We start from the raw sequence: 56,587 nt of genomic DNA, 5'->3' as shown, positions 1-56,587 counted from the left end.
CACCGGCAGGCGCTACGCCGCCGTAGCCGGCGACGATTCCGAAATTTCGCGTATCTGGTTTTCCTTGATGGTGCTGGCCGTGGTAGGACTGGGCGTGCTGGTCATGCTACGTCAGCATTATGCCCTTACTTTGCAGGACCGCCTGATTCGGCTGGAAGTGCGGCAGCGCTACTTTGAGGTCACAGGCCAGAGCTTGCGCCCCCTGGAAAATCAGCTTTCACTCAAGCAGATTTTGTCGCTGCGCTTCGCCGGCGATGCCGAGCTGGCCGGCTTGGTACAGGCAACTATCACTGAAAATTTGCCCCCCAAAACCATTCAGGCACGTATTCAGAATTTCCAATTCGACCCTATGCGGGTGTGAATGAAATGGTTGTATGGCTAAATGGCTAATTGTTCAACGAGACATTCAATAAGCAGTCATTCAACCATTTAACGGTTTAGCCATTTAACCATTTACATCATGATTCTTTACAATGTAACCAGCAGCATCGAGCCAGAAATAGCGGACGAATGGCTGGCTTTTATGCGCGAAACCCATATGCCGGAGGTAATGGCTACTGGTTTCTTTGTTCGTAGTCAGCTTTGCCGCCTGCTCGATGAAGAAGAGGGCGGCGTCACCTACGCGGCGCAGTACTACTGCCACAGCCTGGAGCAGCTCGAAGAATACCAGCGCGTGGCCGCCCCCGGCTTGCGCACCGACCTCGAAATCCGCTTTCCCGGTCAGTACGTTTCCTTCCGAACCGTATTAGAGGTCATGGACTAGGCGGTGAATGAGTGAATGAGTAAGTGAGTGAACGGGCCTAGTAGCAGTTCTCGACCCTATCGAAAAAGCCCCCCAGAGTCATCCAGGGGGCTTTTTGTGTTCAAAAAATCACTCACTCACTCACTCACTCACTCACTCACTCACCGATTGCCTACCGCTGCCTCCGCGGCGGGGGCGCAGGAATAGACCTGTAATTGCTCGGCGGTGAGGTTGCCGTTGAGCCACTCCGGGTCGAGGTTGGCTCCAATTTTTTTGTAGAAGCCGATGGCGGGCTCATTCCACTCCAGCACCTGCCATTTCATGCGGTTAGCGCCCGTAGCCCGTGCCTCGGCCACCACCGCGTCGAAGAGCAGCTTGCCGAGGCCCGTACCGCGCAGCGCCTCCGTTACCACCAGGTCTTCCAGAAACAGCATTCGGCCCTTCCAAGTGGAGTATGCGGTGTAGTACAACGCTATTCCCACGATCTGCTGGGGGGCATTTTCGGCCACAAAAAACTTAAAAATGGGGTCGGGGCCGAAACCGTCGCGCTCCATATCAGCTAAGGTGTTGGTCACCTCGTGCGGGGCACGCTCATACTCAGCTAGTTCCTGAATAAGGGCCAGCACTTGGGGCAAATCGGCACGGGTACCACGACGAATCATAACGCTGCGCTTATATAAAGACGGAGGAATTACTTAGTGCCCACTAGAGCATGTGGAGAGTAGCGCGGAACGGATTTCCGCATTACTGTTCATCCACTAAAGAATCGGGGTAAGGCGAAATGACGGAAACGAAGATGAGCAACGACAGGCGGCCATTGCTCATTCTTCATTCTTCATTAAGTGCAGCGTGCTTACATCTGAGGCTGCATGTTCTTGATATCTTCCGTAGCGTTGACGGCGTTTATCTCGCGGGGCACGTTGGGGTCGAGCTTGCCGCCGGTGGTGTCGGCGGCGGCGGGAATGGGCGGCAGGGGCTTCACAGCCACATTCTCATCCATGTTCTTATAATCCGGGTTCTTGCACGAGGTCACGGATAGGGTCAGGGAAGCGCCGGCCAACAGACCGAGCACAAGCGTTTTCTTCATAAACAGCCAAATAAGGCGGGCAATTGGGTTTCGGGCCGCAAGATACAACGCGACCCGCGAAAGGTTAGTACGAAAAAAGCCCCCCAGCGGCTATTCCCTCTTCCGCTCGTTGTAAGCTGAGCCGCTGGGGGGCTTTTTTCGCACTTATTTTCCGTAGGGATTCAGGCCCATGCTGTAGTAGGTAAAGGCCCACACGTCGGCCCACTCCTGAATCTGGAGCTTGGTGCTTTTGCCCGCCCCGTGGCCCGCATTCACGTCTACGCGGATGAGCTGCGGGTTGGCGCCGCCGGCTTTTTCCTGCAAGGCAGCCGCAAACTTAAACGAGTGGGCCGGCACCACCCGGTCGTCGTGGTCAGCGGTAGTAATCATGGTGGCCGGGTAGTCGGCGCCTTGCTTCAACGTGTGCAGGGGCGAGAAGCTGTAGAGATTCTGAAACTGCGCGTAGTTGTCGGAGGTGCCGTACTCGGGTGCCCAGTTCCAGCCGATGGTAAACTTCTGGTAGCGCAGCATGTCCATCACGCCCACGGCTGGCAGGGCCACGCGTGCCACATCGGGCCGCTGAATCATGGTGGCGCCCACCAGCAAGCCCCCATTCGAGCCGCCCGCAATAGCCAGGTGCTTGGGCGAGGTGTAGCTCTGCACCGACAGGTATTCGGCGGCGGCAATAAAGTCGTCGAATACGTTTTGCTTGTTGGGCGTCATGCCGGCTTTGTGCCAAGCCTCGCCGTACTCACCGCCCCCGCGCAGGTTGGCCACCGCCAGCACGCCGCCGTTTTCCAGCCACAGCATGCGCGCTACGCTAAAGGAAGGCGTCAGGGAAATGTCGAATCCGCCGTATGCGTAAAGGTAAGTGGGGTTTTTACCGTCGAGCTTCAGGCCTTTCTTATGCACGATGAACATGGGAATCTTCGTGCCGTCTTTGCTGGCATAAAACACTTGCGTGGTCACGTAGTCGTCGGGCTTCACATCTACCTTCGGGGCCTGAAATACCGTGCTTTGCTTGGTGACGAGGCCGTATTTGTAAATGGTAGTTGGGTAGGTAAACGAGGTGAAGGCGTAATACACCTCTTTAGCATCGCGGCGCCCGCCGAAGCCCGCGGCCGTACCAATGGCCGGCAGCTCCACGTCGTTCTGAAACTCCCCACTTTCGCTGTACACCTTCACCTGGCTGCTGGCGTCTTTCAGATACGTAGCAATCAGGCGGCTGCCCACCTGCTCCACATTGTCGAGCTTCTCGGTGGTTTCGGGCAGTACGGTTTTCCAGTTGGCCTGTTGGGGCTTCTTGGGGTCGATGAGCACCAGGCGGTACAAGGGCGCCTGGTAGTTGGTAAGCACCAATAATTTGCCCCCCACATTGCCCACTACCGAGTTGTTGTGCTCGTAGCTGCTGATAAGGATGGTAAACTTACTGGCCTGCTTGGGGTCGGTGAGGTCGCGCACAGCCAGGCGGTTGCCATCGGCCACGCCATCGGTGAGGCTGAGCACGAGGAACCGCTCATCCTCAGTAGTGCCCGCAAAGCGGAAGCCCAGCGGCATTTTTTTGTCCTCGTAGACCAGCTTATCCGCTTTTTGCGGCGTGCCGAGCTGGTGGTAATACACCTGATGAAACTCATTTTTGCCGGCCAGCTGGTTTTCACCCTGCTTGGGCGCGGCGTAGCGGCTGTAGTAAAAGCCGTCCTTGGCCCAAGCCACGCCTGACACTTTTACCCATTCCAGCTCATCTTTCAGCGGTTGGCGCGTTTTAAGGTCCAGCACGCTTACTTTCAGCCAATCGGAGCCGCCGCCCGACGTGGCGTAGGCCATATAGCGGTGGTCGTTGGAGAAGTAGGTGCCGCTCAATGCCGTGGTGCCATCGGCGGAGAACTTGTTTGGATCGAGTAGAACTTCCGGCTGGCTTTGGGGGGCATTTTTCTGCACGTACAGCACCGCTTGGTTTTGCAGGCCGTCGTTTTTGGAAAAATACAGCTGCCCGTCTTCCACCTGCGGCACGCCGTAGCGCTCGTAGTTCCAGATGGTGGTGAGCCGCTCCCGAATCTTATCCCGGAAAGGTATCTTCTCTAAATAGCCGAAGGTCAACTTGTTCTGGGCTTCTACCCAGGCTTTGGTTTCGGGCGAGTCCAGATCTTCGAGCCACCGGTAAGGGTCGGCTACGGGCGTGCCGTGGTAATCATCGACGTGGTCGGACTTGCGGGATTCGGGGTATTTCACGGGTGAGCTAGGTGGAGTAGCGGCTGCCATACGAGGGTTAGCCGAGTAAGATGTAGCTGACTTTGACTCGGGCCCCGCCGACCGGCAGGAAGCCAGGCACAGCAGGGCCAGCAGTGGATAAGGTGTAAGGCGCATAAGGTGTAGACAGGAGCGGAAGAGGCGCCGAAGATAACGGCCGTCTTTCTATTATAGCATATTAAGCTATGTTTTGTTGTAATATAATAAGTTCATCGGACTAAAGACGGGCTTGCTGTTATAGCGTCTGCCTGTCAAAACAGCTCGCGGGCATTGCCAGAATGGAATGTTAAGAAGCAGGTGAAGTCCTGCGCGCTGCTCCACATAATCGCATTTATAGGTCCGCAGGCTTACTGCTTGAGGCTCTGCCCCTACCCCCCGATTCGCCCAATCTTCGGAATCACCTGAATCAGGAAACGCTTATTGTTGCCCTCTTTAGCGCCACGGTAGCGGCCGGTGCCGTAGAAGCCGCTGCCCCCGATAATAAGCTCAATGTTGCTGTCCTGGCTGAAATTCAAGCCATTCTGTTTCCAGAAGTTTAATAGGTTCAGAGCACGCCGGTAGCTGAGCTGATACGTGAGCTGCTCTTGGGTGCGGTTGCGGGCATCCTCGCCGGCGTAGCGCGCCGCCATTCCTTCCACAATAACCAAGTAGCGTACGGGCTTCTCGGTTTTAATGGTTTTGAGCACAGAGCGCAACGTTTTGCCTGCCTGCAGCAAAGCCGGTTTATACGCATCCTGAATCTCATCCTGCCCCGCCTTGAACTGTACCGGCACCAGCAGCTCGTGGCGCTCCAGATTCGGGTCGTAGCGGAAGTATTTGCCTTCCAGCCGCTGCAAGGAGCGCCGAATTTTGGTGATTTGCTCCAGCTCTTCGGCTTTGGCTTTCAGCTCGCCATTGGCTTTTTTGAGGTCGTTTTCGCGGTCTTTAAACAGCTTAAAGCTGTACACAAACAGCACCAGCATCACCACAAACAGCGACGTCATCAGGTCCACGTAGCTGGGCCAGAAGAAGTCGTTGGAAGAGCGGTTTTGAGAATCCTGCATAATATTCTGTAACACCAAGCTCCCGCTTAGTGAATCGTTTTCTAAAGCGCATTGTAGCGCGAACTTTTAGTTCGCGTATCGTGAATAAGCAGCCGGAAGGTAGTATCATCCAACGATACGCGAACTAAAAGTTCGCGCTACAATGCGCTTACTGCGGCTTCACGCCACCAAACAAACTATCCATGGCGCGCTGCATACGGTTTTTGGCCGTAGCTTTTACCAATACTTCGTTCAGGACAGAAAGCTCCATCAGAATTTTGGCTTGAATCTGCGAGTCCATCTCAATTTTGCGCATCAGCTCGCGCTGGGTAGCCGTCACGTCGCGGGAGAGGTTTTTCTGCTCGGCGTCCAGGTTTTTGAAGGGCTCCAGGTAGTGCGTGATGCGGTCGAATACGTTCTCCTCGTTGAGGCGCTGGAAGTATTGGCCCCACTTTTCGTAGGCCTGTTGGGCGTCGCGCTCGTGGAAGCTGAGGCGCTGCTGCATGAGGTCGGTGAGGCGGCCGGTGGCTAGGTCAAAGTACTGCTCGGTGCGGGCGGCCACGTTGTTCATTTCCTTTTCGTGGCGCTGGAAAAAGTCGAGCTGGTGCTGAATCAGGTTGTCGTGCTGGCCGATGTACTGACCCACGTTGTTGATACCGCGCTCAAAGCCCGTCAGGCGGTCCAGAATACTGCTGACGGCGGTAGCGGTGGCGGTGCCTTCCTCCAGCATCTGATTAAGCCGCTGCTGGTAGCCCACGAACGAACCAAACAGCTCCGCCGATTCCCGCACCTTATCGAAAACGGCTAGGTTGGCATTCGCCATCTTATCAAACCCAATCTCATTGAGCTTGACCAGGAAATCACGCTGCACTTTCACGTTCTCCGTCAGCGTCCCGATGATGGGCTCAAACAGCGTGACTTTGCCTACAAAATCCTGATTAAACGCGTCCAATACTCCTTTAAGCGTAGACAGGCTGTTGGCCATATCGTTGTGCAATACGGGCAACAGGCGAGCTTGCAAAAATGTGTAATACCTGTTCTGACCTTGTTCGAGCTGCTGGTTGGCCTTGCGCACCAGGCCATTGCCCAGCAACGTCAAGAGCAAGCCCACGAAGCTGCCGGTCATGGCAATGAGGACGCCGGTAAGGAAGGGCGTCAGCGCATCTTCGTCGGCTACCCCATTGCGGGCAATGCCCACCAAGCCCAGAATTACGCCCAAGAACGTGCCCAGCAAACCCAGATACAAAGGCGTGGCCACGTTGGCCTGCACCTCGTTTTGCAGCACCTGCGACTGCCGCTCCGAAATATCTTTCAGGATACCGAAGTCAGACGCCGCGCCTTTATTGTGGCGTAAATAATCGTTGGTATCAGTCAGGATTTCCTGAAAGTCGGCGGGCACGGCATCCGCCCGAATCAGGTCGATCAGGTAAGCGTCGGCGGGCGCGTTGGCGGCGTAGGGGGCAAATCTTCGCCCGCTGGCGTTATGAGGCGGCGCTCTACGCGCAGGGTGTTTTTGCTTGGGTAAAGCCGCGTAAGGCGCTCTGCCTGGGCGCGGGTTTGCAGGAATGTGCGTACCTGCAAGCCCACTACCACGAGCACAACGATTATTTCAAGAACGATTTCGAGCATCAAGCAAGAGTTTGTAGAAACACGCACCGCCGCGTTTGGCATACGCGGCGGTGGAATGAAGGCACGAATACGACCACAAAGAAACAACGCGCAATGCGTTGAGGTACGTTCCTACTCGAAATGAATAGCGGCCTTCTGCTCAATCTGCCAGGTGCCGTTGCTTTTAAACAGGGTTCCCTCCTCGTCCGTCACAATGCGTGAAACGGGCGTACTGGGCTGCTGGTAGCGGCAGGCTTCGCGCAGAGAATATTGCGCGCTTTGGATGGCATAGGCGTGCACGGCGGTGTTGGACGTAATGCGAAACGTGGCGCGCTCCGGGCGCTGGGCATCTACTTTTATCTCGTAGATGCTGTCGTGCTGCGGTTGCTCCTGCAAGTCGTAAGCGCTAAAACCGCCGTTCACCGGCACTTTTACATAGTAGCGCGTAGGCGCCAGCTGGTCTTCCTGCTTAGCTGTCGGAGTCACTTCCGACCAGGTAGCGGGAGTAGGCAGCTGCACAGGCGGCACCAAGCTATCGAAGTCATCACGCGGGGCGGCAGCGGGCGGACCAGCAGGTATTACCAGAACCGGAGGAGCAACCTGAGCTTCAGCCATTGGCGCAGGTGCGGTATAGGTTGGTGCTGGGGGCGTCACGGGAGTCAGCTGGCTCTGCTCGGCCACAGGAGCAGCTGGCGAAGCGACGGGAGCCGCCGAAGCCGCAGGCGTTGCTGGCGCTACAGCTACTAGCCGCGCCGGAGCGGGCTGCATTGAGGGCTTGGGGGCAAATTTTGGGCTGCTGTCTTATTTTGAGCCAATGCTGCGGCTACGCGTTGCTCCACCAATTTCTCGATGTCGCGCTGTAGCTCGGGCGTCAGTTTTTTAAGACTCGGACTGTCCGTTGGCATTGCCAGCTTTACCGCTTCCAGCGCACTGCGGTGACGTTCGGCGCGAGCGTTCAGGGCCTTAATATGACCGCGCTGCAAGGCAAAAGCACCAAGCTTAATAGCGAGAACACCAACGCAATAGGAGCAAAAAGCTTACTCATGGTGCTTTCCGCAGCGTAGGTGCGCGGGCTGCTTACGCTCGTGCCGGTCGGTAGCGCCACGCCTACATCGGAGTCCACTGTGGTGTCGGCCAGGGATGCGGTATCAGCCGCTTCTTCGGCTACGAGGTCAGCACCTGTATCACCCAATGGCGTACCGTTCTGCACAAAGCTTTTTAGGCCGGTTTCCAGGGCCGTCAGTCGCTGCATGCGAACCGGGTCGTTGGTGCGGGCTGGGTTTTTAAGCCGAGTGATAATTTCAGTGGTGAGCTTGTTCAGCCGCGCCTCATCCGTAGCCAGACCGTTATAAATTGCCCCCCGCTCCAGTGGTTTATACAAACGGCTGAATACACTCTGCTTGTCGGCTTTGATACTGTTCTCAAACGCCTGTAAGCTACCGTCGCAACGCAACGTGCTCTTAAGTTCAGATACGCCAGTATCCTCATATACAAACTTGGCCGTGGCGCACCAGATTTGCGTTTTGGCTTCGTCGAGAGTGGGTTTGCCTAGCTCTGTTTGGGCGAAGCTAACTGTATTCAGCAACAGACCGGTGAACAGAGCAATAATGCGGTAGGAAAGGATCATAGAGGTAGCGGAAAATGCTAGTCGACTAAGTCAGCGAGTAAGTTATTGTCGGCTTTTGCTTAAGCAAGTACTTCTTTCACTTTAGCTTCGAATTCTGCTGGGTTCTCAGCAGCTACTTTATGCAGCAGCTTGGCAATTATTGTCCAAGTAGGTGTCTCTACTCTCTCTAGGCTGGCGTGTAAGAGTTGTACATCACTGGTTCGATGCAGAAACCGACTTAGCATAGTCTCTGCCCATTCTGTAGCATGTGGGAGCATGAGCGGTATCGACTCAACAAATTTATCAGTAGCTACTTGTGGGCTAGAAATAGTATGGTAGTACTCTATCGCATGAATCAGCCCGAACATCACTTCATGATGTTCGGTTTTATCATCGAACCCTTGACATAGCACAGGAATGTGTTCCACATTTTTAGCGGCCAAGATCTTTTCTATTGCATCCTCAAATAGAATGTACTGACCATCTTCCTGCATCAGTCGATTCTCACGCATCTTATGCGCTAACTTTTCTATCATACTCATCGCAATAGGATGATTCAGATGGCTTACCCATTCGAAATCAACTCCCGGCTCAGGTTATACAGTGCCTGCTTCATCGGGTAGAAAAACAGCGTTTCCGGCAACGTTTCGCCCTGGCCGAGGTTGCGGCCAATCTGGTGCAGACCCAGGTTCAGGCTGTCCTCAATTTCACGGAGCAGGAAGTCTTTCACCTTCTGCCGGTCCACGTCTACGCCTACTTCGCGCATTAGGGGAGCCACATCATCGTTGTCGAGCACGATTTCGAGGAAGCGGCGTGTATTGTCGATTACCGATTGCTTCAATTCGGCGTCGACTTGAGGAATCTTCAGGCGGGCCGTGTCAATGTCGGCACCTTCAACAGCGCCGTTGAGCTTCACCGTGCGAATCTTATCGAAGTCGGCGGCGCTGGTGGCGCTTTCCTCGAATAGAACACCGCCGTTGGTGGTTGCCTCTTTGGGATTATCCGCCAGAATAACACGGAAGTTCTGCGGCGGCTCCTGACCGGTAGCCGCTAAGAATACAGCCTTTGTGATTTTCTCAATTGCTGCCAGGCTGCTGCCCCCGCTGAGCAGGCGCAGATACAAGCTACCCTTGCCCGAGAAGCACAAGTAACGAGGCGTTTTTAGACCCAAATGCTGCACCAGCTGCGCTACGTGGTAAATAATGGCCGTGTAGTGCAGGTAGAACAACACCCGCAGCTGACGCCCTTTGCCTAAGCCCAGACTCTGCGTAAAGCGCAACGCCTCATTGTAGGTGAAGAGCAAGCTCGTCACGTCGGCCGAACCGAAATCGGGGTTTTGCAGAGCCGCCCGCAGGTAGCCTTTGTACTCCTGATTTTGCTCCGAATCGGGCAGGCTTTCCACGTACTGCACGCCGAGGCGGAGCAGGCCGTTTTGCTTGGGTGCGCCCTGTACGCGGGCATAGCCGTCGCCCCACAGGTCGTCGCCGGCAAAGCGGAACGATGAGCTAAAGGAAGGCTTTTGCTCCGCGAAAATCAGCAAGTCAGTTGTGCCGCCACCGATGTCGATGTTGATGACATTCTCGTCGCGGTTGGGCACCACCTGGTTTGTGGCCGTGAGGTAGTAGTACGGCGCCACCGACTCCGAAATGCATTGGGTGGGCCGGCGGGCGCGGAATACTTCCTGAAATGCCTCGTCCCATACCTGCTGAAACTGATTGCGCAGGAACATATCGAAGCTCAGGGGGGCAAACCACACCACGCGGGTATCTTCCAGAATACCGCCGTACTGAGCTGCCTTGTGCTTCATTAGCAGCAAAATCTCCTTGAAGAACGCCGCAATTCGATTCACACCCTGCGGGTCCAGCTCCGCCGACCATTTCAGGTTAGTCACGAATCGGTTCTGGGGCGGCTGGCTGGTTTCGGTGTTAATACTAAAGCCGATGTTGATGTTGCTCAGCACTTTGCTGGGCTCGTTGGCGTAGGAATTGGTTTCGCAAACCGCCGTCCGAATTGGAAACTCATATACCGACTGCTGCTCACCCACGATGCTGGGCACAAACTCCCGGTTCTGAATCAGCGGAATATCAAACAGCTGGCCGGGGCCCTTCATATAGCGCTGGAAGGCCGAATAGCCCGTATCGGGCAGTGGCGCGTTCAGCAATTCCACCTGCAAGTCGCCCTCACCAATAGTGAATGGCTTGGGATGAGCGGAAGGGCCATCAGCGTAGGCTACGTGCGTGTTGCTGGTACCAAAGTCCACGGCAAACGTGAAGCGGCGCGTGCCACGGTCCAGCTCGCGCCAGCGCGGTACAATAAGGCCCCGGGCCGGCTCCGCACCCAGCGTAGCGGGCGGGCAGGTTAGCTCGGCGAGGTCGAAGTGAGTACCGGTGATTTCGTAGTAGGTACTGCCGGCCGTGGCTACGCTTTTCTGGGTTCGCTCAAACTTGGTGGCGCGGCGGGCGGCGCCTTGGTCGGTCAGCCGCTCACCACCTACAAAGAACGTAAGCTCATAGCGACGCTGGAGCATCGTGGGGCTGTTGTCGGCATCCACGAGCATGACTTTGTAGAAGTCGTTGTACTCAGGCTGCGCGCGCATCTTGTAGAACGGAAACACGCCCAGACCGATATTGGCCCGCACGATGCGGCCCTTCTCCGGAATTTCGCGGCCCTGCGCGTCCTTGGGGTTTTGCGGATTCTGGTAGTAGCTGCGTTCAAACGTGATAAAACGCCCCCCTGCACCGGTACCCGCACATTCACCCGCACATGGTTCAGGTCGATGGTAAAGGTGACCAGCTCGGCCAGATCGTGCTCGGTGAAGTACTCGAAGAAGCTCTGCTTTAGCGGCAGCAAGTACGGAAACCGCGCCCGGCCCTGGGTGTCAGCGCCGTATTGGAACGTGACCTTGCCCGTGTGGAAGCGCTGGGTATTTAGCTCATAAGGCAGCTCAACCAGCGCATCTTCCAGGAAGTCGCCTACCGTGAGGTAAGGATATTTGAAGCCTTTACCGGGCAACACTCGATTTTCCAGCGTCAGCTCGTCGGCGTAGGGTACGGGCGTACGGTCGTCCCAGGGCTGACCGTTGAGGTAATTTGCCCCCTGCATGGTCAGGTTGGGGCGCAATACCAAAGGGCGAAGGCGGCCAGTGTTGGTCTCGCGGGTAGGCTGAATAAACAGGTCGCTGCTCATCACCGCCGACTGGTCGGCGCGGCCGGGCAGCGGCACGTGCTTCACGCTGACCAGGTTGCCCTGGAAGTCGGTGATGGCGGGGTACTTCGCGGCAAATCGTTGGGCCGTGTGCTCGCCCTGCATCTGCATCTGGTTGATGCGGCTACGGTCGAGGCCAGCGAATACGCTGCCCGCAAACTCGCGGCGCTGCAGTTGCGGATACGCCAGAAACAGCTCGTACACGAACTCGCGGAAAGCCGGTGAGCGGTCTTCCAGCAGCACAATCTGATTATCGAAATAATGCCCCCTGGCCTGGGCGCGCTCCAGGTCCAGCGGTGCTACCGTCGGGGCTGTAAAGAGCAGAGTGAGCGGCGAAGTGCCCCCCAGCAAGCGCGGTCCGCCCGGCAGGTCCGGCGACTCATAGAATACGAGGTACATATCCGTGAAGTCGCGAAAACGGTCATCCTGCAGGAACAGGCGCAGGGTTTCACCCAACAAGCGTGTTCCCTCATCCGACTGCATTTTGCGCAGCTCTGCCTCCGCATTCCAGCGGCGCAACGTGATTTTGCGGCCGGCCTGGGTGTAAAGGTTGTAGTTGTACAACACCTCAAACAGGTCCCAGTAGTGCGACACCAGCTCGTGATAAACGGAGCCCGGATTGCGCTGCCCCTCGCGGGCCAGGAAATCGAAGGCCGTTTCAAACAAGTGCATCCGCGCAAACGGCGTCGGGATGGACACGGCCACGTTTTTGGCCCGCCCGCCCGTGGGGTCGGTTACGGTGTCAATTTCGGTGCTGGTGATGGGGGCCGTTTTCTGCCAGCCTTGCACCTGCTGGGAGCCGTTATTATGTAAGCGAAGGACTTTGGGCATTCCTTTATATCTTATTGAGTAGAATCGATTTACTGGTAATCGGTAATCCAACTCCCCTCCTCAGATGATGTTGCGCATCAAGTAAGGAGGGGATGCTTTGGCGCAGCCAAAGCGGGGGGTTGAGAGCGTTGTTTAATTGAACGTCATGCAGAGCACAGCGAAGCATCTCGCGTGTTTAGCAGGATTACTAACCTCACATCAGCACGCGAGATGCTTCCTTTTGTCAGCATGACGTTCTTTGGTATCGTTCTCTCAAACAACATCAGCAACGACCTCAACCACCCCAGCCGTGCCTTCGGCACGGCGTCCCCTCCTCATCTGAGGAGGGGAGCTTGTCGTTCTTACTTTACACCACCTTCACCTTCTCTTCAAACGCCTTATCCGTCACGCGGTCAAACAGGGCCAGCAGCTTCTTGAAGTTGTCGGGCTCCTGGATGGACTTGGCGGCGTCGTTGAGGCTGTTGAGGAAGTAGTTCTGACTGAGGCCTTTGTTGAAGAAGTCGTTCCACTTTTTCTCCACGGGCTTGCCGGCAATCATGGCGTTGAAGTCGTCGGTGGTGAGGTCGAAGGGGCGGAAAGCGCGGCGGTTCTGGGCCAGTTCTTTCAGCCACTCATCCACGCCGAATTCGGGGCTGTGGAGAAAGTTGTTCAGCTCCTTGAAGATGGGCTCATTGCGCATGGCATAGTCCAGATTCAGGTTGTCGTGGTAGGGGGCTTTATCCGTGGGCAGGTGCTGCTTGTGGTAGCGCGTGAAGTACAGAAACTGCGTCAGATGCTTGGCAATCAGCTCCCGCGACTCGTCGGGCAGGTGGCTGAAGTTCAGTTCCTGGGTATCTACGCCCAGGCCGTACTCGTGGAAATGCGGACCGCCATTGCGCAGCTCCGCATCCGGGTACTGCATAAAATCCACGATGCTCAGGGCAGCCAGTAGCTCAATAAGGTGGGCTTTGTTGCGCTGGGCCGTGCCGCCGGGCTGGTTTTCGTAGGGCGTATCGGGCGTGTCGGCTAAGTAATACAAAGCGTCGAGGCCTTGCAGGTTGTGCTCGTAGTAGCTAAGCGCCGCTTTGGTTTTGGTCAGGAAGCTGTTAGAGTCAATGACGGAGTTGTCCTCCGACTGCAAAGCAAAGTAGGGCATCACCGTCACGGCACCAGTGAGAGCGTCGCGTAGGTAACGGGCGTTGCTCAGACGGGTGTTTTGGTCCTTGAGATTTTTGAGCAACAGTGGGAAGCCCGCCGCACCGGTACCACCGAAGATGCTGGAGATGAAGAACACCCGGTCGCCGGCCTGAAAGTTGTCGGCGAAAAACCGGATTTCCGGCGAGTCGACCACTTTATTAAGTACTACGCTGCCCACATTAGGCGAGCCACGGAAACCGATGGTCAGGGGGCTTTCCAGGTTATCTTGGGTGAACAGCAGCTCCACCAAGCCTTTGGAATCGATGGAAAGCTGGTCGTAGCTCAGGTACTGGCGGAAGCTCTGGTTGATGCCACCGAAGTCGAACACGAACGTGTCTTTTACGCCGCCGTTGGTATCAGCCGAAATGCTGCTGAGGGTGCTGATGTTAGTTTGAAAAAACCCATCCTCACGCTGGCCCAGGCGGTTGTAGATCTGCTGGTAGCTTTTCAGCATATCCACCGTCCGGTTCATGTCGCCGTTGTGGGCGTCGGGGTCGATGATAATAGGTACTACCCGGTCGCAGTTGGGCAGCTGTACGCCGGCGGCCAGCAGCATGGTGAGGGAGCGAATAACGCGGGAGCCCGTGCCACCAATACCGAATAAAAAGAGTTTAGCCATATGGGAGAGGTGAGATGATGAGAAATGACAAGTGAGACTCTGTTCTGGTTATGCATTGCGGTCGACCAATGTCTTACCTCTCACTTCTCACATTCTCATGTCTAAATTAAAAAGGAGTCGTGCTGGCGTTGGTGGAGCCTTTACGAAGGATAACGGAGAAGAGAAAGAACCACAGTAGGCCATATACCGCGTTTAGCGTAGCCAACCAATACACATAAGAGTGTTCGGCTACTTGCTGGCTATTGCACTGCACAATAGCGATGATGAAGGCGATGATTGCATTGGAAATAAGGAAAATTGCCCAATGGCGGCCCTTGTTGAAGGTGGCCACGCCCATAGCCCGGTTAATCAAGTAATAGAAAACCAGTACTAACCCCAGTGAAATTGCTATGGTCAGCAAGCCCACGTTGGGAAAAATCACCTCACGGTAGACGGGCGTTTCGGAGGGCGGCTGCGGGGAACCGATGAGTTCGTAGAGAAAGCGGAAAAATGATTTCATAGCGGAAATGTACAAATAACTTTGAGTTGGGATTCGCTGAACGCTAAAGATTCAACAGAATTGTGTGAACGATGCAATTAAGGGCGTTCAACCAGTCGCCAAGTTATCTCTTGGGGTTACTTGGCCGGCTCGAGAGTGAGCGGAATTTGGAACACGGGCGGCCGCTGCTCATTTCCCAGCGCCGTAGCCACTCCATCGACGAGGCTGGCGAAGGCGAAGGTTTTGGGACCCGCTTGGTTGATGTTGCTGTCGTTTTGGGTGGTCCATTGGCTTACCCAGACCGGGCGGGCGTCGTTGAGCACAACCTGGAGGAAGACGCGCGGCGCGGGCCATTTTGGTCAGGCGCACTTTCACGAAGTGAGTGTATTGGTTTTCGGGGCCGCTGCTGGCGCGGGTCTGGTCGGTGGCCGCAGCCACGTTGATGATCTTCGCGTCCGTATCCTGACCGACAAGCTGGAGGTTTTGCTTTAAGTAGCCTAAGTCGCGGTAGAGGGCTGGCATGGTGCTTAAATTGAGACCGAGCACGAACTCCACCGGATTTTGGGCCGAGGCTTCCTGTACGGCTACCGTGTAATAAGTGGCACCAGCTTCGCGCTTGCTGGCGGTTTTTTCGCCGTAGTACCAGCTGCCTTTGTTTTGATATTTGTTTAGCAAGGAAGACGCCGGGCGCGGATACTTCACGCCGTAATGCACCTGCTGGGCCGACTGCTTCGCCAGCAATGCCGCATCGAAGCGCCGCACGGCATCCTGGGGGCCAATTACCCAGAAATAATACGGAATATCGGTGTCGCAGCAGTTGGGCACCTTTCGGGCGCCAGTGAGGATAGCCGGATAGAAGGTGCCCTGAAAATCGGAGGTGAAGCCGTAGACTGATACAGCCATATCGGGACGGCGGGTGCGGCTGATGGCGTCGGTAATGTCGGTTTTAATGTAGGGAATGGCGCCGGTGTTCTTCGGCGAATAAATAAAGTCCGAAATCAGGACGTTGACCGTGTTCGGCGCGTAGTAGTTGCTGACCAGCGTATCGAGCACCGTGGGGATGTCGGTGCTGCTGGCGGGCTCCTTGATGCCGCCGCGCACCGTGCTGGAGAGCTGCTGGTACGAGTCGCGGTAGGGTTTCTCCTTGATACGGTAATACACCTTGCGACTGGCGGCCGGGCTATTATTCAGCTCCGACAAAAACTGCGCGACCTGCTGTTGAAATCGGGTATTGCTGGCGTCGGCGCCGGGCTTGGGCATGAAGCCTTCCATCGAGCCGGAGACTTCCAGAAACACATTCACCTGGGCGAGCGGTGCGGCAGAGGCAGCATCCGTTTCGGTCACCACGTTGGGCGCCCCTATGTCGGGCGCGACTTTGGCGTTGTCGCGGGGCATCTTGGTCAGGTCATTCTCGACCCGCTGCTCCGACACGGCGTCGCCTTCGGTCTTTACATCTTCGCGGGAGTAGCAGCCGGCTAGTAGCAGTAATACGGCTGCCAGCGCAGGTTGGAAACGGAATCTGGGGGGCAAATTCATAGAAGCAAAATAGAAGCAAACGGCCAGGGGCACAACCTGCGTACTGCCAGCCGGGCCGGTGGGTTGTGGAGGAACGTTAAGAGAAGCATAAAATTTTTGTGCCAGTTCGGGGCGAGCGGCTTTGTCGATATTATCGAAAGTTTTCTAATTGGACGGTCATGCAGAGCAAAGCGAAGCATCTCGCTCGCGCCATTAGATTACTAACCTTATAGCAGAACGCGAGATGCTTCGCTTTGCTTTGCGTGACGCTTTTCCCGAATAGCTCTAAACCAAGCTGGGGGGCAAATTTGCCCCCCAGACTATTAGCTGTAATTGATTTCAGTATTGTCGCCGATGTTGAGGCTATGATTCAGGCCACTGAACGAGGCATCGCTGCCCACAATGCAGTCTTGCATGACGGCGGAGCGCAGCTCGCTGTAAGAGCCAATGATGGAGTCGCTTAGAATAGCGTTGCGCACGATGGTATGGTCGCCGATGGCCACGTTGGGGCCGATGATGGAGTGCCGGATCTGGCAGTCGCGGCCGATGCTGACGGGCGGGATGATGATAGTATCAGGAAACTCGGGGTACTCGCGGGGCTCCAGAAACTCGGGGCGGTTGAGTAGCTTGGCATTGGCTTCGAGCAGGCTTTCCTTGCGGCCACAGTCAAACCAATTATCGACCGGCGTGGTAGTCATTTCCTCGCCCTCGTTGATGAGCAGCATGAGCGCGTCGGTGAGCTGATATTCATTGTGGGTGCGCTGCTCATCGGAGATGATGCGCTCCAACGCTACAGCCAGACGTTCAGGATTGGCAATTTTATAGAGCCCAACCAGCGCATGATTCGACTTCGGGATGCGCGGCTTTTCGACCACTTTGGTCACCTGGCCGGTAGCATCCGTCTCCACCAGCCCAAACATGGAGGGCGTTTTCACTTCCTTCACGGCCAGCACCGTACCGGGTGTGTCGAGCAGTTGACTTAAATCAACGTCCACGATAGTATCGCCAAGCAGAATGAGCATGCCATCGGTTTCGTGGCGAAAATGGTCGCGAGCCACCCAAAGGGCGTGGCCAATGCCCTCGCGGGGCTCCTGCACCACAAACTCGGTGCGCAGGTGCGGGTACTGACGACGCACATAGCTCTCGATTTTCTCGCCCAGATACCCGATTACGAAGACAAAATCTTCGACGCCGGCGGCTACCAGCCTATCGATAATGTGGCCCAGAATAGTATTGCCCGCGACCGGCACCAACGATTTGGGCTGGGTGTGGGTGTGGGGTCGTAAGCGAGAACCAATGCCAGCGACGGGAATAACAGCTTTCATAAACGACAAACGTGGCGTAAGACCGCAAAATAGTAATTCGTGCGGCAGTAACTCTAAAGACAACCGCTAAGTCGGGTTTCCGTACTTTGCACAGCGCAGTTTTACTCTTTGCTGCGTAACTACAACCATCTTTCCTCTCTCCCTTACTCCTATGAAACGTCTTTTTCTCTACTTGTTTGGTTTGATGGTGCTGCTCACGCAGTCGTCGTGCGGCTACAATGGCATGGTAAGCCGCGATGAAGCGGTAAAAGCCCAGTGGGGCAACGTGCAGAACGCCTACCAGCGCCGCGCCGACCTGATTCCAAACTTGGTAAACACTGTAAAAGGTGCCGCTAACTTCGAGCAGTCTACGCTCACCGGCGTTATTGAGGCCCGCGCCAAGGCAACTAGTGTGCAGCTTAATGCCGATCAGCTCACCCCCGAAAACATTCAGAAATTCCAGGCCGCACAAAGCCAGCTGAGTGCTGGTTTGGGCCGTCTGCTGGCTGTATCAGAAAACTACCCGGAGCTGAAGGCCAATGCTAACTTTCAGGAATTGCAGGCCCAGATTGAAGGCACCGAAAACCGCATCAACGTAGAGCGTAACAAGTTCAACAACATGACCAACGACTACAACGGCTTTATTCGCCAGTTCCCCAACAACCTGTTTGCCGGCGTGTTCGGCTTCTCGGCCAAAGGCTACTTTGAGGCCGATGCAGCTTCGCAAAAGGCTCCAACAGTGCAGTTTTAAGTTTTGGTCGCTGGTTTCTGGTTTGGGCGAAAAATCCTGAAGCCGGAAACCAGCGACTAAAAACCAATCGTCAGAAACATGAAGAACCCCTTAACCCCGGAGCAGGAAGCCGCCTTGGTTGCGGCCATCCAACAGGCTGAAATCAAGACTTCAGGCGAAATTCGGGTACACTTGGAAGACACCTGCCCCACACCCGAACCCCTGGACCGGGCCGCGCAGGTATTTGCCGAGTTGAATATGCACCGCACCGCGCAACGCAACGGGGTTCTTTTTTATCTGGCCTGGGAAGCGCGCCGCTTCGCCGTTATTGGCGACTCCGGCATCAACGCGGCCGTACCCGACGATTTCTGGGAAACGACCAAGGAAACAGTGCTCAAGCACTTTCGGACCAACGACTATGTGACCGGCCTGGAAAAAGGCGTGCGCATGGTGGGCGAGCAACTCCAGCACTTTTTCCCTACGATGCGGCCACCGACCGCAACGAGCTCGACGACTCTATCTCATTTGGCAAACCGACGCCCCCGCGCGCATGAGGCACCCCTTCCCTTCTGCCTTCTGGCGAATCTTTGTTCCTTGCTTGCTGCTGTGGCTGGCCGTGGCCGGAATTTACCCCCCAGCCCTTGCCCAGGATTTGCCCCCCGGCCCAGCCCGCCCCGGCTGGTAAACGACCTGGCCGGCATGCTGCGCCCCGATGAGGTCGCAGCGCTGGAAAATAAGCTCGTCGCCTACAACGACTCTACTTCCTCCCAGATTGCCGTCGTAATCGTTCCTACCCTGGGCGACAACGAGCTGGCCGACTACGCCCAGCAGCTCTACGAAGCTTGGGGTATTGGGCAGAAAGGCAACAACAACGGCATCCTGATTCTGGTAGCCGAAAAAGAGCGCAAAGCCCGCATTCAGACCGGCTACGGTCTGGAAGGCGCCGTGCCGGATGCGTTGGCGAAGCGCATTATCTCAAATACCGTGGTGCCCGCTTTCCAGCAGGAGCAGTATTACGAAGGCCTCAACCGGGCTACGGATCAGCTTATTGCGCTGGCCAAAGGCGAGTATAAGGCCGACCCAGCTACCAACCAACGCCAGCGTAGCAATGACGACAGCGGCTCCGGCTGGACCTTCTGGCTGGTAATCGGCGTGCTGGTGCTCTTTTTACTGATGCGCAACCGTGGCGGCGGCTCCGGCGGCCGCCGTAGTCGTGGCTTCGGTGGCATGGGTATTCCACCTATCATTTTTGGTGACTTCAGCGGCGGACGCGGCGTATTTGGCGGCGGGGGTGGTTTTGGTGGCGGCTTCGGCGGCGGAGGTGGCGGTGGTTTTGGCGGCTTCGGCGGCGGCAGTTCCGGCGGCGGCGGCGCGAGCGGTAGCTGGTAAAGACTCAGCCCCTAACCCGTTCAACGGGACCTCAGCCCCTAGCCCCCTCTCCACAGGGAGAGGAGGAACTAGCTTTTAGTTTTTCTAACTCTCTTTTCTAGTATCTGACTTTTTAGAACCAGTTCCCCCTCTCCCTGTGGGGAGGGGTTAGGGGTGAGGTCAATCGTTGCGAGGCATAGATAATCAACCCACCACTTGCTGATACACCGACAGTTCATAAAACGGCCGTAACAGTTGAATGACATCCAAAGCATCGGCTACGGCTTCGTGCGCCACGGTATCGTCCTCGAACCGTGCGCGGGCCTTACAAATGCTCATGGTTGGCAGGCGAGAATCTTTCTTCCAGTTCAGGTAAAACGCGGCGGGGTCCAGCATAGCAGGCTCAGCACGCACTAGGGTACCATAGCCCGGCAACTCTCGCAGAAAACCCAGGTCAAAAGAGGCGATGTTCTTACCGGCCATGGTCAGCGTGACGCAGCTGTGCTTGTCGCTTTTAAAGCCTTGAGCCAGCAAAAACTCGCGCAACTGAGGGAGCAGCTCCTCTGGGGGGCAAATTTCCGGATTAGGCTCTTTTCGTGCTAATTCTTCCAGCAGGCGCGCATTCAAAGCCAGCGCACCGGCCGTTCCTACATACTCGGGGTGGCGTACCGCCCGCCGGAAAACAGGCAACTCGCTCAGCGGCTTTAGGCGTTTGGTGTCTTCTACCACAGCAGCCAATTCCAGAATCTGGTGGCGCTGGGGCTTGCTACCGGAGGTTTCAAGGTCAAGGGAGATATAGCGCATGTCAGGCTGTACGCACAGCGGTGGTGGACGTTGGCAACGTAATGCCCTTAATGGTCACTCATTACGCCCGCCTTGATAGCGCCCGGCAAGCGGTTTTTGGCGGGCGGTGCTCGTTTCCATAGCAAAAGGAGCAGTCAATGAATCGCGCTCAAAACGGGCCTCCACCCGAGCAGAATGATCGATGAGGAAGAAGGACAGGCCTTTAAATTTTTCTGGCACTTTGCTGGCAGCGGCGATTCGGCAGGGTTACGATATTCGGCGTTCAACTCTTGTTGGGAAGCGGCTACCTCTTTGGCGTGCTCTGCCGTCGGCAGAACGGTAGCAGCTGCCCTAATTTGAGCAGGAGCGCTAAGAGCACATAAAACCAAGAAAAGTGGGAAAAGGAAAGTGAGTTTCATGCTCCAAAACACACCGCCTTTAGCTTACGAAGAGTATTATTGATTGAACACGGCAGAGCCTAGTGCGTTTACTCCATGTGCTTGCCCACCTACTGCTTGTATCTTCGCCTCTATGACCGAGACTACCGCCCCCGAAACACCCAAAAAACTCTTCCTCCTCGACGCTTTCGCCCTTATCTACCGCGCCCACTTTGCCTTTAGCAAGAACCCGCGCATCAACTCCAAGGGGATGAATACGGGCGCCGTGCTAGGCTTCACCAACACGCTGGTGGAGGTGTTGCAGAAGGAAAAGCCCACCCACCTCGGCGTGGCCTTTGATGCCCAGAAAAGGACCTTTCGTCACGAGAGTTTTGCCGAGTACAAGGCTCAGCGCCAAGCTATGCCCGAAGATATCGGTACGGCCATTCCTTACATCAAGCGGGTTATTGATGCCTTCAATATCCCGATTTTGATGGTGGATGGCTTCGAGGCCGACGACGTGATTGGCACCCTCGCCCAGCGCGCCGAAGCCCAGGGCTTTGAGGTGTTTATGATGACGCCCGACAAAGACTACTGCCAGCTCGTCACCGAGAAGATAAAGATTTACCGGCCGGCTTTTATGGGCAACGCGGCCGAGGTACTGGACTTGTCCCATGTACTCCAGCGCTTCGAGATTGAGCGCGTGGAGCAGGTCACGGACATATTGGGCTTGCAGGGCGATGCTTCCGACAATATTCCCGGTATTCCCGGCATCGGTGAAAAGACGGCTAAGACGCTGATCCAGAAATACGGCTCCGTGGAGCAGCTCATTGCCCACGTAGACGAGCTGAAGGGCAAGCAGCAGGAAAATGTGCGCAACTTCGCCGAGCAGGGCCTGATGAGCAAGGAGCTGGCCACCATTCATGTGAACGTACCCATTCCGTTTGAGCCTGACGCCCTGAAAATGGGTCCTCCCAACGAGGAGCAGCTACGAGCCTTGTTCGATGATCTGGAGTTCCGGCAGCTCGCGGCGCGGGTGCTAAGCGGCGGTGCTGCTGCCAGCTCTACACCGTCGCCGCGGGCACGGCGGGCGGCCGCTGGGGGGCAAATTGCTTTGTTTGGCGCGCCTGCCACAACGACCACAGCGGAGGATGACGAGGATGAGGAAAATTTGCCCCCCACTACCAAGCGAACCTTGGCTGATGTGCCACATCAGTACCACCTGATGGACACGCCCGCTTTGCGCAAGTCTTTGCTGGCGTTCCTGATGCAGCAGAAGGAGGTCAGCTTCGATACCGAAACCACTGGTCTGGACACGATGACTTCGCGGCTGGTGGGGTTGTCGTTCTGCTACCTGCCCGGCGAGGCTTACTACGTGCCGGTTCCCCACGATGATACCGCTGCGGCTCAGGCCCTTGTGGATGAGTTTCGCCCTTTCCTGGAGAGCGAGACCATTGGCAAGATCGGCCAGAACATCAAGTACGACCTCACTATTCTCAAGCACTACAACGTGCGCGTGCGCGGGCCGCTGTTTGATACCATGCTGGCCCACTACCTGCTGGAGCCCGACATGCGCCACAACATGGATATCCTGGCCGAAACATACCTGTACTACACGCCGGTTTCCATTCTGGAGCTTATCGGGCCTAAAGGCAAAAACCAGAAAACCATGGCCGATTTGCCCCCCAGCCAGGTCAGCGACTATGCCTGCGAGGATGCCGATGTAACCTTGCAGCTCAAGCATTTTTTTGAGCCCAAGCTGGAAAAAGTCGGCTTGCTGAAGCTGCTGAATGAAGTTGAGAATCCGCTGGTGCCCGTGCTGGCCGACGTGGAGTTCGAAGGCGTAAAAATCGACAGTTCGGCCATGGGCGAGTACTCGGCTGAGCTGCAAGGCTACGTTACGGAGCTGGAAAAGCAGATTTTTCAGGCCGCCGGACAGGAGTTCAACATCGGCTCGCCCAAGCAATTGGGGGAAGTCTTATTTGATAAAATGCAGCTGGGCGGCGGCAAAATCAAGAAAACCAAAACCGGCCAATATGCTACCGGCGAGGAGATTCTGAGCGTACTGGCCATTGATAATCCGGTGGCCGCGCTCATTCTGGAGTATCGCCAGCTCACCAAGCTGCGCTCGACGTATGTGGAGGCGTTGCCCCAGTTGGTGTGCGAGTTGGATGGCCGCGTGCACACTTCCTTCAATCAAGCCGTAACGGCCACCGGCCGCCTGAGCAGCACCAATCCTAACCTCCAGAACATCCCCATTCGCACGGAGAAAGGCCGCGAAATCCGCAAAGCCTTCGTGCCCCGCGACGCCGACCACCTGCTTCTCGCGGCCGACTACTCGCAGATTGAGCTGCGCATCATGGCCGACTTCAGCAAGGACGCGACTATGATTGAAGCCTTCCGGCAAGGCATTGATATTCACAGCAGTACGGCCAGCAAAGTGTTCGACGTGCCGCTTTCAGCCGTGGATGGCGAGATGCGCCGCAAGGCTAAAACCGTGAACTTCGGCATCATCTACGGCATTTCGGCCTTTGGCCTGGCTCAGCGCCTGAGCATTTCGCGCAAAGAAGCCCAGGAAATTATCGAGGCTTATTTCGAGGAGTTTGGGGCCGTGAAGCGCTTCATGGATGAGAGCATCAACAAGGCCCGCGAGCTGGAGTACGCCGAAACGCTGCTCGGCCGCCGCCGCTACCTGCGCGACATCAACTCGCGCAACGCGACCCTGCGCGGCTTTACTGAGCGCAACGCCATCAATGCGCCCATTCAGGGCACTGCCGCCGACATCATCAAGATTGCCATGATCCGCATCCACGACTGGCTGGAGCAGGAAAAGCTGGGCACCAAGATGATCCTGCAGGTCCACGACGAATTGGTGTTCGACGCGCCCAAAGAAGAAGTTGAGTACATCACGCCCCGCATCAAGGAGCTGATGATAAACGCCTTACCCCTGAGTGTACCGATGGAAGTAGAAGTGGGCACAGGCAGCAACTGGCTACAGGCGCATTAGCAGATTGTGGAGTAAGAAATTACCACTGAAGACAAATTGATCTGCTTACAAGAACGTCATGCTGACGGCAGGAAGCATCTCGCGTGTTTAGCTGGGTGGGTTACTACTCTGGCATCAGCACGCGAGATGCTTCCTGCCGTCAGCATGACGTTCTTATTCTCAGTTGTTTATTCCAGCATAAACTAATCTTCATTCTCCGCTCGCCAAACCAATTTTCATTTCTCAGGGTTTAACGAGGGCTATGCTAGATTCTTCTTCCAATTCCTCCTTCGACGTTGTTGTTATCGGCGCTGGGCCGGTGGGGCTGGCTTGCGCTATTGAGGTGCAGCGCCGCGGGCTTCGCGTGTGCGTTATTGATAAAGGGGCATTGGTCAATTCTATTGTGGGCTACCCGACTAACATGGAGTTTTTCTCCACGCCCGAGCTGCTCGAAATCGGTGGCTACCCTTTTCCGACCAGTGGCTACAAGCCCCTGCGCGAAGATGCGCTGGATTATTACCGTCGTGTAGCCTTCGCCGAAAAGCTGCCATTGCGCCTGTACGAGCGCGTACTAAGTCTGGAAGGCGACGCCGGTGCATACGAGCTACGCACAAACCTGGGCCGCATTCAGATACGTTCCGTGATTGTGGCGACGGGTTTCTTCGATGTGCCCAACAAGCTGAACATACCCGGCGAAGAGTTGCCCCACGTAAGTCACTACTACAAAGAGCCGTATGCACATGTCGGGCAGCCGGTAATTGTAGTAGGAGCTAAAAACTCGTCGGCCAAAGCGGCTTTGCAGCTAGCCCGCGCGGGCGCCGAGGTAACGCTGGTGGTGCGCGGACCTGCGCTGGCTGAATCAGTGAAGTACTGGATTCGACCTGATCTGGTGAATCGGATTGCGGAAGGCCGCATCAAGGCACTGTTTAATACTACTATCGAGGCCATCCGGCCCGGCCAGATAGATGTGGTAACGGAAAATGCTCCCCAGACGCTCCCCGCCAGCTTCGTTTACGCCCTCATCGGCTACCGCCCCGACTACAGCCTGCTCGCCGCCCTGGGCATCGATACCCAACCCGACGCGGCGCGCACTCCCTGGCACGACCCCGAGACGTTTGAAACCAACCGACCCGGCGTGTATCTGGCGGGTACCGTGTGTGGGGGGCTAAATACCAGTCGGTGGTTTATCGAAAATGGCCGGTACCATGCGGCAGTTATTGCTGCGCATCTGGCGGGTCAGGCGGCGCCTGCCTTGCCCCCGGTACTACAGCCCGTACAACTGTCGTAGTATCAGCCAGCTGCTACCCATAAAAAAGCCCTTCTCCTGTGCAGGAGAAGGGCTTTTTTATTAGTTGCAAAACAGGCTATGGGAATTTAACGCCCCGATAATCGTTCGCATTCAGCGTGGGCACGGATGCTCCATATTGCTGATTGATAACCCGTATCATCTCGTTGGCCACAATAGCGTAACCACGAGGCGTAAGATGCACGCCATCCAGTGAGAACAGATTACCCGAGATAAACGCCGTAGTATTATTTACGCCGTTGGTAATGATGCCGTTGGTAGCCACGCGAGCAAAAAAGCCATTCACGTCAAATACCGCTAAGCCTTTCGCATTGGCTTTAGCTGTTAATGCATTGTTGAAGGCGGTAGTAGCCGTGCGTACCAAGGCCTGCTCTACATCGTCAAGCACGAAGACGCTGGGGATAGGGTTACCAGCGCTGGTACCAAACGTCTGGAGCGTATCGATGCCATAAGCAGTCAAGAATTGCGGAAAACCAGCCGCCGGGCTACCACTCTGACCGTATACAAAACGCCATGCCCGGCCCGTACGCTGATTAAGCAGCCCAAGGAAAGGCGAAGAAGTCAGCGTAAATAACTGGCGGCCAACACCGCTAGCGTCGCGGATGTCAGCAGTAGCAATCTGCTTACGGTTAGCAGAAGTAGCGCCACCTGGATTTGCTCCGGTTTGAATCACCAAGCCAGGTACACCATTGGTTAGCAGCGTAGCCTTGAATGATGGACCTACCGTCGTGAAGAAAGGAATGTTGGTAACGTCTGGAATGGTAGCAACTAGTCCTTTTGCATTACCTGCTGTGAGCGCATCGATGAGCAGGTTGTTGTTGGCCGTAAAGGTATTTACAGCTGTAAGCGAATTGGTTGCCGAAGTACTTGCGCCACCAGATGTCGCATAACCCAGCACATCATTGTTACCCATCCAAGCTGTAAAGAAAGTAGGGTTAGATGCCGTGACACGGGCCAGATAGGTCTGAGTAGCTTGGGCATCAGGCGTGATGCGCTCGAACAGCGGATTGCCCTGTGTGCTGCCGTAACCAGGCGTCAGTATATCCGACATGCGGATACCGGGTACACCTAGGTTATTTATTGGGTCTGTGAACTTAGTGTAAAGCGGCCGAGCGGCCGTAGCGCCGGCCCGCAGCGCTAATTCCGTATTCACAGGTGCCGTGATGGGGCTGCCCGTGGCCGTAAAGCCAGTCAGACGCAGATAGCCGGTGCCATTGCGCTGAGCCTCAGTAAACAAAGGCTGCACAAACTCGCCGCCGCCTACGCTACGGAACTGTTGCGCCAGCAGGTTAGGATAGGAGTTTAGTTGGCCTTCCAGGTATAAGCCGCCATCTGCCTGACCAGCAGTCAGAGAGTTGCCTACAGCTATGTAGCGCGAGAAGTCGGCGGTACCACTGCTAGGTTTGATGTCTTCTTCCAGATCAGGCTGACAGCCAGTGAGGGCCAGCCCAAGCAGCGCCAGGAACGGCGCGGATTTAGTAAACAGTTTAGAAATCATATCGATACAAGCAAGGCAAAGAGTTAGAAGGAGTAGTTCAGGCCAATACCTGGAATGACGATGTTGGTTTTGTAGGTACCAGCCACCCGGTCCTGCGTGCCATTGGCTACCAGCTGGCTTTGCGTCTGGCTGCGCTTGGCAATGCTTACAAACTGAGTGGAGAAATCTATCCCCAACTTACCGATGGCGTAAGAAGCACCAATGGTGCCGCTAACGCGGTTGGCGTCAGGCGTTTCGGGCGTTACGTAGCCATCGCGCACGGGCGACTCATCGTAAGCACCGCCGGCGCGGACGGTCAGGCCATCCGTCACCTTATATTGCCCCCCAAGGCGGAAAGTGAGGGCATCTTCGTAATTGCGCTTCGATACGCTGGTGTTAGAACCGTTGATAGGATCAGCAAATGTGAACTCCAGGGTTTTGTACTCGCTCCACTCAGCGTAGTTCACGTCGAGGCCGATGGTGAGCTTGTCGGTAGGCATAATGCCGATGCCGATGCTGGTAGTAGCAATCAGGGGCAGCGTAGCGCTGAATTTGGTATTAGGAAAACGAGCAGCAAATGCCGAGTTAGGATCAATACCAGTGAAGGTTACGTCGCCGTCTTTCACCTCGGCATCAATCTTTGAGCGGTAGTTCAAGCCCAGGCTAAACTTCTCGGATGGCTTGAAGAGGATACCCGCGTTAAAGCCGACTTTGCGCTCCGCTTCGCCGTCCAGCTCAATATGGCCAAAGGAATCAGGCAAAGGCACGTCGCGCTGCAGGTTTACGGCACCATAGGCCAATACTGTCAGGCCCGCGCCCACACTAATTTGATCGGTAATAGCGTAGCTTACCGTGGGCTGCACATAAATAGATACCAGCTCAATCTCAGTAAGAGCCGTGCGGCCTTCCCAGCCGTCGGCGTACTTCAGCGTGCTGCCGAAAGGCGTATACACCGCAATACCCGCCCGAAACTTGCCTTCCGCTGGCCCGAAGCTCGCGTACAGGTTGAAGGGCGTAACCACTGAATTTCGCAGCTCACGCTGGGTGTTTCCTCCTTCGGCCACAAAAGCAGACCGAGCAAACGTAGCATTAACTCCTACTTGTACGCCCCGCTCGCGCACCATTGCCAGCGCACCCGGATTGTAAAACATGGCAGCCTGGTCGAGCGATAAGCCGACACCGACGCCGCCCATGCCGTTGTTTTTCTGCCCGGCCAGTGTTACCTGATAGCCACCCGCCGAGGCTGCAGTACCCGTAAGTAGCGCACCACTCACTAGGAGTAGAGATTTTAACTTCATAAAAAAGAGGAATGAGTGAGAATTTGCGGTTTATGGGACTAAATGTAAGTAGAAAAATCAATCAAATTAGTAGGCGTGCCGAGTAGTTCATAGCGACCGATAAACTTTTGACAATTTGCTACTAACCATTCACTGGGGGCAAATTTGCAATAACCGCTACTGATTGCCTACTACTTGCCGGCTGTGCAAATTCAGACGCTGCCCACTTACCAGCACATGCACGCGCAGGTCTTGCCCGGCAATAGGCTCGCCCCGGCCTATGCGGCCCAGGTTGCTGTCGTGCAGGTGCTGCCCATCCACCACCATTACTACGCCGTCGCCGAACACTTCGGCTTCCTGGCCGCCGCGCACGATTATCCCGGTCTCCTGCCCCAGCCCCAAACCGAGGCGCGTAGGATGCTGCACCACGGCGTGCGCCAGCCGTCCAAAACGCCCTCGCTCCGCAAAGTGCTGATCCAGATATACTTCGCCCAGCAAGCCCAAGCCAGTGGCCGTGCGCAGCCCTCCTTTAGTGAGCGAGCGGGCGCCATGGCCTTCCACAATCATACAATCGGGCAGCACGGCCGCGCCGGCACTGGTGCCCGCCACAATGAAGGCCGCATCGTGGCGGTAACGGTCGGCCAGCACGGCCAGGGCGCGGGTATTTTGCCAAAACTCCGTAATGCGCTCCTGGTCGCCGCCGGTAAAAAACACCAGGGAGGCCCGCTCCAGGTGCTTCAGATTTGCTTCAGTATCAGCGGGGTGGCGCTCATCTACCCGCAAATGGTGCACTGAGCGGCAACCCAGGTCGTGCAGGCTATCCTGGTAGCCCCTACTGCTGCGGCCGGGGTTGCTGGAGGCCGTCGTCACAATCTCGACCGGGGCGGTAGGCGCGGGCAGCATATCGGTGAGCATGGCCAGCATGGCCTCGTCGTCGCCGCCACCCAGGGCTACCAGCGTTCCAAGAGGTGATTTTCTGGGCATAAGAAAGCAGTAATGAGGAGTAGTTACTCAATAAATACGGGATGGGCGCCGCCGGATTTTATTCTTTATTATCGCCTACAAAGCTGGGGGGCTTTTTTGCCGTTCAAGCGCTACGGGTTTCCACCATCAGCCAAGTAATGGCAAAAGGTTTTTTTGTCCTCACGCATACGTCAACTTGGCTTAGATGAGGGCGTATGGAGGAACAGTTTTCTACGTTTCTACTCTGCCTATGTCTTCCGCGCCTACTCCCTCCCCCGAAAAGAAGCAGCTCCGGCAGGAGCGCACCGAGCTTTTGCAGCAATTCACCGACTGGCTGGAAACGCCCATGCTGGTGCTGGGCTTCGTGTGGCTGGCTCTGCTGGGCGTCGAGCTGATCTGGGGCCTGTCGCCGGGCCTGGAGCTATTAGGCACCACGATCTGGGTAATCTTCATTCTCGATTTTCTCCTCAAATTTATCCTGGCGCCCCAGAAATGGCCTTTTCTGAAAAGTAACGTCATCACCCTCATTTCTTTGCTGGTACCGGCCTTGCGACTGTTTCGGCTGGCGCGGGTGGTGCGCGTGTTTCGGGCCACGCGGGCCGTGCGCGGGCTCCGACTGGTGAAAGTAGTCGGCTCGCTGAACCGGGGAATGCGAGCCTTGTCGGGTAGCTTCGGCCGCCGTGGTGCCGGGTACGTGGCCGCGCTTACGGGTGTCGTTTTGTTTCTGGGCGCGGCCGGTATGTATGCCTTCGAGAATAATGTGGAGGGCGGCCTGCGCACTTACGCCGACGCGCTGTGGTGGACGGCCATGCTGCTTACCAGCCTGGGCAGCGAGTATTGGCCCCAAACCCTGGAAGGGCGGACTTTGTGCTTTTTGCTCGCCTTATATGGCTTCGCGGTGTTTGGCTACTTCACGGCCACCCTGGCCTCGTTTTTTATGGGCCGCGATGCTGAAAGCCCCGAAGCCGAGCTGGCCGGTGCGGCTCAGCTGGCGGCCCTGCATACCGAGTTGCGCCAGCTCCGCCAGGAGCTGCGCGCCGCTCAGTTTCCCGCCCCTCCCGACCCGCCGCAGAATTAGCCTAACGCTGGCGATGGGGCCGTTTTTTTAGGTTAATTTTGGGGCCAATTCTCACTAACTCATCCTTGCCTAGCGAACCGGAGGTCGGCGCAGCCAAGCACTCCTCTTAGTCGTTCATGAATCAGCACCCAACCACCGACCAGATTACGTCCCTGATTCAGGAGGGCGAGTTTTTTAAATTAAAGGAACTGCTCAAAAAGTTTGAGCCCGCCGAAGTGGTGGAGCTGATTGAGGATGAGGAGGAACGTGAACAGCTGATTATTTTCCGCCTGCTGCCTTTGCAGCTGGCTACGCAGGTATTTGAGTACCTGGAAATAGACGTGCAGCGGCACTTTCTGGCCAACCTGAGCCAGGACAAAATCTCGGATATCCTGAACGAGATGTCGCCGGACGACCGCACGGCCCTGCTGGAGTTTCTGCCCGACGACTTTGTTAAGGAGCTGATTCAGACCCTTTCGGAACCCGAGCGCAAGGTGACGCTGGAGCTGCTGGGCTACCCCGAGTACAGCGTGGGCCGCCTGATGACGCCCGACTACATTGCCATTCGTGAGAGCTGGACGGTGCAGCAGGTGCTCGACTACATTCGGCGCCACGGGGGGCAGTCGGAAACGATAAGCTTGCTGTACGTCACCGACGGCCGCGGCGTGCTCATCGACGACATCAGTATTCGGGAGGTGTTGCTGGCCGACCCCGGTAAGCGCGTGAGCGAGCTGATGGACCGTCGCTTCGTGCACCTCCAAACCATGCAGGACCAGGAGGAAGCCATTGAGGTGTTTCGCAAAAATGACCGGGTGGCGCTGCCCGTCACTAATGATGAGGGCGTACTTTTCGGCATCGTGACCATCGACGATATTCTGGATATTCGGGAGGAAGAGGACACCGAAGACATTCAGAAACTTGGTGGCTCACAGGCCCTCGACGAGCCTTACCTGAGCATTCCGCTGATGGGCATGGTGCGCAAACGGGCCGGCTGGCTCGTAATTCTGCTTATCGGGGAGATGTTTACGGCTACGGCCATGGGCTATTTCGAGGAAGAAATAGCCAAAGCCGTGGTGCTGGCGCTTTTTATTCCGCTCATTATCAGCGCGGGCGGCAATGCCGGCTCGCAGGCTACGTCGCTTATCATCCGGGCCATGTCCTTGGGCGAGCTGAACCTGGGCGAGTGGTGGCGCGTCATGCGTCGCGAATTGGCCACTGGCTTGATGCTGGGGGGCATTTTGGGAGTGGTTGGCCTGTTGCGTATTCTGCTTTGGTCGCGCCTGTATCCGAATGAGTACGGCGAATACTATTGGCAGATTGGCTTTACCGTCGGCTTCTCGCTGGTCGGTATTGTGCTGTGGGGCTCGTTGTGCGGCTCCATGCTACCGTTGCTGCTCAAGCGCCTCGGTGCCGACCCGGCTACTTCATCGGCACCTTTTGTGGCTACGCTGGTCGATGTGACGGGGCTTGTTATTTACTTCTCGTTTGCCCTCCTGTTTTTGAGCGGCACGCTTCTCTAAGCCGTATTCAGTACTTCGCAGCCATTATAGTACCGGACGCTGGCTTCGAATTACTTTCTGCCGCCTATGACTGAACAGCTGCTTACCCAGACAGACAGCCAGTTTGACTGGCTCGATATTACAAACCCTGCTGTAAATGAGCTCCAAGCTGTGGCGGAGCAGTATGATTTGCCCGATGCACTGGTGCGCGACTGTCTGGAGCCTACCCATTTGCCGAAGTTCGAAGCCAATGAAGGCTTGAATTTCATCATGTTACGGGTATTTGTCACGCCCGAAAACAATGAGGCCGACACCATTCAGGAGCTAAGTACCAAGATTGCCATATTCTACGCCACCGATTACTTAATTACCGTACATCGGCGCTCGCACCCGGTACTAAGCCAGTTGAAAAACGTAGCCTGCGGCCCCGGCCGGGAATGTAATTCGCCGGCCGAAATAGCTATTCACATCGTGCGCTATGCCCTCAACAGCTACGTGCAGCCGGCCCTCACGCTGACCAGGGAGCTGGACAACTACGAAGCGGATATATTTCTGAAGCGGGAGGTGCCGAATACCTTGCAGGGCCTGTACTTTCTGAAACGCAAAGCCTCGGCCGCCAAACAGCTCCTGCTGCTTACCCGCGACATCCTGACTATGCTCCGTCGCCAGTCGGCCACCGACGACACCACTCTCATGCAGGACACCCAGGACTTGCAGGTGAAAGTAGAAACCCTCTACCAGCAGCTCGACGGCGCGGCCACCAACCTCATGAACCTGTATCTGTCGTTGTCGTCGCAACGCACGAATGAGGCCATGCGCGTGCTAACCGTGTTTTCGGCCTTCTTCCTGCCCCTGACTTTTATTGCCGGTATCTACGGAATGAACTTCGAGTACATGCCTGAGCTGACCTGGAAAATGGGCTATCCGGGGGCAATGGCGGCCATGGTGCTCATCTCTATCGGCATCTATTCCTGGTTTAAGCGCAAAGGTTGGATTTAAAGTGAATGAGTGAATGGGTGATTTAGTGAACTGTTCTTACGGCGCAAGTTGAACGACAAACTCACTAAATCACTGAATCACCGATCCAGTCGGCGGTTTGCCTTTTTCTCGCTGTGCTTCTTCTTGGTTTCCAGCCGTTTGCGTACGGCGCCTTTGCTGGGCTTAGTGGCTTTGCGGGCTTTGGGCTTGTGCAGAGTGCGCTTCAGCAAATCGTAGAATTTCTGGAGGGCAATTTCCTTGTTGCGAAGCTGGCTGCGGTCTTCCTGAGCTGTTATCTGCAAGAATCCTTCGCTTGTAAGCTGCTTTTCCAGCTTCTGAAGCAACACTTCCTTTTGCTCGTCGGTGATCAACTGCGAGGCAGCTACCTGCCAGCGTAGCTCTACCCGCGACTCTACCTTGTTTACATTTTGCCCCCAGGCCCACTACTGCGGCTGGTTTGAAACTGAAGTTCGGGCAAAAAATCGGCGGCGGGCGGAAGCATAGGTTCTAGTAAAAATCAAGGGTAAGCACTGCAAAATACGGTTATAGCAGGCGCCAAAGCATATAGCCGAGCAACGAGCTGCGGGCCGTCCAGGCCAGCGTACGCAGCCAGTTGGTGCGCACCAGCCCATCGATGGCAATGTAATCGAAGCCCTGAGCGAGGCGGTTGTGAAAGGGTACGGAGATGAAAAAAGTAACTGCCCAGATAAGGAGCACCAGCCCCAAGCTCCACCAACAAATGCCCCCAGGGCGCGTCCTTGCCAGGCCAGCCACACCGCCAGCCCCAGCTCAGCCACCATCGGGGCCATCACTGCCCAGCCCATGCGCGTGGAGTGGGCCCGATGAAAAGCCACAAACTTATCGGCCCCGACAAACGTGAAGCTGGGATAATGCACGAGCTGTACCGTCCAGATAAGGCCGGTGAGGTAAGCCGCCAGGGCAAAATTGAGCAGAACAAGCAGCTTCAGTGACATAATATCCCAAGGTACGCGCCGAAACAATAACCGTGACAGTCTGCACCCTGCGCAAGTCACTCATCCGAAGTTGTGGGGGGCTTTTTTCCTACCGTCATGCAGAGCGGAGCGAAACATCTCGCGTGTTTAATGGGATTAGTAATCCGACGACCGCGAGCGAGATGCTTCGCTTCGATCTGCATGACGGTTACTTTAGCAACGGCCACACCTCTGATAGTTCGCATTGAATACGTGCGTGCAACACTGTGCTAGCCTAAACCGTCGGTAGTACCATTAGTTACCCGGAACTGGTAGCTTAGCCACTGTTTTTCAGCCCAACTCTCTTTCTCCTATGACCTATTTTTTTGCTACCAGCAAATGGCTTTATGCCCTGCCGGTTGCCCTGCTGGCTCTGAACGGCTGCCAGTCGTCGGATAAAACCAGCGCCGGCCAGCCCGACCTGCTGCAGGCCAACGCCGACACCACAGTGAAGCCCGGCGACGACTTTTTCACGTACGCCAATGGCGCCTGGCTCAAGAAGCACCCCATTCCGGCCTCCGAAAGCTCGTGGGGCATTGGCAAAGAAGTGCAGAATGAGGTGTACGCCCGCCTGCGCAAGCTCAACGAAGACGCTACTAAAGCCAACGCAAAGCCCGGCAGCAACGAGCAGAAAATCGGTGACTTCTACGCCACCGGCATGGATTCGGCCGCTATTGACAAACAGGGTATTGCGCCGCTCAAACCTGAGCTGGACCGTATTGCCGCCATCCGAACGGTGCAGGAGGTACCGGCCGTTATTGCTCGTCTGAAGCCCTTGGGCGTGAATGCGCTGATTGGGGCCTACGTGGGCCAGGACAGCAAAAAAAGCGACCAGATGGCGCTGCACTTGTACCAGGCCGGCCTAGGGCTACCAAACCGCGACTACTACTTCAACAAGGACGCCCGCACCGCGAACATTCGCAAAGAATATGGCCGGCACATGGCCCGTATGTTTCAGCTAAGCGGCCAGGATTCAGTGCAGGCGCAAGCCAACAGCGCCCGCGTCATGCGCCTCGAAACCGCGCTGGCTGGCTCCTCCCGCAAGCTGGAAGCCCTGCGCGACCCCTACGCCAACTACAATAAAATGGCGGTGGCCGATTTGGGTAAGCTCACCCCTAGCCTCGACTGGAAAGCCTTGCTCACGCAAATGGAGCTAGGCAGGGTTGACACCGTGATTGTGGGTCAGCCGGAATTCTACAAACAAGCTGGTCAGCTCCTCAAAACGGCTTCGGTAGACGACTGGAAGGCTTATTTGCAGTGGCACCTGGTGCATGCATACGCGTCTAACCTCAGCCGGCCGCTCGACAACGAGCATTTCCGGTTTTATGGCACAGTGCTGCAAGGCCAGAAGGAGCAGCGGGCCCGCTGGAAGCGGGTGCTGGATGAGGAGGAAGATGCCATGGGCGAAATTCTGGGTCAGCAGTTTGTGAAGGAGTACTTCACGCCTGAAACCAAAGAGCGCTACGACAAGCTAACCGAAAACGTGGTGGTGGCCTTCCGCGAGCACATTCAGGCACTCGACTGGATGAGCGACTCGACCAAGCAAAAGGCCTTGGTAAAGCTGAGCAAAATCAGCAAGAAAGTAGGCTACCCCGACAAGTGGCGCGACTATTCTTCCCTGAAAATTGCCCGCGACTCCTACGCTCAGAATGTGATGCGCGCCAATCAGTGGGAGTATCGGTATCGGCTAAACAAGCTGGGCAAGCCCGTTGACCGCACCGAGTGGGAAATGACGCCCCAGACGTATAACGCTTACTACAATCCGTCGAACAATGAGATTGTACTGCCAGCGGCTATTTTCTCCATTCCCAGTCTTATAGACAAAAACGCCGACGACGCTATCATCTATGGCTACGCCGGAGCCAGCACCATCGGCCACGAGCTCACCCACGGTTTCGACGACGAAGGCAGCCAGTTTGACGAGAACGGCAACTTGCGCAACTGGTGGAGCAAGAAAGACCGCGCCGCTTTCCAGCAGCGCGTCAACGGCATTGTGCGCCAGTTCAACGGCTACACCGTGCTCGACTCCTTGCACATTAATGGGAAGGCAACAGCCGGCGAAAACATTGCCGATCTGGGGGGCATTGTCATTGCCCTCGACGCTTTTAAGAAAACCGAGCAGTATAAGAAAGGGGAGAAAATTGGCGGCTTCACGCCGGTGCAGCGCTACTTCCTGGGCTATGCTCTGGGTTGGCAAAACCACCAGCGCGACGAAGTGCTGGCCCAGCGCATCCTCACTGATGTGCACTCCCCCGCCAGCTACCGCGTGAACGGTCCCTTCGCCGATGTGCCAGAGTTCTACGAAGCTTTCAACGTGAAACCAGGCCAGAAACTCTATCTGCCCGACTCGGCGCGGGTGAAGATTTGGTAAAAACAGACAGTCTGCTAATCAAGTTGAGTAGGCAAAAAGCCTCAAGAACGTCATGCAGAGCAAAGCGAAGCATCTCGCGTGCTGACGCAGAATTACTATTGCAACATCAGCACGCGAGATGCTTCGCTTTGCGCTGCATGACGTTCTACTTTCCCAAACAATGACTGGCGAAACAAACCTGGACCAGCTGCTGCGCTCCATGCAGCCGGCACTGCTGGCGGAGGAGTACGTATTCTGCACGCTACCCGCAGATCAGCCCGTATCGAAGCAGCTGACGCCGGTGGGCACTTTCCGTGAGGCAGAGGGCCTGACGCTCATTGTGACGAAAGCGCAAGCGGAGCAGGCAGCGCTACCTCACAGCTATCCATGCCGGATGATCACGCTAAATGTGCATTCCAGCCTGGAGGCAGTTGGGTTTCTGGCGCGCATCATGGTTAAGCTCGCGGCGCACGGTATCAGCGTGAATGCCGTGTCGGCCTTTTACCACGACCATCTCTTCGTGCCCACCGCCCGCGCCGACGAGGCCCTACAGCTGCTAAGTGAGTTATCGAATAACTAGAAAAAGCCCCCCAGACTATGCTGGGGGGCTTTTTCTTAGCTAAGACAATACTCTTGCTCACTAGAGATGGTGCCTTAGGCCACTGCTGGGGTGCCACTGCTCACGTGCTGGTAGATGGGCGCAAACACCTGTTGCGCAAAGGCCTCGATGGTAGTTGGCGTGGTGTTTTCGGGTGTGCGCTGCTCGTGCACCATTACTTTTTCCTCGTTCATGTTGCGCGTCATTTCATCGTACAAGCCAGCCATGCTTTCGGAAAGGCCACCCTGGAGCATGCCTTGCTTGGCGTCTTCGTAGGAGAAGGGCACGTAGGGTAGCTCGGGCTTACCAATAGCCTGGCCGATGGCCTGAGCAGCCTCGGCCATGGTGTAGTTGCGCGGGCCGAGCAGCAGATGCGCGGAGTGGTTGGGCAGGTCGGTGTCGAAAGCTTCGGCGGCGCGGGCGGCAATGTCCTGGGTGGCAATCATGGGGAATGCCAGATCGGGGCGCATGGCCGAGCCAGTGATATTCATGTGCTGAATCAGGGGCAGGTTGGCCAGCAGGTTCTCCATGAAGTAGGCCGGGCGCAGATGCACCACATGCAACCCATCGATGGCGTTGAGGCGAGCTTCTTGACGGTGCACGCCTACCACGGGGCCCGTACCGGCCGGCAAGTCGGCTCCGGTGCTGCTCAGGTTTACGGCCCGCTTCAGGCCCGCCGCGCGCACGGCCTGGGCAATGCTTTCTCCTACTTCGGCCTGATACGCCAGATTATCGGGAGCAGCCACATTAGGCGGAATCATGAGAAAAGCGGCATCGGCCGTGCCCAGCACCTGAGTCAGAAAAGCAGTATCGGCCAGGTCGCCTGCTTGCGTTTGGGCGCCGGCGGCTTGCAAGGGCTGGAGCTTTTCGGCCGAGCGGCCTACGGCCGTCACGCGGTGCCCGCGCTCCAGCAAGTGATGCACGAGGCGGGAGCCAATGTTGCCGGTAGCGCCGGTTACGACAATGTGTTTGGAGGTAGTCATAGAAAGTGCTGTTTCAATCTTAAGTACTGGTCTTGCGCTGATAATGCGCGACGATGTTCGTCTGACATGTCAAAAGAACTTCTTAACTTCGCTTTTAGCAAGTACCTACCAAAAAGTACGGTGCCTACTATTTAGTTAGAAATACTGATAATCAGCCTGAAACATTTATGCCTAAAGCAACAAAACAGCAGCAAGCCGAATTAGAGTGGCAAGGCTCCACCCCGCCTACTACCCTGAATATCTGCCCCGTGCGCACCACCATGAATGTGTTGGGGGGCAAATGGAAGCTCCTTATTCTGTCGTATTTGCTGCCCGGCCCCCAACGCTACGGGGAGCTGCGTCGCGCCATTCCGGAAATCACGGAGAAGATGCTGATTCAGGAGCTGCGCGAGCTGGAGCTCGACGGCATCGTGACCCGCACCGTTTACCAGCAAATACCGCCCAAAGTAGAATACCAGCTTACGCAGCAAGGGCAACGCATTGAGCCCCTGCTTGACTCTTTGGCATCGTGGGCCAAGGGTTATCTGCAACGAGACACCGCTGTTGAGCTGGAAGCATGCCAGCGGGCATTTGAGTAGGGCTTGCTCCTTAACTTTTACTCTAAAAAGCCCCCCAGATTATTCTGGGGGCTTTTCGTGTTCGGTGAAGCTCGCGGGCTCTAGAGGTGCCACCAATTAAATCCATGACATAGGCAACGGTAGGTATAGGTTCCTCATCTTATGGGTATCATTTCACCTTTAGCCGACTTGAGTGCTATGAAAAACCTACGCTTGTTCTGTTTTCCCCTGCTGGCCGTGCTGTTTGTGCTGTCGGCCTTTCGCCCCGATGTGGCTGCTACGCGTGAAGTGCGCGATGTGCCCGCTTTTACCCAGCTCAACCTAGCGGGCTCCTTTGCAGTTGTTGTGCGCCAGGGCAGCACGCAAAAGGTAGAAGTAGACGCCTCACCGGAGGACCTTGCCCACGTGGAAACGACCGTTACCAACGGCAAGCTGCGCGTAGGCACCAAACAGGAGAAAAGAGGCATGGGCTCCAACTGGTCGTCGTACAACTTCAAAAACCCAGTTACTGTGTACGTTACCATGCCGGCCATTGAGGCGTTGGGCGTAAGTGGCTCGGGCTCCATGTCGGCCGCCGAAGCCATCCGGGCCGACGACCTCAACCTATCGGTGAGCGGCTCGGGCCGCTTGAAGCTGGCGCGCGTACAGGCCGATAAGCTCAAATCGTCGGTTTCGGGCTCGGGCAACATCACCATGACGGGGGCCAGCGCCCACCACGAGGTACACATCAGCGGCTCGGGGCAGGTAGATGCACCTGGCTTTCGGAGCGAAACCTGCCGCGCAAGCATCAGCGGCTCGGGCAACTGCCGCGTGGAGGTAACCAAAACGCTGGATGCCAGCATTGCTGGCTCCGGCAACGTGTACGTGACCGGCAAGCCCCAAGTAAATGCCTCTACGGCTGGCAGCGGCCGGGTGCGCAGCAGCTAAGCTTATCAAATTATAGCTTTAAAAAAGCCCTACAGACGATTTCTGGGGGGCTTTTTCGTGGTATAAAAATCTAGTTAAGATATATAGTGAGTTAATTTAAAAGCTCGTACTTGTATCCGAATTTCGTGGGGCTTGTGGCTTAGTCATCCCCTTATCTGCTTATGGCTCATACTGCTACCAGACTCCCGGCTTGCGCCAACTGTCATTACACCTTCCCCCCGATCGCCCCAACGAGTTCTGCCCCCGCTGCGGCCAGCAGAATCATGCGCTCAGTCTTTCCGCCGGACATGTGCTGGAGGAAACGCTGGAAGGATTATTTCACTTCGACGGCAAGGTGTTTCGCACGGCTAAGCTGCTACTTTTCAAACCAGGCGAGCTTACGAAGCGGTTTTTGGAGGGCAAGCGCATGCCGTATGTGCCGCCCATCCGACTGTACGTTTTTCTAAGCTTTATCTTTTTCTTTCTGCTCTCGCTGAGCGTTGGGCCCATTTCCAAGGATCCAACCAAGAAGCTGCTGGAGCAAAAAGGAATACGGGAAGTGGCCGATTCTATCCGTGCGGCTAACGCTCGCTCGCCTCAATTTCAGGTGTACGTGGCCGATTCCGGCTCTAGTCCGCTTACCTCTTACTTCAACTTAAATTTCAGCCAAGCCGAACTGCTTTATCTCAGCCAAGACCCTACCCCAGCCCGGCTGGACTCGGCCATTCGCAGCCGGGGCGCGGAGCCCACCACGATGCGCCGCTTCGCGTTGCGCCAAACGGTGCGGTCGCTCAATGCCAGTCCCAATGAAATAGCCGGTAAGTGGTTCAAAACCTTGCCCATCGTCATGTTTGTGCTGATGCCGCTGTTTGCCTTGCTCTTAAAAGGCCTGTACAGGCGGCAGCGGCAGTACTATCTCTCCCACCTCATCTTCTCGATTCACTTCCACAGCTTCGTGTTCGTGCTCTTCATCGTGAACACCTTGCTTGGATATCTGAAGATTGCTGATTGGTTTGAGACAGTGCTCTTGTTCTTGCCCGCCGTGTATTTCTACTTGGCGCTACGCAACAACTTTAGGCAGTCTTGGCAGAAGACACTGGCCAAAGTGCTCCTGATGATGGTGGCCTACGGCTTGGTACTGGGAGTAGCGATGGTGGCGTCGGCGCTAATGAGCGTATTTATCCTGTAGCGGACCGCCTTGCGCTGATTAAAAATCGAATAAGCCTCGGCGCGGCGCGTCTTTCTTGTTGCGGTCGCGCTTTTTCTGCTCCCGCTCCCGCTGCCGGCGGCGGTCGTCGCGGTCGCCAAAGACACCATTCAGGAAGCCCTCTTTTTTGTCTTTAATCAGAATATAGCGCACCGACAATGCCGCCGGAAACCGAAACCAGTCGTCGCTGCTGATTTCCACGCTAGGCTTTATATCCAGGGAAAGCACCACGGGCACAAAGGCAATTTTGTATTCTACGCCCGCAATGGCATCGAAGCCACCGAAGCCACCATTGTCTTTTTGGGTGCCAATATGGGCACCGCCGCCGAGGTAATAATTCAAGCTTTTGCCCAGCAGGCCAAAGTGCTGCTCGGCCAGTAAGGTGGCGCTTACTTCGCGGGTGCCTATCAGGCCGATGCCTTCCAGGGTGGTTCTTTCAAGTACTTTTTGCTGCACGGTCACCCCAAAATTGTCTCGGCCAACGCGCAGGCCGGCGGCGGTACGGTACTTCTGGCCAGTGGCGGCCAGCGCCATTACTGTTAGCAACCCCGTGATAACCAGACGTGTATACAAGTAAAACATCATAATCTTATAACTATTGGGGCTGAACTCCGGCCCTTGAAGGCTGTTTGAACGTTAAATGGGGATGCAAAGTACGGGGCCTGGCCTCATTTGATGGCGCATTCTCTAGCAGCGCCGTACCTTGCACGCTCATTTTCTGCCCCATCCAGCCCCATTCCACCCGTGTACATTCATCAGGTAGCGGCGTATGTGCCCACCCAGGTTATTAACAACGAGCATTTTACCCGCCTAAACGGACTTTCCCACGACTGGATTATTGAGCGCACCGGCATCCGGGAGCGTCGCAAGGCTGCTCCTGGCGAAAACACCAATACCATGGCCACTGAGGTGACCCGCCGTGTGCTGGCCGCTGTGCCTGCCATCACGGCCGATAGCATCGACCTTATTGTCGGTGCCACCTACACGCCTCACGACACCATTTATACCTTGGCGCACGCCGTGCAGCGCGAACTGGGCGTGGCTGATATTCCGGTGGTGAGTATTTCTTCGGCTTGCTCGTCGTTGCTGAATGCTGTGGAAATTGTGGAAGGCTACTTCGCTATGAACAAGGCCACCAGAGCTTTAGTAATCGTATCGGAGCACAACACGGCTTATAACAACGAGGAAGATACCGTAGCCGGCCACCTCTGGGGCGATGGGGCGGCGGCGCTGCTCATCAGCAAAGAGCGCCTGGCTGACAATGACTTGCGCATAGTAGACCTGCGCACCGGGGGCGCTGCCCACGTAGGCAAAGCTGATACCGCCGTCACGCTCAAGCCCGTGGAGAAAGGCATCGTTATGCCGCACGGCCGCGACGTTTTCACGCACGCCTGTCAGTATATGGCCCGCGTTACGAGTGAGGTATTGGAGCGCAATAAGCTGGACGTCAGTGATGTGACTTACCTGATTCCGCACCAGGCCAACCTGCGCATCACCAAGAACGTGGTGCAGGCCCTGGGCTTAGCGCCGGAGCGCGCCATCTCCAACATTCAGGATCTGGGGAATACTGGCTGCGCGGGCGCCGCTATTGCTCTTGCCGATTATCACCCTCGCCTTCAGCCCGGCGAGCGAATTATCATCACCGTTTTTGGTGGTGGCTATTCGTACGGAGCTATGCTGCTGGAACGCTAAAAGGCACCTTCAGGAAGTTAGTCTGATGCCGCTGGGGGGCCTTTTATTGGCTTTTAGTCGTTCGTGGAGCGCACAAAATTGAGTGAGCCCGTCTTGCCCGTCTGGTCGCGCCAGCGTATGATGTACCACCCTGACCGCAGATCGGTGAGGTTCAGGAAAAAGGCCTGCCCGATTGATAGTTGACCTGCTCCGTGCGGCGGCGGCGGCCTATGGCATCATAAATATCTAGGGTAAGCTGGCCGGTGGCGGCTCCTATGTACAGTAAGCTGGCCGGTCCTTCGTCCAGCGGGTTGGGGAAAAGCTGTAGGCCCTCCCCCGCTGGACCACCCGCCAGCGCCGTAACTGCCCGTGGCTGCGTATTATCCAGGCTATTATCGGGGCGGCGTACGCGCAGGCGATAGAAGGAGCGCCCCGGCAGCGGCGTCGGGTCTATGTAGGTGTATTGGCCCCCAGCGCTACCGGGCTGCACGGTCGCCAGTGGCTGCCAGGCAGTAGTATCAGCGGCGCGCTCAATGACAAACTCCCGCAAAAAGCACTCATCCTGGGTAGTCCAGCTTACTTGGTTGCCAATACCGGCCAGGGCGTTGGCATCTACGCTGATAAGTGGTGCGGGCAGCATAGCCGATACGCTGCCGCAAGCGGGCGGCACAAAGCTGCGGGTACGCAACAATAAACGCCCCCCAGCTATATCACTCACCGGATTTATCTGCCGGCTTTGCTGGCCCCTGGCTACCGCGAAATGCATCACGGCGGCGGGCGCAATCACATGGGAAAGCTGCTGGGCATGCCCCAACTCGTGCACAATCACCGACTCAAAGTCAATCTGATTGCGTGAGGGCACCCCCGGTCCAAACTGCCAAGAGGTTCCAGAACTAAGTTCAGTATCCAACTGCATATCAATCTCCGAAACCCAGAAATAAACGGAGCCACTGCCTATGCGGCAGCCTTCGTAATAGCTGGTAGTACGCCCAAGTACATCTTTAGGTAGCTGGCTGTCGCCGGTACCAAAGTCGAAGCCAATTACGTTTTCACCGTCATCCTCGGCACCGCGTTTCGTGCTATTGGCCCCGATTTCCCAGTTCATACCCGTTTGGCAGCGCCAGGTGGCCAAAGCCCGTCTGAAAGCAGCCACCGCGGCGGCGTTGCCAGCAAAGCCCGACTCGAAGCGGAGCGTATAGCCGCCCTTTCGGTTCTGGTTGATGTGGCCCGGCCGCACAATTTCACCGGTTCCTTCCGTTTCCACATTACTCACTGCATATAACACCGTGAGCGGGATACCGCTGGTGCCTTCGAGTTGCTCCGCTGTTGTAACGCGCACAGGGCCTGTACCTGCCGGAGCACTACGCGCCGGAATAGTGCCATCGGGCAGGCCCGGCACGTTACCATTAGAAGGTACCCGCACCTGAATACGGGTATCAGTCCAGCTTATATAGTCAGCAGTCTGGGCGCGGGTCTGGGTTTCGCCCCCGTCGTCAGCGTTCAGAAAAGAGACAAAGCCAGTGCCGCGCGTAGCGCCAAACCCAGACCCTGTGATAGTTAGCACCGAGTTGATACCGGCTGCAATAGTAAGCGGCGACAAACCAGACACGACGGGCGCGGTGCCTTTGGCCGCCAACGCCGGGCGGGCACGCTGAGCCTGCGCGGCGGCCAGAACGGGATTGGCGGTTACTTCCAGGGTGGGCTGGCCCGTGGTCAGCTTCAGATCAGCATAAAAGCTCTGGCTTACCAACGGGTACTGCCGAAAGGGCTCCGAGGCCGAAGCCTTTGCTAGATCGTAGCGAATAAAGCCTTGCTCGCTGCCGTAAGCCGCCCAGGCCTGACCCGCCGCGTCAATACCAGCAAACGGAGCCGGATACAAGAACAACACGCCCTGCTCACCCGGAAACAGACGCAGCGTATTTGTCAGCTCCTGCCGGCTCAGGTCCACGGTTCCGCCCTCCGTAATAACGGTTAGCTCGGCGGCGGCAGCCCCTTTAAACACTTTGAAAACGCGTACCCGATGGGCGGTATAAATGCGGCGGCGACTGGCATCCCAGAAGCTGCGGGCGTCGAGCACCTCGCCTTCCACCACCAGTGCTGAGGCCTTCGCCCGGCTATCAGGATCAAGAGGCAGCATCAGGCAATGGCTTTCGGGCGCCACGCTCACGGTTTGCGCAAAAGCCGGGGTAATGACACCAGAAAATACCAGCCCCACGGCCAGCTGAAGAGAAGACAATAATTTCATACCGAAGCAACGAGAACGAAAAGCGCTGACAATAGTGAGTTCCAAGATACGGTTTTCGGGTCGCAACGGTCGTTGCTGCACCGTCCGCATCTAGTCTTTATTTCTGGGGAAGCCTCTACTCTACTGTCGAGTGCCCTTTCTGCTTTGTGCCGGGGCTGAAGGCAAGCTTGGATTCCAAGAATCTTCGGAACAATAACGGCGCGACAAGGCAAAGATTTGCCCCCCAGACCACTTAAAAAATAAAGTTTTAGAAGGTATTGGGAAAGGCAAATACTTGTATACATTTGTAGTGTACTAGTTAAGTAATACACTAAGATCATAACCTGATGGTGCACGTTCACAACATGAGTTTCGGGTATTCCAAAAAATATCTGCTCTTCGAAAATCTTAGCTTATCCTTGTCGCGTGGCCACATTTATGGTCTGCTGGGAAAGAACGGGGCCGGCAAATCGACGCTGCTCAAAAACATGATCGGACTGGCGTTTCCGCAGGCAGGCACTTGTCAGATCAACGGCCAGCCTGCGGCCGAGCGGCTGCCATCGGTGCTCGAAGACCTATATTTTCTGCCCGAAGAAATATATGTACCTGCCTTGACTACCGAACAGTTTGTGAAGCACACCGCCTGCTTTTATCCCCGGTTTCAGGAAGCAGAGCTGCAGCGGTATTTGCAGGAGTTTGAAGTGCCGCGGGGGGCAATTCTGGACCGGCTTTCCTTCGGGCAGCAAAAGAAGTTCATGATTGCCTTTGGCTTGGCCACCAACACGGGCCTGCTCGTGATGGACGAGCCCACCAACGGCCTCGATATTCCTTCCAAGGTGCAGTTTCGCAAGATCATGGCGTCGGCCCTCACGGAGGAGCGCTGCATGATTATTTCCACCCACCAAGTGCGCGACCTCGACAGCCTAATCGACACGGTGGTCGTGCTCCACGACCGCAAGATTCTGCTGAATCAGGTCATTGATGAGGTGGCCGAGCGGCTCACTTTCACTACCCATTCTACCACCGACGGGCTAGACGTGCTGTATGCGGAGAGCTCCGTGCGCGGCCAACAGGTTATCCTGCCCAACACCACCGGCGACTACAGCCGCGTAGACCTGGAACTGCTCTTCAATGCCCTTATCAGCGACAAACCAGCCATTCTTCACCAGTTAAATCAGCCGGTATATGAAAAATCGTTTTAATCTCAGCCGCTTTAGTCGGCTGTTCCGCAAGCACACCGTCGAATACCTGAAGCAATACGCCTTATCGGTTGGCGTGTTGATGGGAATTATGGCGCTGATCATGGGCTTTGTGGCGTACGTTCAAAGCTCGCCCTACAGCGCGGATCAGCAAGGCGTATTTTTTGTGCTGTTCCTGTTGGGCGCAGGCTTTATTTTTACCAGCGGAATATTTTCCCAACTCGGTAATAAAAGCCAGACCATTGCCGCGCTGAGTCTGCCAGCTTCACACCTCGAAAAATATTTGGTGGGGTGGCTGTATTCCTTTCTATCATTCTGCGTGGTATATACCGCCAGCTTTTATCTGGTAGTCGGCATAATTGTAAGCCTCGACGACTGGCAGGGAAATGAAAAGGAGCTACTAAACGTATTTGCAGCCGATCGGGAGCTGTATATGGGCTACGTCTTTTATGCCTTTATCCACGCGGTAGCTATCTGGGGGGCAATTTTCTTCACCAAAACGCATTTTATTAAAACGGCCTTCACCTTTTTCGTGGTAGCCGGAATAATAATAGCGCTCAGCTTTCCAGTCCTGGAAACGCTGCTGCAGCAGGACATAAAGGCGCTGATGCCCTTTGGCGACGTCTCATTCCAGATCAACAAAGAGTATTACACCCTGGAACTGCCGGAGCAGCAGCAAGGACTAGTGGCTCTGGTACCCATTGTGCTGGCTTGCTTATTCTGGGCTACGGCCTACGTGCGAATCAAGGAAAAGCAAATTTAAGCGGGGAGGATAGACTATGGAATTTAGAGAAAATGAAGCCATCTACCTGCAAATTGCCAGCTACGTGAGCGAACATATCATGCTCGGCAAGTGGCCTACCGATTATAAAATACCGTCGGTGCGCGACTTGGCCGGCGAACTACAAGTAAACCCCAACACGGTCATGCGGACGTACGAATTATTGCAAAAACAGGAGGTGGTGTACAATAAGCGCGGCATCGGTTTTTTTGTGGCCGCCGACGCCACTAAAAAAGTAAAGCAGCATCGCAAAGAGCGTTTTTTGCAACAGGATTTACCCGATTTTTTCCGCAACGTTTTTCTGCTGGATATAAGTCTCGATGAATTACAGCGCCGCTACGAGCAGTTCAAGAGCGAGCATTACGCACCCACTCAAAACTAACCCATGAAAACCAGCAATAAATTACTCCTGACGGCTTTGCTATTTCTGCTTGCCTCGTTGGCAGCCTATAATATGGCGCTAAAAACGGAGTACCGCAAAGGCACTTATAAAGATCCTTACAAGGACTTTACGGCCTTAAATCTGCGGGATTTCAATGAACTGGAAATAAATCCGGCTAGCATTCTGAACGTGAAAGTGACGGCCGGCCCGTACGGCGTGTGGGTGCGCAAGGGCACCGACGAATACATAAAAGTAAAGCAGACCGGGCCGCGCCTGCGCCTCAACGCTGCTTTCGCCGAGGAAAAGGAGTACTCCGGCCGTAGTTACGCCGTCATGATCAGCTGCCCGCAGCTTACTTCTCTGGCTACCAACGCGGTATACTCAGTGAAGGGCAAGCCAACGACCGATAAGACTATCAATCCTTCCCAGTCTTTTGCCGTCACGGTATCGGGTTTTGCCCAGGACAGCCTGCTAGTGCGCCAAGACAACGCCAGCACCGTGAAGCTCACGGATAACAGGCTAGGCTTGCTACGGGCCATAACCGGTCTGAGTCCGGGCAGTGGCTCTTCCCTTCAGGTGCTGCCCAGCAACCGCATTATCGCGGCCAACCTGGATATTCGCAATAAAAGCCAGCTGATCCTGGAGGGCGCTACTATTCCCCAGCTCTACTACCAGTTTGCTGACAGCGCCACCGCTACTATCTCGGGCGCCGCCTTGAGCACGCTGAGGCGGTAGTGTTGTTTTATCCTCGTAGCTCGTTCAATGGTTGGCCTCACCCCCCGGCTCCCTCAAAACAAACTTCCCTGCACCGGCTGCACTATAATCTTCGGGGGAGCAATTTCGAGTCCCGTAAGCGTGCGCAGCTTTTCCAGAAAGTACTGCGTCCAGATAGGCGAGTGCATGATATCCTTCTGGTGAATGAAGATGTAAGCGGTGTGCAGGCCGGCGCTTAGCCAGCCAGCGAGGCGCTCGGCCCAGGCGTCGGCGCGGCGGTAGTCGCTGTTGCCGAGGCCATGGCCGTTGAAGCGAATAAAGGCAATCGGAGTAGTCAGGCGCTGATGGAGTACGTCGCGGCGGCCAGCCACGTCGGTTATTACCAGCGTCTTATTCAGCGCTTCCAACAAGGCAAATACGGTGTCCCGCAGGCCTGCATCAGCAAACCAGCGCGGGTGGCGTAGCTCCACGGCCAAGGGCACGTAGGCCGGAAAGTCGAGTAGGTAGCGCTCCAGGCGGCGCAGATGCTCGGGGCCAAACGTGGGGGGCAATTGTAGGAAAGCCAGCCCCAAATGTTCTTCGAGCCCACTGATGGCCCGGCAAAACGAGGTTGTTAGCTCGTCGGCGTTATACAGTTCCCGCTCGTGGGTGATGCTTTGGGGCATCTTGGGGCAAAACTTAAAGCCTGCTGGCACAGCATCATGCCACTTGCGCACGGTGGGCGCATCGGGAATGCGGTAGTGCGTGGTATTCAGCTCAATGCTGTTGAACTGCCGGGCGTAGTGGTGCAGGTAGTCGGCGTCCTTGATACCCGCCGGGAAATAAGAGCCCAGCCAAGCCTTATTAGTCCAGATAGGACAGCCTACATAAATGGCGGGCTGAGGCGGTGCCATAGCTTGGGCGCGAGCCAGCAGATTGGCCGTTTCGGGGTGGTCGGGAGGAAGCGTGAAATCCACGCCGCGCAGGTCGGAAAGACGGCCAAAATCCATGAGGCAAAGTACGGCAAAACTGCCCGCGTGAAAAGGGTTATTCCAGTAACAAATTCCAGCGACTTTTGCAACCCCCTTGGCAAGTCGTTCTGCGCCGAATGACAAAATTTTGTACTCGGCGGATAATCTCATTCTTTCCAGCCTCCAGAGGCCTTCTTTTAATAATACAAAGGCTGTCTTAACGAAACACAAATGGCAGTTTTGCCCGACTAAGTACAATTATTTTTGTACAAGTTTTATTCAAAAAATATAATTTATTATACTTGATAATAGCTTCCGCTCGTGGGTATCCTCTACCCCTAAAAAGTGACGCTCTAGTTTTGGCTGTTTACCAATTGTCTAAAAGTGTGATTCGATTCCTCCGCTTACCTCTTGCCGGTTGGCTGTTTGCTCTGCTCCTGACCTTGCCTCTAGCCTTCCCTCAAACTGCCCAAGCCACCCGGCTCCGCGACGACGATAAGGCTACCACAGCAACCACCCGCAACAAAGCTGTCGTGTTGCGCGGCCGGGCCTCGTGGTACGGCATTCAGCACCAAGGCCTTCGTACCAGCAGCGGCGAACGGTTTGACCGCAACAAGTATACCGCCGCCCACAAGACGCTTCCCTTCAATACCCGCCTGCGCGTAACCAACCCCCAAAACGGCAAATCGGTAGTCGTACGCGTCACTGACCGCGGCCCCTTCCGCCACCAGCGTATTCTCGACTTAGCCGAAATAGCCGCCCGCCCCCTGGGCATTGTACAGCAAGGTGCCATATCAGTTGTGGCCGAAATAGTGCCCGAGACGACGCCCCTGGGTCCCACGGACTCCCCGAAGACTTAGCCGAGATTCTCAACGACACCATCGACCCGGAAATACCCGTGGTGGCTACCACCGAAACTTCCGTGCCCGCTACGCTTCCCGCTTCCACGCCGGCATTTGTAGTACAAACCGGCACCTTTGGCAGCGCCCTGAACGCTCAGAATCAGCTTACTAAGATTCAGGCTATCAACAGCAAGCTTGCCGTAACAATTACGCCCGAAACGGTGAATGGCAAGGCTCTCAACCGCGTGGTAGTCGGGCAGTTTGAGAACTGGAAAGCGGCCGAGGCCGTGCGCCGACAGTTGCAGCAGCGCGGCATTACGGGCCTGGTTCGCCAGATTCAGGTGCCGATAGAGCCCACCGCGCATGCCGTAGCCGCCGGCCGGTAAGGTAGGAGCGTCATGTTGCGCTCTGCATGACGGCCTAATAGCTCAACGATAATTTTGAAGAAGCCCGAACTGTCTGCTTTTGCAGCCGGTTCGGGCTTCTTTGTGTTGGCTGGGGGGCAAATCTCTGGCTCATAACTTCTCCTGGAGTAAGGAGCTGTTGTTATATGGGTGCATCAGCATAACTTAACGGCCACTGCCTACTCGCTGGGGGCTTTTTTCACCTGATTTCTACCGTTCCTTATGGCTTGGATAAAAGCCTTGTTGGCTCTGCTCATCAGCGTTACGCTTACCTGGGTACTTAACAGCAAGCAGGGTGATTTGCCGCCTTTTGGCAAATTTTTGAGCCCGTTCGTGGGCTTTTGGCAGAATGCCGAAGTTGCCGCCGACCGCTCGGCTCAGCAGGAGTTGACTTTATCCGGCCTACAAGCACCCGTGCAAGTACGCTTCGACGACCGACGCGTGCCTCACGTGTTTGCCCAAAACGACCACGACCTGTACTTCGCGCAGGGCTACCTCACGGCCCGCGACCGGCTCTGGCAGATGGAGTTTCAGACCCACGTAGCGGCCGGGCGCATTTCGGAGATTGTGGGTGAGAAAGCCTTGGAGTACGACCGGTTTCAGCGGCGCATGGGCTTGCCGTTTGGGGCCCAGAAGTCTTTGGAGGTAATGATGGCCGACCCGGTTACGCGCACGGTGCTGGAGGCGTATTCGGCGGGTGTCAATGCCTATATCAATAGCTTGTCGGCCAAAGAGCTGCCCTTCGAATACAAGCTATTGGACTACAAACCTGAGCCCTGGCAGCCGCTGAAGTGCGCCTTGCTGCTTAAGCTCATGGCCTGGGACCTGAGCGGCCGCTCCGACGATTTGCGCCTTTCCAACGCCTTGAATAAGTACGGGCCGGCCATCGTCAACGACCTTTTTCCCAGCTACCCAACTCGCGAAGACCCTATCGTACCGGTAGGCACGCCCCAGGATTTTACGCCGGTCACGGTACCGGCTACGCCGCCCACCTTTGCGGCCGCCATGTCGGACAAGGTGCCGGCGCGGGAACCAGACGCCGATTTGGGGTCCAACAACTTCGCGGTAAGTGGAGCAAAGTCAGCCACGGGCTTCCCTATATTGGCCAATGATCCGCACTTGCAGCTGAACCTGCCCAGCATCTGGTACCAGATTCAGCTGGTAGCGCCAGGCGTGAATGTGTACGGCGTTACTATTCCGGGCTCCCCTTTAGTGGTTATTGGCTTTAATCAGCAAGTAGCCTGGGGGGTGACTAATGTAGGAGGCGACGTGCTGGACTGGTATCAGCTCAAATTTAAAGACGCCACGAAACGTGAGTACTGGCACGACGGCCGCTGGAAACCCGTGCGCCGCGTAGTAGAGCGCATCAAAGCACGCGGCCTCCCCGACCGCCTCGACACAGTGCTCTACACCCACCACGGACCTGTTGTATACGACCAAGACGAGAAGGTTTTCAATAAGCAAACCCCTGTCCGACACGCCCTCCGCTGGACTGCTCACGAAGGTGGCAACGAGGTAAAAGCCCTGTATGACCTGAACCGGGCCCAGAATTATGCCGACTACACAGCGGCCATTCCCTACTTTGCTTCACCGGCCCAGAACTTCATTTTTGCCAGCGCCCAAAACGATATAGCCATTTGGCCCAATGGTAAGTTTCCGCTGAAATGGGCCGATCAGGGCAAGTTCATCCTCGATGGTACTAATCTGGCCCACGACTGGCAAGGCTGGATTCCGTCGGCCCACAACCCCCACGTGCGCAACCCGGCGCGGGGCTTCGTCAGCTCGGCCAACCAGTTTCCGGCCGGCCCCGACTACCCGTATTATCTGGGCTGGTCGTTCGGCACTTGGGAGCGGGGCCATCGCATCAATGAGCGTCTGGCCACCATGCAGGGCGCTACGGCCGACAGCTTGCGCCTGCTGCAGCTCGATAACCTGAATCTGAATGCCCAGCTTATGCTGCCGCGCATGCTTGCTTTGGTGCAGCCGCCGCAGCTTTCCGCCGCCCAGCGCACTACGTACGAGACCATGCAAAGCTGGAATTACTTCTACGATGCTGCCGCCATTGCGCCCAGCGTGTTCGACCTGTGGTACGGCAATTTGGTAAAGCGCCTCTGGGACGATGATTTTGGGGCTGCCGCCACTGGCCTGGAAATGCGCTACCCGCCCCGCGACCGCACCAACAATCTGCTTTTGCTCCAGGATACCAGCCGCTGGATCGACGACCGGCGCACGTCCCAGCGCGAAACGCTGCCCCAGCTCGTGCAGGCGTCCTTCCAGTTTGCCACCGATTCGCTGGAGCGCAAATTTGGCCCCCAGGGCCCAGCCTGGCGCTGGGCCAATCAAAAGAGCACCGATATTCTGCACCTGGCCCAACTCAAAGGCTTTGGTCGCATGGATCTGGAAGTAGGGGGCGGCGCGGCTATCGTAAATGCCATTTCGGAGCGCAACGGGCCTTCCTGGCGCATGGTAGTAGCCCTGGGGCCGCAGGTTCGCGCTTATGGTGTATTTCCTGGGGGGCAAAGTGGCAACCCCGGCTCGACTCACTACGATGACATGATTGAAACCTGGCGCAAGGGCGAGCTGAACGAGCTGATTTTTCTGCAACAGCCAAATGAGCAGCACCCACGGGTAAAGGCGGGCTTGGCCTTACAACCGTGAGTTAAGCAATATAAAAGACCGATAAGTAATTAAAGGCCGTCATGCAGAGCGGAGCGAAGCATCTCGCGTGCTGATGTTGCAAGGGTAATCCAACGAAGCGAGCGAGATGCTTCGCTGTGCTCTGCATGACGGCCTTTTTATGAGGCTTACAGTGTCAGTCATAGCTATCCTTTAATCCTAACGCTCCAGCGACTCGGCAAACTCCCGCAGCAGCGCGGCTACTTCCTGTGGCGCTTCCAGCGGCAGCAGGTGCCCGGCACCACCGATAATTTCCAGGGGTGTATCGGGGGGCAAGTGAGGCAGGGTTTCCAGGCCATGCAGGGAAGGCGACATCACGGCATCGGCGTCGCCGGCGAGTACTACGGCCGGCACCGTGAGCAGCGGCATGTGCGCCAGAATATTCTCGCGGCTACCATGCAGCAGCCAGGCTTCCCAGGCGGCCCGAGTCGTCCGAAGATTATCCTCGATTACCTGCGCTTGCACAGCCTCCGGCAGCGGCCGAGCCGTAATGTGAGCCAGCGTGCGGACCGCCGCCTCGGGGTTGCCGTAGGCATGCAAGGACGCGGTGCGCTCCTCATCTGTCATGGGCTCCGGGGCAGGCGGCGAGGGCGAAAGCAAGGCGATGCCGCGCAAGCCAGCGGGCTGCCGAGCAGCCAGGGCCAGGGCAATTTTGCCCCCCATGCTATGCCCGACCAGTATATAGTTGCTCAGTTTCTGCCCAATGACATAGTCGCTCACAAAATCGGCGTAAGCATCTACTGAATAGCCTCCTGCCGGGCCTTGGGCCGCACCAAAACCGCCCAGGTCAGGCGTGAGGCAAGTGTACTCAGGCGCTAGTTCGGCTGCTACGGCGGCCCATTCGCGCCCCGAGCCGGCCCAATAGTGCAGGCAAACAAAAGTGAGCTTAGAGACTGATGGGGAAGCAAGCAAAGACATAGGCGGCGCTGAAAAATATATACAGCCTGCTTACGCAAACGCCCCATGCAGCGGCCAAAATGCCCCCCAGGCCGCCATGAAATAACCTCCTCGGCCGTTTATTATCCGGCTACCGCTACTGCTTCGGCGGCTACTTCCGAGCAGTTAGCCTCGGCTGCTCCTAGCTTCTCCCGGTGCAAATCGCCCCACGCACGCAGGGAGCGAAGCACGGGGCAAAGCGTCTGGCCGTGGGTGGTGAGGCGGTATTCCACTTTGGGCGGCACCTGGGCATACACCCGCCGATCGATGAGGCCGGCTTCCTCCAGCTCCCGCAGCTGCTGGGCCAGCATCTTTTGGGTCACCTTCGGGATGAGCCGTTTCAATTCTCCAAAGCGCAGGGTTTCGTGCTGCGAGAGATGAGAGAGGATAAATACTTTCCATTTGCCCCCTAACACATCCAGGGCGGCCGTAATGGGACAGACAGGAGGCAATTTTACGGTAGACATCATTTTTAAGTTATTGATTATCAGCATCAGTTTCAAATAGGTACCTGCATTACTTTTGGGTATCTACTTGACAAATGTATCCTATTGCGGGCACCTTTGCAACGCTCCCCGCCACTCCGGCGCCGAGGTAAAACTCCTCAATAGCATGAAAAAGTTAGCAGGCAAAATAGCCCTCGTAACGGGCGGCAACAGTGGCATCGGACTGGCTACGGCCCAATTATTTGCCCAGGAAGGCGCTGCCGTCATCATCACCGGCCGCGACCAGCAAACGCTCGACGAAGCCGCCGCCCTTATCGGCGATAACACTGTAGCCGTACGCGCCGACGTGGCCCGCCTCTCCGACCTCGACCAGCTCTACGCTCAGGTAAAGGAGCAGTTTGGCGGCCTCGATATTCTTTTCGTAAACGCTGGCGTTTTTAAGGGCGGCTCCCTCCAAGACAGCACCGAAGCCCTATTCGACGAGACCTTCGATATCAATGTGAAGGGCGCCTTCTTCACCATTCAAAAAGCCGAGCCGCTGTTGCGCGATGGGGCCGCGGTAGTCATCAACGCCTCCGCCGTGATTCATGCCGGGATGCCAGGCGCTTCCTTATACGCTGCCTCGAAAGCGGCCGTGCGCCAATTGGCCCGCAACCTGAGCAACGAGCTGGCTCCGCGCAACATCCGCGTGAACGTGGTTAGTCCTGGCTATACGCGCACGCCTATTATCGGGCGTGCCGGCTACGATGCTGAGCAGGTAGAGGGCTTCTTCGGGCACGTATCGGGCGAGGTGCCGTTGCGGCGCCCCGGCCAAGCCGATGAAATTGCTAAAGCCGTGCTTTTCCTCGCCTCCGACGACGCGAGCTACGTGGTGGGCGAAGAGCTGCTGGTAGACGGCGGCTACGGCACCATCGGGGCGGCGGGTGTGGCGCGCGGGTAACCTTCGCGGGCAGCAGTCTGTTCTTCGACTTTAAAAGCAGCCAGCTTTCTCGCCGTGTTTCGCGGGGTTAGCGCAGGGTTACGCAGTGTTCAATCGTCAGCACACTGCGTAACCCTGCGCTAACCCCGCGAAACACGGCGAGAAATATCGCTCTTATCATTTTAAACTTTTTCTACCTCAATCACTACCGAAATCCTTATGCCACAGTCAGTCAAACAGCTTTTTACGCCCTTCCAAATGGGCGCTCTTTCTTTACCCAACCGCCTCGTAATGGCACCGATGACGCGGAGCCGCGCCGATAATGAGGGCAACGTGCCCACCGACTCTACGGTGGAATATTACCGCCAGCGCGCTTCTGCCGGCCTCATTATTACCGAAGGCTCCCAGGTGTCGCAGCAGGGCGTGGGCTATGTCAACACGCCTGGTATTTACTCGGAGACCCAGATAGCAGGCTGGAAAAAGTAACCGACGCGGTGCATGCCGAAGGCGGACGTATTTTTATTCAGCTCTGGCACGTGGGCCGCATTTCGCACCCATTTTTCCACAACGGTGAACTGCCCGTGGCGCCTTCCAGCGTAAAGCCCACCGACGTAATGGCTTACACGGCCAATGGCATGGAGGAAATTCCGGCCCCGCGAGCCTTGGAGCTGAGCGAGATTTCGGGTATCGTAAATGACTTCCGGAAAGCCGCTCGAAACGCGAAAGACGCCGGTTTCGACGGCGTTGAGCTGCACGGCGCCAACGGCTACCTGCTCGACCAGTTCATCCAGGACGGCTCCAACCAGCGCACCGACGAGTACGGCGGCAGCGTAGAGAACCGCACCCGCTTCGTGCTGGAAGTAGTGCAGGCCGCCGCCGACGTGTTCGGTGCCGACCGCGTGGGTATTCGTTTGGCGCCTACCGGCAACGTGGGGGGCATTTCCGACTCCGACCGGCTGGGTACTTTCAGCTACGTGGCCGAGCAGCTTAACAAATTTGGCCTGGCGTACCTGCACGTTATTGAGGCCTTGCCAGGGCATATGATGGCCGCTAAGCAAGGTCAGGAGCCGGTAGGCCCGCACTTGCGCAAGATTTTCGACGGTCCGTTTATTCTGAATGGCGGCTACACCCAGGAGACGGCCGAAGAGGCGCTGGCTAACAACGAAGCCGACCTGATTGCTTTCGGGGTTCCCTATCTAGCCAACCCCGACCTGGCAGAGCGCTTCGAGCAGGGCGCCGCCCTCAACATGCCCGACCAAGCCACGTTCTACAGCGGCGGCGACAAAGGCTACATCGACTATCCATCGTTGGAGGAAATGGAAGCTACGGAGCCCTCGCCCAAGCAGGACATTGTGAATTACTAGCCTTTCCGGCTGCCCAAGCAAAAGCCCCGCTTCGGAGTTATCCGAGGCGGGGCTTTTGCTGTGTGGAGACGCGACATTTCGCCTCTCCCCGTCTGTCTCAGTTCGGCGTTCACCGTTCACCGGGGAAGAAAGCGAGAAGAGTTACGCCTCTACAGCTTGAATAAAAAGTGCTGACCACCCCAGCCCAAATTTTGCGTAGACAGTAAGATCATCACTATCATTTCGCCCTGCTATGCCTGCCAAGAAAGCTTCCACCTCCGCCAAAACGCCCCCCACCAAAGCTGCCCCCACGCCCATTGAGCATCCCACGGCCAAGGACATGAAAAAGCACGCCCAGAAGCTGCCGTACCCAGCCAAGCAGGCCGACATGAACCTGCAGCCCGGCATGAGCTTCGCCACGTACCGCGCAGCCGATAAGCTGGGGGGCAAAATTGCCCTTATCACCGGTGCTGACTCGGGCATAGGGCGAGCCGTAGCCGTGGCTTTTGCCATGGAAGGGGCCGACGTAGCCGTGCTCTACAACGAAAACGACGCGGACGCTCAGGAAACCCAGCGCCTGGTAGAAGCCCAGCAGCGCAAGTGCCTGCTGCTCCGCCTCGATGTGCGCGACCCAGACCAGTGCCGCCAAGCCGTGCGCCGCACCCGCGCCGAGCTGGGTGGTTTGAATATTCTAGTGAATAACGCGGCCTACCAAATGGCCCAGGAAAAGTTCGAGGACATCAGCGAGGAGCAGATTCGCCGCACCTTCGACACCAATATTCTCGGCTATATCTGGATGGCGCAGGCCGCCTTGCCGCACCTGGAAAGTGGTGACTGCATTATCAATACCGGCAGCATCGTGGGCCTCACCGGCAACCCGCTACTCATTGATTATACCGCCACCAAATCGGCTATTCACGCTTTCACCAAATCATTGGCCACGCACCTGGGCGAGCGGAATATTCGGGTAAACTGCGTGGTGCCCGGCCCGGTCTGGACGCCCAATATCCCAGCCACTATGCCCCTGGAGGAAGTCGAGAAGTTTGGCTACGAAGTAGCGCTTCAGCGCCCCGGCCAGCCCGAGGAGCTGGCGCCCGCCTATGTGCTGCTGGCTTCGCAGGACGGCTCTTTCATGACGGGCAGCCTCGTGCACGTGACGGGAGGCAAATTATCCAGCGACCAATAACAGCAAACTCCCGCTTGGGCAATTGTTGTTAGTAGTGCGAACTTTCAGTTCGCGTATCGTTGCTGACGGTGCATGATGTTATTTAAAAAGCCCTTAGCGCAT

50 protein-coding genes and 2 pseudogenes (1 of these 52 only partly in view) are annotated in these 56,587 nt (G+C 56.3%); 25 read left to right on the top strand and 27 right to left on the bottom strand.

Features of this window, described 5'->3' with window-relative positions; all coding sequences use genetic code 11:
* Both MKZ35_RS18185 and MKZ35_RS18180 read left to right on the top strand, forming a co-directional pair.
* Positions 1–361, top strand: the 3' portion of a protein-coding gene (locus MKZ35_RS18185; protein ID WP_482514601.1) for a DUF6526 family protein. It extends 89 nt beyond the left edge of the window; only the last 361 of its 450 coding nucleotides appear in the window; the start codon falls outside the window, past its left edge; it ends in the stop codon at positions 359–361.
* Between the two features lie 99 nt (positions 362–460).
* Positions 461–763 carry a DUF4286 family protein gene (locus tag MKZ35_RS18180; protein WP_482514600.1) on the top strand — a complete coding sequence of 101 codons (303 nt, stop codon included), beginning with the start codon at positions 461–463 and terminating at the stop codon, positions 761–763.
* Between the two features lie 140 nt (positions 764–903).
* Here the strand turns inward: MKZ35_RS18180 and MKZ35_RS18175 are convergent, their stop codons facing one another.
* From MKZ35_RS18175 to MKZ35_RS18105, 15 genes are all read right to left on the bottom strand, one after another.
* On the bottom strand, positions 904–1,404 hold the full coding sequence (locus tag MKZ35_RS18175) for a GNAT family N-acetyltransferase (protein ID WP_482514599.1): 501 nt from the start codon (positions 1,402–1,404) through the stop codon (positions 904–906).
* A 191-nt stretch (positions 1,405–1,595) separates the two neighbouring features.
* Entirely contained in the window at positions 1,596–1,829 is a 234-nt protein-coding gene (locus tag MKZ35_RS18170) for a hypothetical protein (RefSeq protein ID WP_482514598.1), read from the bottom strand.
* Between the two features lie 144 nt (positions 1,830–1,973).
* Entirely contained in the window at positions 1,974–4,172 is a 2,199-nt protein-coding gene (locus MKZ35_RS18165; RefSeq protein WP_482514597.1) for a prolyl oligopeptidase family serine peptidase, read from the bottom strand.
* 251 nt (positions 4,173–4,423) lie between these two features.
* Positions 4,424–5,098: a hypothetical protein gene (locus MKZ35_RS18160; protein ID WP_482514596.1), complete on the bottom strand. Its 675-nt coding sequence runs from the start codon at positions 5,096–5,098 to the stop codon at positions 4,424–4,426.
* A 148-nt stretch (positions 5,099–5,246) separates the two neighbouring features.
* Positions 5,247–6,476: a hypothetical protein gene (locus MKZ35_RS18155; RefSeq protein WP_482514595.1), complete on the bottom strand. Its 1,230-nt coding sequence runs from the start codon at positions 6,474–6,476 to the stop codon at positions 5,247–5,249.
* Positions 6,477–6,499: 23 nt separating this feature from the next.
* The gene (locus MKZ35_RS18150; RefSeq protein WP_482514594.1) at positions 6,500–6,706 is read right to left on the bottom strand and encodes a hypothetical protein; all 207 of its coding nucleotides are present in this window, start codon (positions 6,704–6,706) and stop codon (positions 6,500–6,502) included.
* A gap of 111 nt (positions 6,707–6,817) precedes the next feature.
* Positions 6,818–7,453, bottom strand: a complete 636-nt coding sequence (locus MKZ35_RS18145) for a hypothetical protein (RefSeq protein WP_482514593.1) — start codon at positions 7,451–7,453, stop codon at positions 6,818–6,820.
* 187 nt (positions 7,454–7,640) lie between these two features.
* Positions 7,641–8,312, bottom strand: coding sequence for a hypothetical protein (locus tag MKZ35_RS18140; RefSeq protein ID WP_482514592.1), 672 nt, complete (start codon positions 8,310–8,312; stop codon positions 7,641–7,643).
* A gap of 59 nt (positions 8,313–8,371) precedes the next feature.
* Positions 8,372–8,827 carry an Imm30 family immunity protein gene (locus MKZ35_RS18135; RefSeq protein WP_482514591.1) on the bottom strand — a complete coding sequence of 152 codons (456 nt, stop codon included), beginning with the start codon at positions 8,825–8,827 and terminating at the stop codon, positions 8,372–8,374.
* Positions 8,828–8,856: 29 nt separating this feature from the next.
* Positions 8,857–10,887 carry a hypothetical protein gene (locus MKZ35_RS18130; protein WP_482514590.1) on the bottom strand — a complete coding sequence of 677 codons (2,031 nt, stop codon included), beginning with the start codon at positions 10,885–10,887 and terminating at the stop codon, positions 8,857–8,859.
* Positions 10,782–12,326: a hypothetical protein gene (locus MKZ35_RS18125; protein WP_482514589.1), complete on the bottom strand. Its 1,545-nt coding sequence runs from the start codon at positions 12,324–12,326 to the stop codon at positions 10,782–10,784. The genes MKZ35_RS18130 and MKZ35_RS18125 overlap by 106 nt, the downstream gene beginning before the upstream one ends.
* 346 nt (positions 12,327–12,672) lie before the next feature.
* Positions 12,673–14,121, bottom strand: coding sequence for a hypothetical protein (locus tag MKZ35_RS18120; RefSeq protein WP_482514588.1), 1,449 nt, complete (start codon positions 14,119–14,121; stop codon positions 12,673–12,675).
* A gap of 106 nt (positions 14,122–14,227) precedes the next feature.
* A complete protein-coding gene (locus tag MKZ35_RS18115) occupies positions 14,228–14,620 on the bottom strand; it encodes a hypothetical protein (protein WP_482514587.1) in 393 nt (130 codons plus the stop codon).
* A 168-nt stretch (positions 14,621–14,788) separates the two neighbouring features.
* The gene (locus MKZ35_RS18110; RefSeq protein WP_482514586.1) at positions 14,789–16,129 is read right to left on the bottom strand and encodes a hypothetical protein; all 1,341 of its coding nucleotides are present in this window, start codon (positions 16,127–16,129) and stop codon (positions 14,789–14,791) included.
* A 308-nt stretch (positions 16,130–16,437) separates the two neighbouring features.
* Positions 16,438–17,439 carry a sugar phosphate nucleotidyltransferase gene (locus MKZ35_RS18105; RefSeq protein ID WP_482514585.1) on the bottom strand — a complete coding sequence of 334 codons (1,002 nt, stop codon included), beginning with the start codon at positions 17,437–17,439 and terminating at the stop codon, positions 16,438–16,440.
* 151 nt (positions 17,440–17,590) lie between these two features.
* Here MKZ35_RS18105 and MKZ35_RS18100 point away from each other — a divergent pair, with 151 nt between their 5' ends.
* Together MKZ35_RS18100 and MKZ35_RS18095 are read left to right on the top strand one after the other, a co-directional pair.
* On the top strand, positions 17,591–18,169 hold the full coding sequence (locus tag MKZ35_RS18100) for a LemA family protein (RefSeq protein ID WP_482514584.1): 579 nt from the start codon (positions 17,591–17,593) through the stop codon (positions 18,167–18,169).
* Between the two features lie 78 nt (positions 18,170–18,247).
* The gene (locus MKZ35_RS18095) at positions 18,248–19,537 is read left to right on the top strand and encodes a TPM domain-containing protein (RefSeq protein ID WP_482514583.1); all 1,290 of its coding nucleotides are present in this window, start codon (positions 18,248–18,250) and stop codon (positions 19,535–19,537) included.
* Positions 19,538–19,720: 183 nt separating this feature from the next.
* Here the strand turns inward: MKZ35_RS18095 and MKZ35_RS18090 are convergent, their stop codons facing one another.
* Complete coding sequence (locus MKZ35_RS18090; RefSeq protein ID WP_482514582.1) at positions 19,721–20,320, bottom strand: hypothetical protein; 600 nt, start codon at positions 20,318–20,320, stop codon at positions 19,721–19,723.
* A 510-nt stretch (positions 20,321–20,830) separates the two neighbouring features.
* On the opposite strand from MKZ35_RS18090, the gene polA reads away from it, so the two are divergent.
* Together polA and MKZ35_RS18080 are read left to right on the top strand one after the other, a co-directional pair.
* Positions 20,831–23,683 carry a DNA polymerase I gene (gene polA / locus MKZ35_RS18085; protein WP_482514581.1) on the top strand — a complete coding sequence of 951 codons (2,853 nt, stop codon included), beginning with the start codon at positions 20,831–20,833 and terminating at the stop codon, positions 23,681–23,683.
* Between the two features lie 241 nt (positions 23,684–23,924).
* On the top strand, positions 23,925–24,950 hold the full coding sequence (locus MKZ35_RS18080; protein ID WP_482514580.1) for a YpdA family putative bacillithiol disulfide reductase: 1,026 nt from the start codon (positions 23,925–23,927) through the stop codon (positions 24,948–24,950).
* A gap of 76 nt (positions 24,951–25,026) precedes the next feature.
* Here MKZ35_RS18080 and MKZ35_RS18075 read toward each other — a convergent pair whose 3' ends face one another.
* The 3 genes from MKZ35_RS18075 to MKZ35_RS18065 all read right to left on the bottom strand — a co-directional run bounded on the left by MKZ35_RS18075 (position 25,027) and on the right by MKZ35_RS18065 (position 28,706).
* Positions 25,027–26,466, bottom strand: coding sequence for an SGNH/GDSL hydrolase family protein (locus MKZ35_RS18075; RefSeq protein ID WP_482514579.1), 1,440 nt, complete (start codon positions 26,464–26,466; stop codon positions 25,027–25,029).
* Positions 26,467–26,489: 23 nt separating this feature from the next.
* Entirely contained in the window at positions 26,490–27,743 is a 1,254-nt protein-coding gene (locus tag MKZ35_RS18070; RefSeq protein ID WP_482514578.1) for an OmpP1/FadL family transporter, read from the bottom strand.
* A gap of 156 nt (positions 27,744–27,899) precedes the next feature.
* The gene (locus tag MKZ35_RS18065; RefSeq protein ID WP_482514577.1) at positions 27,900–28,706 is read right to left on the bottom strand and encodes a cyanophycinase; all 807 of its coding nucleotides are present in this window, start codon (positions 28,704–28,706) and stop codon (positions 27,900–27,902) included.
* 229 nt (positions 28,707–28,935) lie between these two features.
* On the opposite strand from MKZ35_RS18065, the gene MKZ35_RS18060 reads away from it, so the two are divergent.
* The 3 genes from MKZ35_RS18060 to MKZ35_RS18050 all read left to right on the top strand — a co-directional run bounded on the left by MKZ35_RS18060 (position 28,936) and on the right by MKZ35_RS18050 (position 32,240).
* Positions 28,936–29,763: an ion transporter gene (locus MKZ35_RS18060; protein WP_482514576.1), complete on the top strand. Its 828-nt coding sequence runs from the start codon at positions 28,936–28,938 to the stop codon at positions 29,761–29,763.
* A gap of 116 nt (positions 29,764–29,879) precedes the next feature.
* Complete coding sequence (gene mgtE / locus MKZ35_RS18055; RefSeq protein ID WP_482514575.1) at positions 29,880–31,262, top strand: magnesium transporter; 1,383 nt, start codon at positions 29,880–29,882, stop codon at positions 31,260–31,262.
* 66 nt (positions 31,263–31,328) lie between these two features.
* Positions 31,329–32,240, top strand: coding sequence for a magnesium transporter CorA family protein (locus MKZ35_RS18050; protein ID WP_482514574.1), 912 nt, complete (start codon positions 31,329–31,331; stop codon positions 32,238–32,240).
* A 77-nt stretch (positions 32,241–32,317) separates the two neighbouring features.
* Here MKZ35_RS18050 and MKZ35_RS18045 read toward each other — a convergent pair.
* Both MKZ35_RS18045 and MKZ35_RS18040 read right to left on the bottom strand, forming a co-directional pair.
* Positions 32,318–32,593: pseudogene (locus MKZ35_RS18045) on the bottom strand (alternative ribosome rescue aminoacyl-tRNA hydrolase ArfB); the annotation flags it as partial.
* A 169-nt stretch (positions 32,594–32,762) separates the two neighbouring features.
* Positions 32,763–32,945 (bottom strand): hypothetical protein, encoded by a 183-nt coding sequence (locus MKZ35_RS18040; protein ID WP_482514573.1) that lies wholly within the window; start codon positions 32,943–32,945, stop codon positions 32,763–32,765.
* Between the two features lie 579 nt (positions 32,946–33,524).
* Between MKZ35_RS18040 and MKZ35_RS18035 the strand changes: the two genes are divergently transcribed.
* Together MKZ35_RS18035 and MKZ35_RS18030 are read left to right on the top strand one after the other, a co-directional pair.
* The gene (locus MKZ35_RS18035; protein WP_482514572.1) at positions 33,525–35,582 is read left to right on the top strand and encodes a M13 family metallopeptidase; all 2,058 of its coding nucleotides are present in this window, start codon (positions 33,525–33,527) and stop codon (positions 35,580–35,582) included.
* 160 nt (positions 35,583–35,742) lie between these two features.
* The gene (locus tag MKZ35_RS18030; RefSeq protein ID WP_482514571.1) at positions 35,743–36,141 is read left to right on the top strand and encodes an ACT domain-containing protein; all 399 of its coding nucleotides are present in this window, start codon (positions 35,743–35,745) and stop codon (positions 36,139–36,141) included.
* Positions 36,142–36,215: 74 nt separating this feature from the next.
* Here MKZ35_RS18030 and MKZ35_RS18025 read toward each other — a convergent pair whose 3' ends face one another.
* Positions 36,216–37,142 (bottom strand): SDR family NAD(P)-dependent oxidoreductase, encoded by a 927-nt coding sequence (locus MKZ35_RS18025; protein ID WP_482514570.1) that lies wholly within the window; start codon positions 37,140–37,142, stop codon positions 36,216–36,218.
* A gap of 167 nt (positions 37,143–37,309) precedes the next feature.
* Here MKZ35_RS18025 and MKZ35_RS18020 point away from each other — a divergent pair, with 167 nt between their 5' ends.
* The 3 genes from MKZ35_RS18020 to MKZ35_RS18010 all read left to right on the top strand — a co-directional run bounded on the left by MKZ35_RS18020 (position 37,310) and on the right by MKZ35_RS18010 (position 39,794).
* Positions 37,310–37,720 carry a winged helix-turn-helix transcriptional regulator gene (locus MKZ35_RS18020; RefSeq protein ID WP_482514569.1) on the top strand — a complete coding sequence of 137 codons (411 nt, stop codon included), beginning with the start codon at positions 37,310–37,312 and terminating at the stop codon, positions 37,718–37,720.
* Positions 37,721–37,897: 177 nt separating this feature from the next.
* On the top strand, positions 37,898–38,626 hold the full coding sequence (locus tag MKZ35_RS18015) for a head GIN domain-containing protein (protein WP_482514568.1): 729 nt from the start codon (positions 37,898–37,900) through the stop codon (positions 38,624–38,626).
* A gap of 190 nt (positions 38,627–38,816) precedes the next feature.
* Positions 38,817–39,794, top strand: coding sequence for a DUF3667 domain-containing protein (locus MKZ35_RS18010; RefSeq protein WP_482514567.1), 978 nt, complete (start codon positions 38,817–38,819; stop codon positions 39,792–39,794).
* A gap of 18 nt (positions 39,795–39,812) precedes the next feature.
* Here the strand turns inward: MKZ35_RS18010 and MKZ35_RS18005 are convergent, their stop codons facing one another.
* Positions 39,813–40,397, bottom strand: coding sequence for a hypothetical protein (locus tag MKZ35_RS18005; protein ID WP_482514566.1), 585 nt, complete (start codon positions 40,395–40,397; stop codon positions 39,813–39,815).
* 159 nt (positions 40,398–40,556) lie between these two features.
* On the opposite strand from MKZ35_RS18005, the gene MKZ35_RS18000 reads away from it, so the two are divergent.
* The gene (locus MKZ35_RS18000) at positions 40,557–41,504 is read left to right on the top strand and encodes a 3-oxoacyl-ACP synthase III family protein (protein ID WP_482514565.1); all 948 of its coding nucleotides are present in this window, start codon (positions 40,557–40,559) and stop codon (positions 41,502–41,504) included.
* Positions 41,505–41,655: 151 nt separating this feature from the next.
* On the opposite strand, the gene MKZ35_RS17995 is transcribed toward MKZ35_RS18000, so the two are convergent.
* Positions 41,656–43,728, bottom strand: a complete 2,073-nt coding sequence (locus MKZ35_RS17995) for a matrixin family metalloprotease (RefSeq protein ID WP_482514564.1) — start codon at positions 43,726–43,728, stop codon at positions 41,656–41,658.
* 326 nt (positions 43,729–44,054) lie between these two features.
* Here MKZ35_RS17995 and MKZ35_RS17990 point away from each other — a divergent pair, with 326 nt between their 5' ends.
* Genes MKZ35_RS17990 through MKZ35_RS17975 form a run of 4 tightly spaced genes read left to right on the top strand, consistent with a single transcriptional unit; the run spans position 44,055 to position 46,804 of the window.
* Complete coding sequence (locus MKZ35_RS17990) at positions 44,055–44,909, top strand: ABC transporter ATP-binding protein (RefSeq protein ID WP_482514563.1); 855 nt, start codon at positions 44,055–44,057, stop codon at positions 44,907–44,909.
* Positions 44,893–45,669: a hypothetical protein gene (locus tag MKZ35_RS17985; protein ID WP_482514562.1), complete on the top strand. Its 777-nt coding sequence runs from the start codon at positions 44,893–44,895 to the stop codon at positions 45,667–45,669. Before MKZ35_RS17990 ends, MKZ35_RS17985 begins: the two co-directional genes overlap by 17 nt.
* A gap of 16 nt (positions 45,670–45,685) precedes the next feature.
* The gene (locus MKZ35_RS17980) at positions 45,686–46,069 is read left to right on the top strand and encodes a GntR family transcriptional regulator (protein ID WP_482514561.1); all 384 of its coding nucleotides are present in this window, start codon (positions 45,686–45,688) and stop codon (positions 46,067–46,069) included.
* A gap of 3 nt (positions 46,070–46,072) precedes the next feature.
* Entirely contained in the window at positions 46,073–46,804 is a 732-nt protein-coding gene (locus tag MKZ35_RS17975; RefSeq protein ID WP_482514560.1) for a hypothetical protein, read from the top strand.
* A gap of 53 nt (positions 46,805–46,857) precedes the next feature.
* Here MKZ35_RS17975 and MKZ35_RS17970 read toward each other — a convergent pair whose 3' ends face one another.
* Positions 46,858–47,772 carry a DUF72 domain-containing protein gene (locus MKZ35_RS17970; protein WP_482514559.1) on the bottom strand — a complete coding sequence of 305 codons (915 nt, stop codon included), beginning with the start codon at positions 47,770–47,772 and terminating at the stop codon, positions 46,858–46,860.
* A gap of 347 nt (positions 47,773–48,119) precedes the next feature.
* Here MKZ35_RS17970 and MKZ35_RS17965 point away from each other — a divergent pair, with 347 nt between their 5' ends.
* The 3 genes from MKZ35_RS17965 (at position 48,120) to MKZ35_RS17955 (ending at position 51,637) form a co-directional block, all read left to right on the top strand.
* Entirely contained in the window at positions 48,120–48,593 is a 474-nt protein-coding gene (locus MKZ35_RS17965; RefSeq protein WP_482514558.1) for a septal ring lytic transglycosylase RlpA family protein, read from the top strand.
* Positions 48,594–48,631: 38 nt separating this feature from the next.
* Positions 48,632–48,961, top strand: coding sequence for an SPOR domain-containing protein (locus MKZ35_RS17960; protein WP_482514557.1), 330 nt, complete (start codon positions 48,632–48,634; stop codon positions 48,959–48,961).
* A gap of 240 nt (positions 48,962–49,201) precedes the next feature.
* The gene (locus MKZ35_RS17955) at positions 49,202–51,637 is read left to right on the top strand and encodes a penicillin acylase family protein (protein WP_482514556.1); all 2,436 of its coding nucleotides are present in this window, start codon (positions 49,202–49,204) and stop codon (positions 51,635–51,637) included.
* 177 nt (positions 51,638–51,814) lie between these two features.
* Here the strand turns inward: MKZ35_RS17955 and MKZ35_RS17950 are convergent, their stop codons facing one another.
* Together MKZ35_RS17950 and MKZ35_RS17945 are read right to left on the bottom strand one after the other, a co-directional pair.
* Positions 51,815–52,573: an alpha/beta fold hydrolase gene (locus MKZ35_RS17950; RefSeq protein ID WP_482514555.1), complete on the bottom strand. Its 759-nt coding sequence runs from the start codon at positions 52,571–52,573 to the stop codon at positions 51,815–51,817.
* Positions 52,574–52,674: 101 nt separating this feature from the next.
* Complete coding sequence (locus MKZ35_RS17945; protein ID WP_482514554.1) at positions 52,675–53,058, bottom strand: winged helix-turn-helix transcriptional regulator; 384 nt, start codon at positions 53,056–53,058, stop codon at positions 52,675–52,677.
* Between the two features lie 145 nt (positions 53,059–53,203).
* Between MKZ35_RS17945 and MKZ35_RS17940 the strand changes: the two genes are divergently transcribed.
* From MKZ35_RS17940 to MKZ35_RS17930, 3 genes and pseudogenes are all read left to right on the top strand, one after another.
* The gene (locus MKZ35_RS17940) at positions 53,204–53,977 is read left to right on the top strand and encodes a glucose 1-dehydrogenase (protein WP_482514553.1); all 774 of its coding nucleotides are present in this window, start codon (positions 53,204–53,206) and stop codon (positions 53,975–53,977) included.
* Positions 53,978–54,175: 198 nt separating this feature from the next.
* Positions 54,176–55,320, top strand: a pseudogene (locus MKZ35_RS17935) (alkene reductase).
* A gap of 319 nt (positions 55,321–55,639) precedes the next feature.
* On the top strand, positions 55,640–56,485 hold the full coding sequence (locus MKZ35_RS17930; protein ID WP_482514791.1) for an SDR family oxidoreductase: 846 nt from the start codon (positions 55,640–55,642) through the stop codon (positions 56,483–56,485).
* Positions 56,486–56,587 lie beyond the last annotated feature (102 nt).

The organism is Hymenobacter sp. R533113 (assembly GCF_056835965.1).
This window is presented reverse-complemented; position numbering and strand designations above follow the sequence as displayed.

What these genes read in the sequence shown, in the direction of transcription:
- MKZ35_RS18180 (WP_482514600.1), top strand. Translation starts at nt 461, where the DNA reads ATGATTCTTTACAATGTAACCAGCAGCATCGAGCCAGAAATAGCGGAC.
- MKZ35_RS18175 (WP_482514599.1), bottom strand. Translation starts at nt 1,404, where the DNA reads ATGATTCGTCGTGGTACCCGTGCCGATTTGCCCCAAGTGCTGGCCCTT.
- MKZ35_RS18170 (WP_482514598.1), bottom strand. Translation starts at nt 1,829, where the DNA reads ATGAAGAAAACGCTTGTGCTCGGTCTGTTGGCCGGCGCTTCCCTGACC.
- MKZ35_RS18165 (WP_482514597.1), bottom strand. Translation starts at nt 4,172, where the DNA reads ATGCGCCTTACACCTTATCCACTGCTGGCCCTGCTGTGCCTGGCTTCC.
- MKZ35_RS18160 (WP_482514596.1), bottom strand. Translation starts at nt 5,098, where the DNA reads ATGCAGGATTCTCAAAACCGCTCTTCCAACGACTTCTTCTGGCCCAGC.
- MKZ35_RS18150 (WP_482514594.1), bottom strand. Translation starts at nt 6,706, where the DNA reads ATGCTCGAAATCGTTCTTGAAATAATCGTTGTGCTCGTGGTAGTGGGC.
- MKZ35_RS18145 (WP_482514593.1), bottom strand. Translation starts at nt 7,453, where the DNA reads ATGCAGCCCGCTCCGGCGCGGCTAGTAGCTGTAGCGCCAGCAACGCCT.
- MKZ35_RS18140 (WP_482514592.1), bottom strand. Translation starts at nt 8,312, where the DNA reads ATGATCCTTTCCTACCGCATTATTGCTCTGTTCACCGGTCTGTTGCTG.
- MKZ35_RS18135 (WP_482514591.1), bottom strand. Translation starts at nt 8,827, where the DNA reads ATGATAGAAAAGTTAGCGCATAAGATGCGTGAGAATCGACTGATGCAG.
- MKZ35_RS18130 (WP_482514590.1), bottom strand. Translation starts at nt 10,887, where the DNA reads ATGCGCGCGCAGCCTGAGTACAACGACTTCTACAAAGTCATGCTCGTG.
- MKZ35_RS18125 (WP_482514589.1), bottom strand. Translation starts at nt 12,326, where the DNA reads ATGCCCAAAGTCCTTCGCTTACATAATAACGGCTCCCAGCAGGTGCAA.
- MKZ35_RS18120 (WP_482514588.1), bottom strand. Translation starts at nt 14,121, where the DNA reads ATGGCTAAACTCTTTTTATTCGGTATTGGTGGCACGGGCTCCCGCGTT.
- MKZ35_RS18115 (WP_482514587.1), bottom strand. Translation starts at nt 14,620, where the DNA reads ATGAAATCATTTTTCCGCTTTCTCTACGAACTCATCGGTTCCCCGCAG.
- MKZ35_RS18105 (WP_482514585.1), bottom strand. Translation starts at nt 17,439, where the DNA reads ATGAAAGCTGTTATTCCCGTCGCTGGCATTGGTTCTCGCTTACGACCC.
- MKZ35_RS18100 (WP_482514584.1), top strand. Translation starts at nt 17,591, where the DNA reads ATGAAACGTCTTTTTCTCTACTTGTTTGGTTTGATGGTGCTGCTCACG.
- MKZ35_RS18095 (WP_482514583.1), top strand. Translation starts at nt 18,248, where the DNA reads ATGAAGAACCCCTTAACCCCGGAGCAGGAAGCCGCCTTGGTTGCGGCC.
- MKZ35_RS18090 (WP_482514582.1), bottom strand. Translation starts at nt 20,320, where the DNA reads ATGCGCTATATCTCCCTTGACCTTGAAACCTCCGGTAGCAAGCCCCAG.
- polA (WP_482514581.1), top strand. Translation starts at nt 20,831, where the DNA reads ATGACCGAGACTACCGCCCCCGAAACACCCAAAAAACTCTTCCTCCTC.
- MKZ35_RS18080 (WP_482514580.1), top strand. Translation starts at nt 23,925, where the DNA reads ATGCTAGATTCTTCTTCCAATTCCTCCTTCGACGTTGTTGTTATCGGC.
- MKZ35_RS18075 (WP_482514579.1), bottom strand. Translation starts at nt 26,466, where the DNA reads ATGATTTCTAAACTGTTTACTAAATCCGCGCCGTTCCTGGCGCTGCTT.
- MKZ35_RS18070 (WP_482514578.1), bottom strand. Translation starts at nt 27,743, where the DNA reads ATGAAGTTAAAATCTCTACTCCTAGTGAGTGGTGCGCTACTTACGGGT.
- MKZ35_RS18065 (WP_482514577.1), bottom strand. Translation starts at nt 28,706, where the DNA reads ATGCCCAGAAAATCACCTCTTGGAACGCTGGTAGCCCTGGGTGGCGGC.
- MKZ35_RS18060 (WP_482514576.1), top strand. Translation starts at nt 28,936, where the DNA reads ATGTCTTCCGCGCCTACTCCCTCCCCCGAAAAGAAGCAGCTCCGGCAG.
- mgtE (WP_482514575.1), top strand. Translation starts at nt 29,880, where the DNA reads ATGAATCAGCACCCAACCACCGACCAGATTACGTCCCTGATTCAGGAG.
- MKZ35_RS18050 (WP_482514574.1), top strand. Translation starts at nt 31,329, where the DNA reads ATGACTGAACAGCTGCTTACCCAGACAGACAGCCAGTTTGACTGGCTC.
- MKZ35_RS18035 (WP_482514572.1), top strand. Translation starts at nt 33,525, where the DNA reads ATGACCTATTTTTTTGCTACCAGCAAATGGCTTTATGCCCTGCCGGTT.
- MKZ35_RS18030 (WP_482514571.1), top strand. Translation starts at nt 35,743, where the DNA reads ATGACTGGCGAAACAAACCTGGACCAGCTGCTGCGCTCCATGCAGCCG.
- MKZ35_RS18025 (WP_482514570.1), bottom strand. Translation starts at nt 37,142, where the DNA reads ATGACTACCTCCAAACACATTGTCGTAACCGGCGCTACCGGCAACATT.
- MKZ35_RS18020 (WP_482514569.1), top strand. Translation starts at nt 37,310, where the DNA reads ATGCCTAAAGCAACAAAACAGCAGCAAGCCGAATTAGAGTGGCAAGGC.
- MKZ35_RS18015 (WP_482514568.1), top strand. Translation starts at nt 37,898, where the DNA reads ATGAAAAACCTACGCTTGTTCTGTTTTCCCCTGCTGGCCGTGCTGTTT.
- MKZ35_RS18005 (WP_482514566.1), bottom strand. Translation starts at nt 40,397, where the DNA reads ATGATGTTTTACTTGTATACACGTCTGGTTATCACGGGGTTGCTAACA.
- MKZ35_RS17995 (WP_482514564.1), bottom strand. Translation starts at nt 43,728, where the DNA reads ATGAAATTATTGTCTTCTCTTCAGCTGGCCGTGGGGCTGGTATTTTCT.
- MKZ35_RS17990 (WP_482514563.1), top strand. Translation starts at nt 44,055, where the DNA reads ATGGTGCACGTTCACAACATGAGTTTCGGGTATTCCAAAAAATATCTG.
- MKZ35_RS17985 (WP_482514562.1), top strand. Translation starts at nt 44,893, where the DNA reads ATGAAAAATCGTTTTAATCTCAGCCGCTTTAGTCGGCTGTTCCGCAAG.
- MKZ35_RS17980 (WP_482514561.1), top strand. Translation starts at nt 45,686, where the DNA reads ATGGAATTTAGAGAAAATGAAGCCATCTACCTGCAAATTGCCAGCTAC.
- MKZ35_RS17975 (WP_482514560.1), top strand. Translation starts at nt 46,073, where the DNA reads ATGAAAACCAGCAATAAATTACTCCTGACGGCTTTGCTATTTCTGCTT.
- MKZ35_RS17970 (WP_482514559.1), bottom strand. Translation starts at nt 47,772, where the DNA reads ATGGATTTTGGCCGTCTTTCCGACCTGCGCGGCGTGGATTTCACGCTT.
- MKZ35_RS17955 (WP_482514556.1), top strand. Translation starts at nt 49,202, where the DNA reads ATGGCTTGGATAAAAGCCTTGTTGGCTCTGCTCATCAGCGTTACGCTT.
- MKZ35_RS17950 (WP_482514555.1), bottom strand. Translation starts at nt 52,573, where the DNA reads ATGTCTTTGCTTGCTTCCCCATCAGTCTCTAAGCTCACTTTTGTTTGC.
- MKZ35_RS17945 (WP_482514554.1), bottom strand. Translation starts at nt 53,058, where the DNA reads ATGTCTACCGTAAAATTGCCTCCTGTCTGTCCCATTACGGCCGCCCTG.
- MKZ35_RS17940 (WP_482514553.1), top strand. Translation starts at nt 53,204, where the DNA reads ATGAAAAAGTTAGCAGGCAAAATAGCCCTCGTAACGGGCGGCAACAGT.
- MKZ35_RS17930 (WP_482514791.1), top strand. Translation starts at nt 55,640, where the DNA reads ATGAAAAAGCACGCCCAGAAGCTGCCGTACCCAGCCAAGCAGGCCGAC.